General features: G+C 40.1%; 61 protein-coding genes. 59 read left to right on the top strand and 2 right to left on the bottom strand.

What is annotated here, in order from left to right; translation table 11 throughout:
* From BLR54_RS14980 to BLR54_RS10850, 12 genes are all read left to right on the top strand, one after another.
* Positions 1-403: hypothetical protein (locus BLR54_RS14980; RefSeq protein WP_176761926.1), on the top strand; the 403-nt coding region annotated here is incomplete at its 5' end.
* An 80-nt stretch (positions 404-483) separates the two neighbouring features.
* Positions 484-633 carry a hypothetical protein gene (locus tag BLR54_RS14975; RefSeq protein WP_176761925.1) on the top strand — a complete coding sequence of 50 codons (150 nt, stop codon included), beginning with the start codon at positions 484-486 and terminating at the stop codon, positions 631-633.
* Positions 608-862, top strand: coding sequence for a hypothetical protein (locus BLR54_RS10895; RefSeq protein ID WP_090420904.1), 255 nt, complete (start codon positions 608-610; stop codon positions 860-862). Before BLR54_RS14975 ends, BLR54_RS10895 begins: the two co-directional genes overlap by 26 nt.
* A 393-nt stretch (positions 863-1,255) precedes the next feature.
* Positions 1,256-1,861, top strand: coding sequence for a hypothetical protein (locus tag BLR54_RS10890; protein ID WP_143008433.1), 606 nt, complete (start codon positions 1,256-1,258; stop codon positions 1,859-1,861).
* A 3-nt stretch (positions 1,862-1,864) separates the two neighbouring features.
* The gene (locus BLR54_RS10885) at positions 1,865-2,740 is read left to right on the top strand and encodes a hypothetical protein (protein WP_090420898.1); all 876 of its coding nucleotides are present in this window, start codon (positions 1,865-1,867) and stop codon (positions 2,738-2,740) included.
* Positions 2,741-2,764: 24 nt separating this feature from the next.
* Positions 2,765-3,118, top strand: a complete 354-nt coding sequence (locus BLR54_RS10880) for a hypothetical protein (RefSeq protein WP_090420896.1) — start codon at positions 2,765-2,767, stop codon at positions 3,116-3,118.
* A gap of 2 nt (positions 3,119-3,120) precedes the next feature.
* Positions 3,121-3,636 carry a hypothetical protein gene (locus tag BLR54_RS10875; RefSeq protein ID WP_090420893.1) on the top strand — a complete coding sequence of 172 codons (516 nt, stop codon included), beginning with the start codon at positions 3,121-3,123 and terminating at the stop codon, positions 3,634-3,636.
* A gap of 165 nt (positions 3,637-3,801) precedes the next feature.
* On the top strand, positions 3,802-4,536 hold the full coding sequence (locus BLR54_RS10870) for a hypothetical protein (protein WP_090420890.1): 735 nt from the start codon (positions 3,802-3,804) through the stop codon (positions 4,534-4,536).
* 60 nt (positions 4,537-4,596) lie between these two features.
* Positions 4,597-4,845 carry a hypothetical protein gene (locus BLR54_RS10865; protein ID WP_090420887.1) on the top strand — a complete coding sequence of 83 codons (249 nt, stop codon included), beginning with the start codon at positions 4,597-4,599 and terminating at the stop codon, positions 4,843-4,845.
* 114 nt (positions 4,846-4,959) lie between these two features.
* A complete protein-coding gene (locus BLR54_RS10860; protein ID WP_090420884.1) occupies positions 4,960-6,906 on the top strand; it encodes a hypothetical protein in 1,947 nt (648 codons plus the stop codon).
* Positions 6,907-6,924: 18 nt separating this feature from the next.
* Positions 6,925-8,682, top strand: coding sequence for a DUF4153 domain-containing protein (locus tag BLR54_RS10855; protein ID WP_090420881.1), 1,758 nt, complete (start codon positions 6,925-6,927; stop codon positions 8,680-8,682).
* Positions 8,679-9,953: a diguanylate cyclase gene (locus BLR54_RS10850; RefSeq protein WP_090420878.1), complete on the top strand. Its 1,275-nt coding sequence runs from the start codon at positions 8,679-8,681 to the stop codon at positions 9,951-9,953. The genes BLR54_RS10855 and BLR54_RS10850 overlap by 4 nt, the downstream gene beginning before the upstream one ends.
* Before the next feature lie 125 nt (positions 9,954-10,078).
* On the opposite strand, the gene BLR54_RS10845 is transcribed toward BLR54_RS10850, so the two are convergent.
* Together BLR54_RS10845 and BLR54_RS10840 are read right to left on the bottom strand one after the other, a co-directional pair.
* Positions 10,079-11,446 (bottom strand): MATE family efflux transporter, encoded by a 1,368-nt coding sequence (locus BLR54_RS10845; RefSeq protein WP_090420875.1) that lies wholly within the window; start codon positions 11,444-11,446, stop codon positions 10,079-10,081.
* Between the two features lie 90 nt (positions 11,447-11,536).
* The gene (locus BLR54_RS10840) at positions 11,537-12,424 is read right to left on the bottom strand and encodes a class I SAM-dependent methyltransferase (RefSeq protein WP_090420872.1); all 888 of its coding nucleotides are present in this window, start codon (positions 12,422-12,424) and stop codon (positions 11,537-11,539) included.
* A 672-nt stretch (positions 12,425-13,096) separates the two neighbouring features.
* On the opposite strand from BLR54_RS10840, the gene rpsJ reads away from it, so the two are divergent.
* The 47 genes from rpsJ to BLR54_RS10605 all read left to right on the top strand — a co-directional run bounded on the left by rpsJ (position 13,097) and on the right by BLR54_RS10605 (position 47,664).
* Entirely contained in the window at positions 13,097-13,408 is a 312-nt protein-coding gene (gene rpsJ / locus BLR54_RS10835) for a 30S ribosomal protein S10 (protein WP_015548360.1), read from the top strand.
* Positions 13,409-13,582: 174 nt separating this feature from the next.
* Entirely contained in the window at positions 13,583-14,266 is a 684-nt protein-coding gene (gene rplC, locus BLR54_RS10830) for a 50S ribosomal protein L3 (protein ID WP_090420869.1), read from the top strand.
* A 29-nt stretch (positions 14,267-14,295) separates the two neighbouring features.
* Positions 14,296-14,916, top strand: a complete 621-nt coding sequence (gene rplD / locus BLR54_RS10825) for a 50S ribosomal protein L4 (RefSeq protein WP_090420866.1) — start codon at positions 14,296-14,298, stop codon at positions 14,914-14,916.
* Positions 14,916-15,215: a 50S ribosomal protein L23 gene (gene rplW, locus BLR54_RS10820; protein WP_028248325.1), complete on the top strand. Its 300-nt coding sequence runs from the start codon at positions 14,916-14,918 to the stop codon at positions 15,213-15,215. The genes rplD and rplW overlap by 1 nt, the downstream gene beginning before the upstream one ends.
* 70 nt (positions 15,216-15,285) lie before the next feature.
* Complete coding sequence (rplB, locus tag BLR54_RS10815; protein WP_090420863.1) at positions 15,286-16,128, top strand: 50S ribosomal protein L2; 843 nt, start codon at positions 15,286-15,288, stop codon at positions 16,126-16,128.
* Between the two features lie 11 nt (positions 16,129-16,139).
* Complete coding sequence (gene rpsS / locus BLR54_RS10810; protein WP_028234427.1) at positions 16,140-16,421, top strand: 30S ribosomal protein S19; 282 nt, start codon at positions 16,140-16,142, stop codon at positions 16,419-16,421.
* A 22-nt stretch (positions 16,422-16,443) separates the two neighbouring features.
* Positions 16,444-16,833, top strand: coding sequence for a 50S ribosomal protein L22 (gene rplV / locus BLR54_RS10805; protein ID WP_090420860.1), 390 nt, complete (start codon positions 16,444-16,446; stop codon positions 16,831-16,833).
* 11 nt (positions 16,834-16,844) lie between these two features.
* On the top strand, positions 16,845-17,507 hold the full coding sequence (gene rpsC / locus BLR54_RS10800; RefSeq protein ID WP_090420857.1) for a 30S ribosomal protein S3: 663 nt from the start codon (positions 16,845-16,847) through the stop codon (positions 17,505-17,507).
* Position 17,508: 1 nt separating this feature from the next.
* A complete protein-coding gene (rplP, locus tag BLR54_RS10795) occupies positions 17,509-17,937 on the top strand; it encodes a 50S ribosomal protein L16 (RefSeq protein ID WP_015548352.1) in 429 nt (142 codons plus the stop codon).
* Positions 17,937-18,143: a 50S ribosomal protein L29 gene (gene rpmC / locus BLR54_RS10790; RefSeq protein ID WP_015548351.1), complete on the top strand. Its 207-nt coding sequence runs from the start codon at positions 17,937-17,939 to the stop codon at positions 18,141-18,143. The genes rplP and rpmC overlap by 1 nt, the downstream gene beginning before the upstream one ends.
* A 90-nt stretch (positions 18,144-18,233) precedes the next feature.
* Positions 18,234-18,437 (top strand): 30S ribosomal protein S17, encoded by a 204-nt coding sequence (rpsQ, locus tag BLR54_RS10785; protein ID WP_205467971.1) that lies wholly within the window; start codon positions 18,234-18,236, stop codon positions 18,435-18,437.
* 18 nt (positions 18,438-18,455) lie between these two features.
* A complete protein-coding gene (gene rplN, locus BLR54_RS10780; RefSeq protein WP_015548350.1) occupies positions 18,456-18,824 on the top strand; it encodes a 50S ribosomal protein L14 in 369 nt (122 codons plus the stop codon).
* A gap of 12 nt (positions 18,825-18,836) precedes the next feature.
* On the top strand, positions 18,837-19,148 hold the full coding sequence (gene rplX, locus BLR54_RS10775) for a 50S ribosomal protein L24 (RefSeq protein ID WP_015548349.1): 312 nt from the start codon (positions 18,837-18,839) through the stop codon (positions 19,146-19,148).
* Between the two features lie 22 nt (positions 19,149-19,170).
* On the top strand, positions 19,171-19,716 hold the full coding sequence (gene rplE, locus BLR54_RS10770; protein ID WP_033153076.1) for a 50S ribosomal protein L5: 546 nt from the start codon (positions 19,171-19,173) through the stop codon (positions 19,714-19,716).
* 10 nt (positions 19,717-19,726) lie between these two features.
* The gene (locus BLR54_RS10765; RefSeq protein ID WP_090420854.1) at positions 19,727-19,912 is read left to right on the top strand and encodes a type Z 30S ribosomal protein S14; all 186 of its coding nucleotides are present in this window, start codon (positions 19,727-19,729) and stop codon (positions 19,910-19,912) included.
* A 41-nt stretch (positions 19,913-19,953) separates the two neighbouring features.
* The gene (rpsH, locus tag BLR54_RS10760; RefSeq protein WP_028234420.1) at positions 19,954-20,355 is read left to right on the top strand and encodes a 30S ribosomal protein S8; all 402 of its coding nucleotides are present in this window, start codon (positions 19,954-19,956) and stop codon (positions 20,353-20,355) included.
* A gap of 90 nt (positions 20,356-20,445) precedes the next feature.
* Entirely contained in the window at positions 20,446-20,985 is a 540-nt protein-coding gene (gene rplF / locus BLR54_RS10755) for a 50S ribosomal protein L6 (protein WP_090420852.1), read from the top strand.
* Between the two features lie 18 nt (positions 20,986-21,003).
* Positions 21,004-21,372, top strand: a complete 369-nt coding sequence (gene rplR, locus BLR54_RS10750) for a 50S ribosomal protein L18 (protein ID WP_090420849.1) — start codon at positions 21,004-21,006, stop codon at positions 21,370-21,372.
* An 11-nt stretch (positions 21,373-21,383) separates the two neighbouring features.
* Complete coding sequence (gene rpsE / locus BLR54_RS10745; RefSeq protein WP_015548344.1) at positions 21,384-21,893, top strand: 30S ribosomal protein S5; 510 nt, start codon at positions 21,384-21,386, stop codon at positions 21,891-21,893.
* Between the two features lie 14 nt (positions 21,894-21,907).
* Positions 21,908-22,093, top strand: a complete 186-nt coding sequence (rpmD, locus tag BLR54_RS10740; protein WP_015548343.1) for a 50S ribosomal protein L30 — start codon at positions 21,908-21,910, stop codon at positions 22,091-22,093.
* Between the two features lie 17 nt (positions 22,094-22,110).
* Positions 22,111-22,554 carry a 50S ribosomal protein L15 gene (gene rplO, locus BLR54_RS10735; RefSeq protein ID WP_015548342.1) on the top strand — a complete coding sequence of 148 codons (444 nt, stop codon included), beginning with the start codon at positions 22,111-22,113 and terminating at the stop codon, positions 22,552-22,554.
* A complete protein-coding gene (secY, locus tag BLR54_RS10730; RefSeq protein ID WP_090420846.1) occupies positions 22,554-23,867 on the top strand; it encodes a preprotein translocase subunit SecY in 1,314 nt (437 codons plus the stop codon). Before rplO ends, secY begins: the two co-directional genes overlap by 1 nt.
* Positions 23,868-23,968: 101 nt before the next feature.
* Positions 23,969-24,613 (top strand): adenylate kinase, encoded by a 645-nt coding sequence (locus tag BLR54_RS10725; RefSeq protein WP_090420843.1) that lies wholly within the window; start codon positions 23,969-23,971, stop codon positions 24,611-24,613.
* Position 24,614: 1 nt separating this feature from the next.
* Positions 24,615-25,415, top strand: coding sequence for a type I methionyl aminopeptidase (map, locus tag BLR54_RS10720; RefSeq protein WP_090420840.1), 801 nt, complete (start codon positions 24,615-24,617; stop codon positions 25,413-25,415).
* Positions 25,406-25,672, top strand: coding sequence for a KOW domain-containing RNA-binding protein (locus BLR54_RS10715; RefSeq protein ID WP_090420838.1), 267 nt, complete (start codon positions 25,406-25,408; stop codon positions 25,670-25,672). The genes map and BLR54_RS10715 overlap by 10 nt, the downstream gene beginning before the upstream one ends.
* Entirely contained in the window at positions 25,665-25,883 is a 219-nt protein-coding gene (infA, locus tag BLR54_RS10710) for a translation initiation factor IF-1 (RefSeq protein ID WP_015548337.1), read from the top strand. The genes BLR54_RS10715 and infA overlap by 8 nt, the downstream gene beginning before the upstream one ends.
* 128 nt (positions 25,884-26,011) lie before the next feature.
* Entirely contained in the window at positions 26,012-26,125 is a 114-nt protein-coding gene (gene rpmJ, locus BLR54_RS10705) for a 50S ribosomal protein L36 (protein WP_004604068.1), read from the top strand.
* Between the two features lie 205 nt (positions 26,126-26,330).
* Positions 26,331-26,699, top strand: a complete 369-nt coding sequence (gene rpsM, locus BLR54_RS10700) for a 30S ribosomal protein S13 (protein WP_090420835.1) — start codon at positions 26,331-26,333, stop codon at positions 26,697-26,699.
* Between the two features lie 34 nt (positions 26,700-26,733).
* A complete protein-coding gene (rpsK, locus tag BLR54_RS10695; RefSeq protein ID WP_090420832.1) occupies positions 26,734-27,126 on the top strand; it encodes a 30S ribosomal protein S11 in 393 nt (130 codons plus the stop codon).
* Positions 27,127-27,142: 16 nt separating this feature from the next.
* On the top strand, positions 27,143-27,736 hold the full coding sequence (gene rpsD, locus BLR54_RS10690) for a 30S ribosomal protein S4 (protein WP_090420830.1): 594 nt from the start codon (positions 27,143-27,145) through the stop codon (positions 27,734-27,736).
* A gap of 155 nt (positions 27,737-27,891) precedes the next feature.
* On the top strand, positions 27,892-28,851 hold the full coding sequence (locus BLR54_RS10685; protein WP_090420828.1) for a DNA-directed RNA polymerase subunit alpha: 960 nt from the start codon (positions 27,892-27,894) through the stop codon (positions 28,849-28,851).
* Positions 28,852-28,989: 138 nt separating this feature from the next.
* Positions 28,990-29,514: a bL17 family ribosomal protein gene (locus tag BLR54_RS10680; protein ID WP_090420825.1), complete on the top strand. Its 525-nt coding sequence runs from the start codon at positions 28,990-28,992 to the stop codon at positions 29,512-29,514.
* 264 nt (positions 29,515-29,778) lie between these two features.
* Complete coding sequence (locus BLR54_RS10675; protein ID WP_090420822.1) at positions 29,779-31,143, top strand: MATE family efflux transporter; 1,365 nt, start codon at positions 29,779-29,781, stop codon at positions 31,141-31,143.
* Positions 31,144-31,314: 171 nt separating this feature from the next.
* Positions 31,315-32,337 carry an ABC transporter substrate-binding protein gene (locus tag BLR54_RS10670; protein ID WP_090420819.1) on the top strand — a complete coding sequence of 341 codons (1,023 nt, stop codon included), beginning with the start codon at positions 31,315-31,317 and terminating at the stop codon, positions 32,335-32,337.
* A 60-nt stretch (positions 32,338-32,397) separates the two neighbouring features.
* Positions 32,398-33,327 carry an ABC transporter permease gene (locus BLR54_RS10665; RefSeq protein ID WP_090420815.1) on the top strand — a complete coding sequence of 310 codons (930 nt, stop codon included), beginning with the start codon at positions 32,398-32,400 and terminating at the stop codon, positions 33,325-33,327.
* Positions 33,320-34,117, top strand: a complete 798-nt coding sequence (locus BLR54_RS10660; RefSeq protein ID WP_090420812.1) for an ABC transporter ATP-binding protein — start codon at positions 33,320-33,322, stop codon at positions 34,115-34,117. Before BLR54_RS10665 ends, BLR54_RS10660 begins: the two co-directional genes overlap by 8 nt.
* A 111-nt stretch (positions 34,118-34,228) precedes the next feature.
* On the top strand, positions 34,229-36,274 hold the full coding sequence (gene ftsH, locus BLR54_RS10655) for an ATP-dependent zinc metalloprotease FtsH (protein WP_090420810.1): 2,046 nt from the start codon (positions 34,229-34,231) through the stop codon (positions 36,272-36,274).
* 5 nt (positions 36,275-36,279) lie between these two features.
* Complete coding sequence (uvrC, locus tag BLR54_RS10650) at positions 36,280-38,130, top strand: excinuclease ABC subunit UvrC (protein ID WP_090420807.1); 1,851 nt, start codon at positions 36,280-36,282, stop codon at positions 38,128-38,130.
* A gap of 57 nt (positions 38,131-38,187) precedes the next feature.
* Positions 38,188-39,123 (top strand): HPr(Ser) kinase/phosphatase, encoded by a 936-nt coding sequence (gene hprK, locus BLR54_RS10645; RefSeq protein WP_242871239.1) that lies wholly within the window; start codon positions 38,188-38,190, stop codon positions 39,121-39,123.
* A 33-nt stretch (positions 39,124-39,156) separates the two neighbouring features.
* A complete protein-coding gene (locus BLR54_RS10640; RefSeq protein WP_090420801.1) occupies positions 39,157-40,554 on the top strand; it encodes an aminopeptidase in 1,398 nt (465 codons plus the stop codon).
* Entirely contained in the window at positions 40,547-41,482 is a 936-nt protein-coding gene (murB, locus tag BLR54_RS10635) for a UDP-N-acetylmuramate dehydrogenase (protein ID WP_330388188.1), read from the top strand. The genes BLR54_RS10640 and murB overlap by 8 nt, the downstream gene beginning before the upstream one ends.
* Complete coding sequence (gene rapZ, locus BLR54_RS10630) at positions 41,479-42,351, top strand: RNase adapter RapZ (protein ID WP_090420798.1); 873 nt, start codon at positions 41,479-41,481, stop codon at positions 42,349-42,351. The genes murB and rapZ overlap by 4 nt, the downstream gene beginning before the upstream one ends.
* Entirely contained in the window at positions 42,352-43,194 is an 843-nt protein-coding gene (whiA, locus tag BLR54_RS10625) for a DNA-binding protein WhiA (RefSeq protein ID WP_090420796.1), read from the top strand.
* 40 nt (positions 43,195-43,234) lie between these two features.
* Complete coding sequence (locus tag BLR54_RS10620) at positions 43,235-43,483, top strand: HPr family phosphocarrier protein (protein WP_015548321.1); 249 nt, start codon at positions 43,235-43,237, stop codon at positions 43,481-43,483.
* A gap of 16 nt (positions 43,484-43,499) precedes the next feature.
* Complete coding sequence (locus BLR54_RS10615) at positions 43,500-44,393, top strand: diacylglycerol/lipid kinase family protein (protein ID WP_090420786.1); 894 nt, start codon at positions 43,500-43,502, stop codon at positions 44,391-44,393.
* Between the two features lie 75 nt (positions 44,394-44,468).
* Entirely contained in the window at positions 44,469-45,332 is an 864-nt protein-coding gene (gene fba, locus BLR54_RS10610; protein WP_090420781.1) for a class II fructose-1,6-bisphosphate aldolase, read from the top strand.
* A gap of 211 nt (positions 45,333-45,543) precedes the next feature.
* Positions 45,544-47,664 (top strand): glutamine synthetase III family protein, encoded by a 2,121-nt coding sequence (locus BLR54_RS10605; RefSeq protein WP_090420778.1) that lies wholly within the window; start codon positions 45,544-45,546, stop codon positions 47,662-47,664.
* Positions 47,665-47,728: the final 64 nt, after the last annotated feature.

Raw genomic sequence — 47,728 nt, 5'->3', positions numbered from 1 at the left:
GGGAGAAGGAAAACATGTTTTAGATAACTGGAATAAATATGGAATCTCTTACTTGGCAGCAGACGAGGAAAGTGTGGTAAAGGGCTATAAGGAGCTTTCTGATGATGCGGATTTAATGAATGATATTTTATGGGGTACCAGCTCTGGTTATGGTTATATTCATTTTCATAGATATAATAATGATGAGATTGAAAGTGCTATAAATGCGATGGTATATGGATGTGAGGATGATGAACATCCTACTAGTTATGATTCAATTATTGACATCCCCATGGATTTACGATTAGAGATATCGGTCCAGTATCAGCAGCAATTACAATCGCATGATATACCGAGGGATCCTAGTTTTGAACAATTATATCATTCTCGGGTAATTGAATTGGAAAAGAAAGATAGGGATTAATCTATGAAAAATCAGATTTATATGGTCGAATAAACCAATGTAATGCAGAGATAGCTGTTATTAGAGCAGATATCTCCAGCATGGAAGACGAGAATGTAGTTACCCAGGGACATGTAGCTACATTCACGGCATGCAAGGATACAAACGTAGCTTACGATATGACTGTAGGTGATACTTGGCGTAGACAGCTTTGTAATGCTGCAATTGAAATTCAGAACAACAACGTATGAGGGAAAGTATTATGATCTTAGTGGATTAAGTGAGGATGATTATCCTGTAGGGTCTGAAGTTGACGTTTTATATTTGAAATGTTTAGTGGGTTATGACGTTAGAGCAGCAAACTATCAGGATGGATGGTTGCTATGGTTGTTTTTTATTTTTCAGGCTCTTCCAATAGTTGCTATGGTTGGCTTGCGTATATATTCGACGTTCATAAACCCAAGCTTTCATGTAATTTAGCATTCTTTGGTTACTAAGCTAATAAACACCGCAAAGCTGAGAGTACAGCATTGCGGTGTTTGTATTTTATGAACTATATCAAGAAAGCTGGTTATTCATTAAATAAATCGCTATGTGTTCCTGTTCTAGAAGCAGTAAGAATTAATTCGTTTTCAGTTTTAGTATAGATTCTTGTTTTTCATCAGAGAAACAAGAACACTTATGCACTTCGAGTACGATTGTTAAATAAATGTTAAAATAATGTGTACAAAGTGTGGTTAATATGTGAACGATACGTTATAATGAATAATAGTCATTATTGTTATGCTGTGTAAAAATAATAATACATGATTATATTGTCATTGGAAAATATTGAGAGGAACAAATATGGGTACTAGTTATATTACGTCGTGGATGACGGTAAATGTTGATGTGGGTTGGAAATGCTCAAAATGCGGAGAGTATAATTGCTCACATGGGGTTTTAAAGGTTTCCTTTTCGTCAACTACAAGTAATTTGACAAGAAGGCGAGTCGAAAAAGCAAAAGCAGAACTAGAGGAAACAACTAACAGAAGGTGGAAAGACGCAGCTCTTGGGATTATTAGAGACCCAGTTTACAATGCTAAAAAATTGAGAGAGTCATTATTACTTTCAAATAATGGAAAATGTAAGAATTGTAAAAAAAGAGAAATATGGGCAAAAACAAGTAGATGGTACGTGGGATTGGCATATATTTGTATGCCATTAGCCTTTTTTACACTTGGTGGTTTAATAGGCTGTACAACATGGGAAGAAAGTATTCCATTAATAATAGCGCTTGGTATAGAAATAGCTTGTGCAGTTGCTGGGAATTATTACGATTATACTTTCCAAAAAAGATTATCTAGGATACCGAGGGAAAGCCTTCCTAAAATAGTATGTAATAATGCTGATTTAGTTGATTATGCGCGTGAACACGAAGCAATCAAACCTATGAATGAAGCGCTTTATTACATAATGAAAGCAGGAGATTTTAAGTAATATATGATTACTTCAAGTAGTGGAAAATATAAATACAACGTACACTTTATATATAGATGCAGTTATTGTAATGCTCTGATTATCACCCAAAATCGATTAGATATAGGGGTGAATTTTGACTGTGACTCAAACGAGAATGAAAAACGTAATGCGGCGGATATTTGTGTTAGAAAAGCTGTAGATAGTATTGTTGATAAAACCTATAGGCCGGAAGCTATAACAGACTTGTTTGAAAAAAATAATCTTGCGTTTGATTTTTTTAATGGGGATTATTCTTTATTTGGTTTGGATTGTTCCTGCCCTTCTTGTAACAATAAGAATGTATGGCAGAAGGGAGCTCTTAGAGAACTGATAGAAGTGCTCGAACCAGTGGAGCTTCCTAGACTGATTGATGGTGAGAATGCAACTAAATTTTATCAGGCAGAAAATTTATCCTTTTCAGACCCAGAAAAATACGTTACGGATTTGAAGTCTACAATTGACAGCAGGTATAAGAAATATAGGCTGTTGTTAGAAAAGTTTATAGTAGAGAAGGCAAATCTTTTATCTCAGGTGACAACATTAGAAACTTCACTAAAATCTGCAGCTTTCTTTTCAAAGCATAAAATCAAACGTCAGATAAAGGAACTCAACGATAGAATAAAACATAATGAATTGTTGGTTAGCCATGCTGAGCAAGAGTTGAAGATTTATAATCAGGTGAAAAGCACATTTCCATTTGGGAGTGCTAATGATTGTAATGTTGACTATAGAGTTATTGGTAAAATGACTAAGGATAAGTATGAGGATTCTTGTGGCGGAATTATAGCTGTGACTTATGGAACGATTCCGCATGATAATTGCGATTCAAAAGTTGTGAGGAAAGTATTGAGCGCATAAAAACTAAAAAAGGTGGACTTATAAATGTTTTTTAAATTTGCAAACAAAAAGAGCTGTACCTCTAATGAGAATCATAATGGTGTCAATGAAAAGAAAGTCTGTGTTATGGTGCTAGATGTCTTCAGTATTACGATAGATGAGGTGAAGCATACTGTTATAATCGGCATACCTTCAAATGGTTCGATATCTCTTAATGATATATTGCAACATCAAGGACGGGAAAAAACTGAGGAGTTAAAGGTTGTAAAGCTTGAGCAGCTTGAAAAGCTAGGTGTTGCCATATCAACAGTTGAGGAATATGAGCAAGTTGCCATTTGGGTTGACAAGTATATGGGCGGAAAAATAGCAAAGGGAGAAGAACTTGTAAAGGTTTCGTAAGCGTGGGACATAATTTTAAATACGACGAGGCATTGATATATGCCATAGAACATGACGAATTAAATCAGATCATGAATGGCTTAGGCAAATACGAGTATGAGGATAAGAACATCGGTGGACCAGTCCAGCATATAGCGCTGATGGCAAGTATTTATAAGTATGCTTTGGAGAATAATTCAATCAAAGGTCTTTTTATTGAAGAGTTAGAGAATCTAAGCAAAAGTGACATCGATGAGAAATTATTGTGTTTGCAATATCTTTTAGATCATTTATACCTTAAAAATAAAAATGAAAACACTTTTGATTTTGAAATTGATGAGATTTACGATGAGGTAACAGCTGCTTTAAATATAGCTAGAGATAATAAGATATTATCTGAAGAAAATGAAAGGTTCCTAGAGTTTTACTGTAAAAGGATAGAATATTTAAAACGAGGAACGGTTAGAAAAAGGAGATTATTCGATAAGCCTAAGAAAAGAGATACTCGTAATCGCATAGGGCCACAAAAAAATAAATAGTAGATACAGATAGGAGCAGTCAATGAGACTGCTCCTTAGATTTGTTAAATAAATGTTAAAAAACTGTGTATAAACCGTGGTCAATGTGTGAACAATACGCTATAATGACTAATGGTCATTATTTTTCTGTTGTGTATAAAACAGAAATGAAATAAAGGGGTTTTTATGTTCAAGGTTATAACCATATTGATGATTATAGTAACGCTAGCAGTGGCGTATGTGCCTGCACTTATCGCAGAGGAGCAAGGATATTCCTGTAAAGTATCTTGGTTGCTGGTTGCATCGAATGTAGCATTTGGAATAGCAATAACCTCACATCTATGGGGCGGACGGACTTACGGTGTTGGCCCATATGTGGTTGGAACTATAATATATAGCTTGCCGTTTGCAATATGGATACTGTTTAATAATTCAAACTTTTATGCTAGATCTTATAAATTTAAGTTGATAGTTTATGTCTGTTTTATTGTAAACCAGACGCTTAACATCTTATATGACACAAACACCATGATGTATTATGACTTGATGGAGAATGCGTCTTCGGGAACATATTTGGCAAGGGTGGTAGTACCACATTTGACAAGCGTTTTGGCATTCTGTTTAGTTATTTATTATGTGTACAAGGTGGGGATGAAAAAATCTGAAGCGGTGGCGAATAGCCGAGTGTTACTTTATACCCCTATTATATTTCTAATGATAGCCGCGTTCTATCCTCAAATATCAATTATCCTAAGTGTTCATAGAGTGTTTATTTCCCAGAGTTTAATATATAGTGTATTCATTGCTGTGGCCATTCTTCTTCAAATGCTCTCTATAAGAGCTGATAACAGCGTTGAGGTTGAGGCTATAGACAAAACCATCAGTGAAAGTAACAAGCAGATAATATCTACGAATGTCTAGTATAGATGGTAATGTATTGGTTTTTATTAAAAAAATAGATAAGGAATAGTAAAACGAAGTATGGAAGAAAAAATTGTAATGATGTTTCATCACAACGGAGCAGTTGTTGATATTGAGACTCCTGTAAATATCACAGCCAATGAGTTTATTTATGGAATGAATAGCGGCTTCAATCTGGGCATAGATATCGACAACCCAGATGAATGCTTCATGCGTGCCGAAAATCCTGTGGCTCTTATTCGTGGAGAGAAAACCCTCGAAGAGCTGGGGCTTAGAGATGGAAGCTCGGTGTATGTTGGTGAGAATTAATTTGCAGTTGTAATAGATAGTAATAGTCCTATGTCATTTGCAGATGTATTTGCAAAAGGCATAGGACTTTTGTCATAATAAGTGCAAAAGTAATTGGAATACTAGAGGAGATAGATGTTGAAGCGTTTTGTAAAAAAAGCAGTTTGCATGTCACTGGCAATTTCGTTGGTACTTGCCGGTGGTTGCAAATCAAATATACAGAGTAATGATGATAAGAGAGCAAAAAAAGAAACAGTAAAAAAAGAAGATTCATTGGCTCTCTCCGAGAAGGAGTTAAAGCAAATCGAAGAAGATTTCTCCCATATGGAGTATAACTATTTCCTGGGAATAGAGTTTAACAATCTGGATGACATTGATTGGGATGAGGTTTATGAAAACCGTCAAACCAAGGAGTATACTCCAGATAAGTACAGGGCTCTGTCAGGTAAAAAGTTAGGTGATACATATGCGGTGGTTGTTGAACCAGTCTTGGAAACTGAGGATGCCGATTTTAAAATCATGAATCCATCTAGAAAGGTGTCGTTTAAGTGGGACGGAAAAACCTACAACTTTCTCCATAACGAATTTCTATGGGAGGAGGGCTGCTCGAAAGCTTTTGATTTAAATCTTGAGCCATATGGTGTATGTAGGTTCGTGGCTTTTTATGGTAATGATAGTCGTGATGCGCATTTGTTTATCACGGCTGACGGAAAGAAGGTTGCAGAAGTTGACCAAGGTTTTTACACTGCTGATGGGTGGATGCAGATATCTGATATATGTGATGTGGAGGTAACAGACTATAACAAAGACTGTGTATCAGATATTTTGATGACCTGCAAAATGGGCGATAAAGAAAGAGCACTGATATTTGAAGGTGTTCTTCACGAAAGCCAAGATTATTATTTGATTGACGTGGCGCTTTCAGAGGCAGCAGAAGAATATGTGGGTAATGATTATTCTGTTGATGGAATAAAGGATTACCTATTATTACATAATATCAATGATGAAGATTACAAGTCTTATAAAGCAGCGTATGCGGATTTGATAGACAAGCTTGAAGCGAACAATACTAATCCTTCTAGTTATCTATATGATTTGCAAAAGATAGATGATGACAATGTTCCAGAACTTTTAGTTCAAATGGATGAAGAACAATTCGTATATACGTATAAGGAAAAGCAGCTTAATATTGTTGAAACTGAGCAGGATCTTGAAGGCGAAGCAAATTATACCTATGCTGAGGTGCTTGATAAGTTAGGTGCGACGAAGGATAAAGTTACAAAGCTTTTTGGAAAAACAGAACCCGAACACGGCAAAGATAGTGTACAATTTGCTGTTGACGAAGTGGAATACACCTTGGAATATAGCAACGCTGGACTTGGCCATGCAACTCTTTCACTGTCAGCTGATGACGATAAAGTTACAATCCCTGACGCAACGCCTATTAACAGAGCCTATTTAATTGAGAGAGCTAACGGGCAGAAATTCCTATTGGTAAATATGGTAAGATTCTGTTACGACAGCTATATGTACGTGTTCAATTTAAATGGAAATCGTCTGGTGGAACCAAAGGAGTTTGATAGCAAGTTTTCGCTATTTAATGGAGATATCACAAATACCAGAAGCTTCGATCTCTTTAGAACACAGACGGTTTTCGGAGCTGCTGTCACCTATGAAAATTTCTTCATAGGAATGGACGGCTTGCCTAAAACCAATGATGAAATAGAAATGTATGCATCTAATTCATCTATAGATGATGGCAACAAAATCATCAAGACAGGTGAAAAGGTAAAGTTAAAAATAGACTACACCTTACCTGTTGGAAAAAGTCTTGAAGACGATGACGAAGACGATTGGAAAGAGGAAACTCTTCCAGCGGGAACGCAGATGACGCTGTTATGTACAGATGAAACCTACGTCATAATGCAGCTCAAGGACGGAAGATATACAGGTATAGAAATCATTTCTGAAGATGATGAAGATTCTGAAGAAAATGATGAAGAGGTTATTTATTTGGAGGATATCTTCGATGATATCCCTATGCTTGTGGATGAAGAAGATATTTGGTATCTCTGGGATTAATAATTAGGAGAATAATTTATGAAGATAATTGAAAAGGTAAAGAATATATTTAAGGATGCCATTAGGGAACATCGCTGTTCTATGATAGTCTTTTTGCTTGCTATGGTATGCTTGGCAATTAATTATAATTGTCTGTTTCATTTTGGCGACTACGAGGTAGAACTTATTGGTGATACCCTTGATTTTGCAAGTAGGGCTCTAGCGGGAACTGCTTTAAGCGTTCTTCTATGTGAGGCCATTCATCTTTACAAAAGGGATGAGGAGGGCTACAAGTGGAATGCTGGCAAGAATTTATTAACTTATGGATTGATAGTGCTAGCTGGTTTTCTGGCTGTTCTACAGAATTGGTTGGTTATAAAGGAGTTGTGTCCATGGATAAATGATGATAACCACTATAGCTATGTTCACTTGTCAAACAGAGTGTTATTTTGTGTGCTGGTAACAATAGTTGGTCTGACAATCTTTTACTTCTTTAAGAGAAGCGGACAGTCCTTTGAAAGTTATTTGGCAAAAGCCTTCTGTGGGCTCATGAAGGCGGAGCTTGTGTATGGAATTGTCGCTATAGGTACGTTAGTGATACTGTGGGCCTTCGACACACTTATCATAGATACATCTGCTATCGATTTGATTGAGAGAATAGAAATATTGTTGATTGCTTTGGTACAGTTCCCATGTGCAGTGTCTGGTCTTTCAAAGACAGAAGCGCCACTTGGCAAGTTTGCAAAGGTTTTACTGTCCTACGTATTTACGATATTGACAGCCATAGCTTTCGTTATCATCTATATTTATATAATTAAAATCCTTGTAACCTGGACCTTCCCATCGAATCAGGTGTTTACTATTTTGGCAGCCCTGTTTTCTGGTGGAGTTATAGTTTGGACTATGGCCCAGGGATGTTGTGATGACAGTATGGTTAAGCCTTTGAAGGTGATGCCGCTGTTGTTTCTTCCATTCATTGTTTTACAAATCATGTGTCTTACAATGCGTGTTCAAGCGCATGGATTTACAGACAGCAGATACTTTGGATTGGCGTTGATTGTTGCCGAGATTGTATATTTTATAATCTACATTATTAATCTCATCCAAAAGAAGGAGATTATGTTCTTTGGGATATTCATAGTGGTTGTTGGAAGCTACTTGGTTTATCTGGTCCCTGGAATAAATGTTGCTAGCGTGGTTACAACCTCTCAGGCAAAAATAATCGAAAAGTATCTTGCTAAAGGAGAGTCGGCATCCCCAGAGGAAAAGGAGGCTGCATACAGTGCTTACTTTGAGATAGAAACAGAAGTGGGATTATCGCCTATGCGATATATAGCCTCTTTATCAGAAGAGCAAAAGCAGCAGCTGGAGGAATACTCAAAATCAAACGAACCTGCCAGCGCCTATAAAGATACTTTTTATATTTCTGCTAATGCAGATGTATCTAAATACGACGTAGAGGGGTATAATAATATGTATATCATATACCGGGATTATGAGTCGGAGGATGATATACTAGAATGTGAAATTGATAAGGTTCCTATATATGTAGATGAAAATATAGTTGGAACAGTAGATTTAAGCGAGGCCATTGATCAATTGCTTAAGCTTGAAAAGAATGGCGATGGATATGATTCAGAACAAACATCCAAGATAATCAATCAGACTTTTGGGGTAAAGGATGAACAGGGCAATGTGATTGGCCAGTTGGTTATTAGATGGATTAATATAGAAGGTGAATATAGTATTACAAACAAGGTAACTGAGTTAAGCATTGAGGGGTATTATTTAGAATGAAAAACAGTCTAAAGCATCAACTTCTTAAGAGAACTTTGATTCCACTTATTATTATGACCATCATTTTGGTGGCTGTCAGCATCAGCGGTCTGTACAAGGCTAATTCCGACCAGGTGAAGGAAGAGCTGATTCGCGATGCTGATTTGGCCATGTATGTCTTCGACACGGTCTACACTGGGGAATACTGGGCCGAGGATGCAGATGGTGATGGTGAGCTGGAGATGTATAAGGGCGAGCAGCGCATAAACGGTGAGGCCACTCTTATTGATGATTTGGCCAGCAAGCTAAACATCGAGATCACCATCTTCTACAAGGACGTGAGATTGCTCACCACCTTGAAGGATGCAGATGGAAATCGCGCCATTGGAACCAATGCTTCTGTGATTGTTAAGAATGATGTTTTAGAGACAGGGAATAGCAAGTTCTATTCCAATGTTATGGTTTATGATGCTAAAAGCTATGCATACTATGAGCCTATCCGAGATGATGAGGGCAACGTAAATGGTATGATAGCCGTTAGCCGTTCACAGGAATCTGTACGACAGAAGATGCTTTGGTATTCTCTTCCAGTGTTGGCCACCTGTATTATTACGGCCTTCATAATTGGCTATGTCATGGTTTACTTCAACCGCATGCTTGCCAATCGAATTTCCAAGATGGGCGTTTACATGAAGACTTTGGCTAATGGTGTTTTTGATGAGGAAATGCCTCGAGATATCACAGCTAAGGATGATGAGATTAAATCCCTTGCCAACGATGGTAAGCGAATGGCTCGAGCTATAAAGACCTTGGTTGAATATGACCCTCTTACAGCTTTGTACAATCGTCGTTTTGCAGATAGAAAGCTGGAGGATGTTAGGGTTAAGGCTGTGGAAATGGGAATCAAATACTGTATATGTATTGCGGATATTGATTTCTTCAAAAAGGTTAATGATACATACGGTCACGAGATGGGCGACCACGTGTTAAAGGAGGTTGCAAAGAAGCTTAAGGAAGGAATGGTAGGAAAGGGTAGCGCAGCCCGTTGGGGTGGCGAAGAATTTCTGCTTATCTTCGAGCAGCGAGAGCTTGATATAGCTCGTCGAGAGCTTTCCATGATTATGGATCAGGTTCGCACCATCTGGGTTCCTGATTCCGACCGTCAAATCACCATGAGCTTTGGGTTGACAGCCTTGGAACCTGGCGAGTCGGTTGACTCCGTTCTGCAGCGCGCCGACGCCAACCTGTACGAAGCCAAAGAAACCGGCCGTAACCAAATCATATGTAAGTAAAAATGCGTGAAAACTAAAAGGACCAACCTGTAGGCATCAAGCTCTTAGGTCTCTCAAGCGAAGCTTTCTTTAGCTGAGCGGAGAGATCTAAGGCTTGTAGCCGTAACGGGTTGGTCTATTTTTGTTTATGAGTTTTTGAATTCAGGGTGTTTGAATTCTATTCTTACAAGTATGAAGCAGATTGCAAAGGACAACGCATCCGCAATTGGTCCAGCGAAAAGCACTCCCTTGAACCCGAAAATCATTGGTAATACCACAATGAGTGGAGCAAGGAAAAGTACCTGTCTTGTAAGGGACATGAAGATTCCTTTTTGTGGCTTTCCGATTGATGTAAAGAAGTTGGAAGCCAGCGGCTGGAAGAAGGCTGTGAATATTCCGAAGAGGAAGATTCTGAAATACTTCTCGCAGAACTCAAAGTAAAGCTCATCTCCTGAACCAAAGATTGAAACAATCTGGCGTGGGAATAACTGGAAGCAAGCCCAGCTTGTAAAGGTGATAACAGCGGCGCACTTTAGAGCTAAATAGAAAGCCTTCTTAACTCTGTCGAAGTTTCTTGCACCATAGTTGAAGCTGATGATTGGCTGCAATCCCTGTGAAATACCAATTACAAAGGAGAAGCAAATGCCATTTACCTTTGAGATGATACCGGCACAAGTGATAGGTATATCTGAGCCGTAAATTGACTGTGCACCGTAATGTCCCATAACGTGGTTCATTACAATCTGAACAAGCATCATAGCAATCTGATTAATGCAAGGTGCGAGTCCAAGAGCTGTAATGTTTTCAATCATTGAAAAATTTGGAATAAAGTGTTCTTTATGTAATGGCACTGTCTTGAACTTGGTAAGGTAAACAAGCACCATAATACCGGCAACATACTGACCAATAATTGTGGCAACAGCAGCACCTGTCATGCCCCATTTAAAAACTGCTACGAAAAGGAAGTCTAAAATTGTGTTTATAATGGCACCAGTCATGTTGATGGCCATTGTCATATTTGGGCTGCCGTCAGCTCTTACGATGTGAGCACCACCGGCAGACAGAATAAACAAAGGATAGCCAAGTGCACAAATCTTTGAATATTCCATTGCATATGGAAGAATGTTTTCTGTGGCACCACATCCTATAAGGATTGGCTCGAGGAAAAGCTCGGTGATAAAGGTGAGAGCTAATCCTCCAATGAGCATAAGTGAAACTGCATTTCCTATATAATAGCCTGCCTTTTCAGTCTCGCCACGACCCATGGCAAGGTTGAAGGTGGAAGCTGCACCGATACCGCAAAGAAGCGCGATACTTACATTTAAAATTGAAAGTGGAAACTGGATGTTTGTGGCACCATTTCCAAGTGGACCGACAAAGTTTCCGATGAAGAGCTGATCTACCATGTTGTAGAGAGAACCTACAAGCATGGCGATGATGCTAGGTATTGCGAATTTTCTAAGTAGTTTTCCAATGGATTCTGTACCCAAAGGATTCATTGTTGTCTGATTCATATAATTGCATTCCTTCTATATAATATAGTGAATATTATTATAGAGTTTCTTCTATATAATATGTAAGTGATTTTTTATGTACATCGCGGGTTATTTTCTTACCCATCTTCCGCTGGCTCCACATGGAAGCACAAGGCCAGACTCTGTAACAGGAAGACCAATTTCATCAGCTGTAACTTCACCAGGATGATTCTTTAAAAGAGCAGTGCTAATCATATAATTAAGAACTGCTGGCTGAAGACCAGTTGTATATGAGTTAACTAAGAAGAATAATGCATCATCTGAAAGAATCTGCTCGCATAATTCGATGAATGGGAAAATATCGTCTTCAATTTTCCAAATCTCATTTTTAGAACCTCTTCCATATGAAGGAGGATCCATGATGATGCCATCATATTTATTACCACGTCTGATTTCTCTCTCAACAAATTTACGGCAGTCATCTACGAGCCATCTGATAGGCGCATCAGCAAGGCCAGATGAAGCAGCGTTCTCCTTTGCCCACTGAACCATACCCTTTGATGCATCCACATGAGTGACCTGTGCGCCAGCTGCAGCCGCAGCAAGAGTAGCGCCGCCTGTATATGCAAAAAGGTTAAGCACCTTTACTGGACGATTCTTCTCTTTGATTTCCTTATTTATAATAGAAGAAAACCAATCCCAGTTTACAGCCTGCTCAGGGAAGAGACCTGTGTGCTTAAAAGCGAAAGGCTTCAAATTAAATGTGAGCTTCTTGTCGCAGATAGGATAGCTGATGGTCCACTGCTCTGGAAGGTCAAAGAACTCCCACTCGCCGCCTCCCTTGTTTGAACGATGATAGTGAGCGTTTAGCTTCTTATAATAAGGAGAGCTTTTCTTTGTATTCCAGATAACCTGTGGATCTGGACGAAGAAGTACGTACTCTCCCCAACGCTCCAGCTTCTCACCAGAGCTGCAATCTATTATTTCGTAATCTTTCCAATTATTTGCTACTTGCATATGATTTACTAATGTTACTATTCACAGTTATAAATAAATAGAAAGTATTCTTGTCAAGCTTGCTTGTAAGAGAATAATTTCTATTTATTTATGCACTGGAATCAGTGGCTTACTCTTCATGAATAATGTTAAGTGCTTTAGCACTGAGAAAGAAGTCTGTAAGACTTCCATTATGAATGAAGAGTAAGATACTGTGAATAGTAACTATCCTTTCTATATAATATATAATATGTCCTTTACAAATTTGGTTGCCTTGATTATTATACTTAAAGATTATTAATCTTCAATGACTTCTAGTTATAAATTCTTTATAAACCACTATATTTTGGTGTGGTTTTGAATTGTTCTTGAAAAAATACAATTATTTTTATTTTTCTCTTGCAGATATCCCATTTGCCGTGTATATTATTACTTGCTGTGACATGATAGCTATGAAGCGTGAGGTTGCAACCTAGTTACTCAGGTTGGTTTTCCGTGGAGCGAATGTCAAGTTAGGAAACTGACGACAAGTCACTGTACAACAGAAAACCGTCCGCATTCGCGGAGACGACGTGTGAGAACTTGGTTCGAACTTTGAGTTTTAAACCATGATACACACGGGTAAGTGTACAGTCGCCACTTGTTCGATTTTTCTCAGAAATCAGAAAAACGAAAAAGGAGGAGACTTTTTTTATGGCAAATCAAGTTATGAGAATCACACTCAAGGCTTATGATCATGAGTTAGTAGATTCATCTGCCAAGAAAATCATCGAGACTGTTAAGAAGAACGGAGCACAGGTTAGTGGTCCAGTACCTCTTCCAACAAAGAAGGAAGTTGTTACAATTCTTAGAGCCGTACATAAGTACAAGGACTCTCGTGAGCAGTTCGAGCAGAGAACTCATAAGAGATTGATTGATGTCATCGATCCAACACAGAAGACTGTTGAAGCACTTTCTAAGTTAGAGATGCCAGCAGGTGTTGAAATCAGCATCAAGAACAAGTAATTGAGTTCATTTTAATCATGTAAACATCCAAGATGGTTTTATATAGAAGCAACAAAGATATTTCTTATCTTGTTCCACTTATATGACACTGTTCTAGGATGAACGGTTCCGCTACCCCGATTAATAATAGGTTGGGCATGAAGCGTTCCGCTGTAGAAAATGGAGGTAAGAAAAATGAAGAAAGCTATTTTAGCTACAAAGGTCGGAATGACTCAGGTCTTCAATGAAGGCGGCGAGCTTATTCCTGTAACTGTACTTTCTGCTGGTCCATGTGTTGTTACACAGATCAAGACAGTAGAGAACGACGGTTACGATGCAGTTCAGGTAGGCTTTATCGACAAGAAGGTTAAGCTTGTTAATAAGGATGCTAACGGACGCAAAGAAATCATTCATCGCAATGGCGTAAACAAGCCAGAGAAGGGTCACTTCGACAAGGCTGGTGTTGAGCCAAAGAGATTTGTTAGAGAGTTCAGATTTGATAATTGTGCAGATTACGCACTCGCTCAGGAAATCAAGGCTGATATCTTTGAGGCTGGCGACAAGGTTGACGCTACAGCAACATCAAAGGGCAAGGGATTCCAGGGTGCTATCAAGAGATTAGGTCAGCACAGAGGACCTATGGCTCACGGTTCTAAGTTCCACAGACATCAGGGTTCAAACGGTGCTTGTTCATCACCTAGCCGTGTATTCAAGGGCAAGGGAATGCCTGGTCAGATGGGCGGAACAAGAGTTACAATCCAGAATCTTGAGATTGTACGTGTTGACGTTGAAAACAATCTGCTTTTAGTAAAGGGTGCTGTTCCAGGACCAAAGAAGTCTCTTGTAACAATCAAAGAGTCAGTTAAAGCAGGAAAGTAATCTTACGATAGGAAAGGAGGAACTTAGCGATGGCTAAAGTATCCGTATACAATATGGAAGGCAAAGAAGTTGGTACCATGGATCTTAACGACAGCATCTTCGCAGTTGAGATCAACGAGCACTTAGTTCACATGGCAGTTGTCCAGCAGCTTGCAAATAACCGCCAGGGAACACAGAAGGCTAAGACACGTTCTGAGGTTTCAGGTGGTGGTAGAAAACCTTGGAGACAGAAGGGAACAGGTCATGCAAGACAGGGTTCTACAAGATCTCCACAGTGGACAGGTGGTGGCGTAGTATTCGCTCCAACACCAAGAGATTATTCATTCAAGCTTAACAAGAAGGAAAAGAGAGCAGCTCTTAAGTCAGTTCTCACTTCTGCAGTTAACGAGAACAAGTTCATCGTTGTTGACGAGCTTAAGCTTGATTCTATTAAGACAAAGGATTTCGCAAAGGTATTAACAAACCTTAACGTTGAGAAGGCTCTCGTAGTTCTTGATACAAACGATCAGAACGTAGTTATGTCTGCAAAGAACATTCCTACAGTTAAGACAGCTCTTACAAACACAATCAACGTATATGACATCCTTAAGTACAACACAGTAGTTGTAACAAAGGCTGCTGTTGATCAGATTCAGGAGGTGTATGCATAATGGCAAACGTACAGTACTATGACGTAATCCTTAAGCCTGTAATCACAGAGAAGTCTATGAACGCTATGGCTGAGAAGAAATACACATTCCTTGTTCATCCAGAAGCTAACAAGACAATGATTAAGGAAGCTGTTGAGAAGATGTTCGACGGAGTTAAGGTTGCTTCAGTTAACACAATGAACGCTGATGGCAAGACAAAGAGACGTGGAATGACTTACGGAAAGACAGCAAAGACAAAGAAGGCTATCGTTCAGCTTACAGCTGATAGCAAAGATATCGAGATTTTCTCAGGTCTTTAAAATATAGCTATTAATTAATGTATGCGCAGTCGAGCGCGATAATAAACGAGTTTTTGAAAGGAGAACAGAAATGGGAATTAAGACATATAACCCATATACACCTTCGAGAAGAAATATGACTGGTTCTGATTTCTCTGAGATTACAAAGAAGTCTCCAGAGAAGGCACTTCTTGTTTCACTTAAGAAGCACGCTGGTCGTAACAATCAGGGTAAGATTACCGTTAGACATCAGGGTGGCGGTAACAGACAGAAATATAGACTTATCGATTTCAAGAGAAATAAGGATGGAATTCCTGCAAAGGTTATCGGTATCGAGTACGATCCAAACAGAACAGCTAACATCGCTCTTATCTGCTACGCAGACGGCGAGAAGGCTTACATCCTTGCTCCAGCTGGTCTTACAGACGGCATGACAGTTATGAACGGTGCTGACGCTGAAGTTAGAGTTGGTAACTGCTTACCACTTGAGAAGATTCCAGTTGGTACTCTTATTCACAATATTGAGCTTTATCCAGGTCGTGGCGGACAGCTCGTTCGTTCAGCTGGTAACTCAGCTCAGCTCATGGCTAAAGAAGGAAAGTATGCAACACTTCGTCTTCCTTCAGGCGAAATGAGAATGGTACCTCTTAACTGCCGCGCATCTATCGGTGTAATCGGTAACGGTGATCACAACCTTGTTAAGATTGGTAAAGCTGGTCGTAAGAGACACATGGGTATCAGACCTACAGTTCGTGGTTCTGTTATGAACCCTAATGACCATCCACACGGTGGTGGTGAGGGCCGCGCTCCTATCGGACGTCCAGGTCCATGTACACCTTGGGGCAAGCCAGCTCTTGGTCTCAAGACAAGAAAGAAGCACAAGCAGTCTAACAAGCTCATCGTAAGAAGACGCGATGGTAGAGCTATCAAATAAGGAGGATACACATGGCACGTTCATTAAAAAAAGGACCATTTGCTGATGCAAGCTTATTAAAGAAGGTTGATGCTATGAACGCTAGCGGCGACAAGTCAGTTATCAAGACATGGTCACGTCGTTCTACAATCTTCCCACAGATGGTTGGACATACAATTGCAGTACATGACGGTAGAAAGCATGTTCCAGTATATGTTACAGAAGATATGGTTGGACACAAGCTTGGTGAGTTCGTTGCTACTAGAACCTACAGAGGTCACGGTAAGGACGAAAAGAAGTCAAAGGTACGCTAATTAACAGAAAGGAGTTTTAATCATGGCTAAGGGACATAGATCTCAAATTAAACGTGAGAGAAACGAAGTAAAGGATACAAGACCTTCAGCAAAGTTATCTTATGCTAGAATGTCAGTTCAGAAGGCTTGTTTCGTACTTGATGCCATTCGTGGTAAGGATGTTGATACAGCTCTTGCTATCGTAATGTACAATCCAAGATACGCTTCAAGTGTTATAGAAAAATTACTTAAGTCTGCTATTGCAAACGCTGAGAACAATAACGGCTTAGATCGTAAGGACCTCGTAGTAGCTGAGTGCTATGCAAACAAGGGACCTACAATGAAGAGAATCAGACCAAGAGCACAGGGTAGAGCTTACAGAATCGAAAAGAGAATGAGCCACCTCACAATCGTGCTTGATCAGAAAAATTAAGGAGGCAAAACATGGGACAGAAAGTTAATCCTCATGGCTTAAGAGTCGGTGTTATTAAGGACTGGGATTCTAAGTGGTTTGCTGAGGGAGAGAATTTCTCAGATTACTTAGTTGAAGACTATAATATCAGAAAATTTCTTAAGAAGAAGCTTTACGCTGCAGGCGTTTCAAAGATTGAAATCGAGCGTGCTGCTGGTAGAGTAAAGGTTACTGTTTACACAGCAAAGCCTGGTGTTGTTATCGGTAAGGGCGGCGCTGAGATCGACAAGATCAAGACTGAGCTCCAGAAGCAGACAAGCGATAAGCTTGTTGTTGATATCAAGGAAATCAAGAGACCAGATCGTGATGCACAGCTTGTTGCTGAGAACATCGCAGGTCAGCTTGAGAACCGTGTATCATTCCGTAGAGCTATGAAGTCTTGCATGGGTCGTGCAATGAAGACAGGCATCAAGGGTATCAAGACAAGCTGTTCAGGTCGTCTTGGTGGTGCTGATATGGCTCGTTCAGAGTCTTACAATGAAGGTACTATTCCACTTCAGACACTCCGTGCTGATATTGATTATGGATTCGCTGAGGCTGACACTACTTATGGTAAGGTTGGTGTAAAGGTATGGATCTATAAGGGTGAAGTACTTCCTTCAAAGAAGAAGAATGTGGAAGGAGGAGCCGAATAATATGTTAATGCCAAAGAGAGCGAAGCATAGAAAGCAGTTCCGTGGAAACATGGCTGGTAAAGCTTCAAGAGGAAATAAGATTGCATACGGTGAGTATGGTATCGTTGCAATGGAGCCAGCTTGGATCAAGTCTAATCAGATCGAGGCAGCTCGTATCGCTATGACACGTTACATCAAGCGTGGTGGTAAGGTTTGGATTAAGATTTTCCCAGACAAGCCAGTTACAGCAAAGCCTGCTGAAACTCGTATGGGTTCTGGTAAGGGAACACTTGAATATTGGGTAGCTGTTGTTAAGCCGGGCCGTGTATTATTCGAGATCTCAGGAGTATCTGAGGAAGTTGCTAGAGAAGCACTTCGTCTCGCTACACACAAACTTCCTTGCAAGTGCAAGATAGTTTCCCGTGAGGATTTAGAAGGCGGTGAAGCATAATGAAGAATACAAAGTACGTAGAAGATTTAAAGAACACTTCAGTAGCAGAGCTTAATGCTCAGCTCGTAGAAGCTAAGAAAGAACTTTTCAACTTAAGATTCCAGAATGCTACAAACCAGTTAGATAACACAGCAAGAATCCGTGAAGTTCGTCGTAACATTGCACGTATTCAGACTGTTATCACAGAAGCTGAGAAGAATGCTTAATTAACTAGAATCTTAATTATTTGAAAGGAGATTACAAACGTGGAAAGAAACTTAAGAAAAACACGTACAGGTGTTGTTGTAAGCGACAAGATGGATAAGACAATCGTTGTTGCAATCCGTGACAATGTAAAGCATCCACTTTACAACAAGATCGTTAAGAAGACATATAAGCTTAAGGCACACGATGAGAACGGCGATGCTCACATCGGTGATACAGTTAAGGTTATGGAGACAAGACCACTCTCTAAGGATAAGAGATGGAGACTCGTTGAAGTAATCGAGAGAGCAAAATAATTAAAGGAGGCTACTATAATGGTACAACAGGAAAGTAGATTAAAGGTAGCTGATAATACAGGTGCCAAGGAAATCCTTGTTATCCGTGTTATGGGTGGATCTACAAGAAGATATGCCAACATTGGCGACGTAATTACTGCTACCGTTAAAGATGCAACACCAGGTGGCGTTGTTAAGAAGGGTGACGTTGTTAAGGCAGTAGTTGTTCGTTCAGTAAAGGGTGCCCGTCGTAAAGATGGTTCTTATATCAAGTTTGATGAAAATGCTGCAGTCATCATCAAAGATGACAAGACTCCAAGAGGAACTCGTATTTTTGGACCTGTAGCTAGAGAGCTTCGTGAGAAGCAGTTCATGAAGATTGTTTCTCTCGCTCCAGAAGTATTGTAGGAGGAAGAACGAATGGCAACAATGAAAATTAAAAAGGGCGATACTGTTCGTGTCATCGCTGGTGGCGATGTTAACAACGAAGGTAAGGTTATCGCAGTAGATAAGAAGAATAACACCGTTACAGTTGAAGGTGTAAACATGGTTAAGCGTCATGTTAAGCCTAGCATGGCTAATCAGGCAGGCGGTATCATCGAGCAGGAAGCTCCTATCGATGCTTCAAATGTTATGTTACTTCATAACGGTCAGCCTACACGCGTTGGCTTCAAGATGGACGGCGATAAGAAAGTTCGTTTCGCAAAGAAGACTGGCGAAGTGATTGACTAATTGAAGAAAGGAGAACAGTTCGTTGAGTAGATTAAAAGATCAGTATCTTAATGAGATCGTACCAGCAATGGTAGAGAAGTTTGGATACAAGAATATTATGGAAGTTCCTAAGATCGAAAAGATCGTTGTCAACATGGGTGTTGGCGAAGCAAAGGACAATGCTAAGCTTCTTGAGTCTGCAGTCAAGGATATGGAAATGATTACAGGCCAGAAGGCAGTTACAACAAAGGCAAAGAACTCAGTTGCTAACTTCAAGATTCGTGAAGGTATGGCAATTGGTTGTAAGACTACACTTCGTGGAGAGAAGATGTACGAGTTCGCAGATCGTCTCATCAATCTTGCACTCCCACGTGTACGTGACTTTAGAGGTGTAAATCCTAATTCCTTCGATGGTAGAGGTAACTATGCACTTGGTATCAAGGAGCAGATTATCTTCCCTGAGATCGAGTACGATAAGATCGACAAGACTCGTGGTATGGATATCATCTTTGTAACTACAGCTAAGACAGATGAAGAGGCTAGAGAATTACTTCGTTTATTCAATATGCCTTTCGCTAAGGAAGCATAGGAGGAAAGTTATGGCAAAGAAGTCAATGAAAGTTAAGCAGCAGCGCCCAGCTAAGTTCTCTACACAAGAGTACAGCCGCTGCAAAATCTGCGGTCGTCCACATGCATACCTTAGAAAGTATGGTATTTGTAGAGTATGTTTCCGTGAGTTAGCTTACAAGGGACAGATTCCTGGCGTTAAGAAAGCTTCATGGTAATTTAAGCGAGCACAGATTGATAATTAGGAGGAAATTGCATCATGACAATGAGTGATCCAATAGCAGATATGCTTACAAGAATCCGTAATGCAAATACTGCAAAACATGATACAGTAGATGTTCCTGCATCAAAGATGAAGGTTGCAATTGCAGACATTCTTGTTGATGAAGGATTTATCACAAAGTATGACATCGTTGATAATGGTAACTTCAAGGATATCCGTGTTACATTAAAGTACGGTGCAAACAAGAACGAGAAGATTATTTCTGGTATTAAGAGAATTTCTAAGCCAGGTCTTCGTATTTACGCAGGTAAGGACGATATCCCATACGTTTTAGGTGGTCTTGGTATCGCTATCCTTTCTACAAACAAGGGCATCATCACAGATAAGGAAGCTCGTAAGCTTCAGGTTGGTGGCGAAGTTCTTGCATATGTTTGGTAATCAATTCCAAACAATAAGTAACTAATTACCTAAAAGTATAACCCGGTTATAGAAGCCGGACATACAGTTTATATTTAAGGAGGTACGGGCATGTCACGTATAGGAAGAATGCCAATCGCAGTTCCAGCTGGCGTTACAGTTGAGATTGCAGAAAATAATCATGTGACTGTAAAAGGTCCTAAGGGTACTCTTGAGAGAACACTTCCATCAGAGATGGATATTAAGCTTGAGGGTGCAGAAGTTGTTGTTACTAGACCTAATGATTTAAAGAAAATGAAGTCTTTACATGGTCTTACAAGAACACTTATCAACAACATGGTTGTTGGTGTTACAACAGGCTATGAGAAGACTCTTGAAGTTAACGGTGTAGGTTACAGAGCACAGAAGGCTGGTAAGAAGCTTACTCTTAACCTTGGTTACTCACACCCAGTTGAGATGGAAGATCCAGAGGGTATCGAGTCAACAGTTGACGGAAATAAAATTATCATCAAGGGTATCGACAAGGAAAAGGTTGGTCAGTATGCTGCCAACATCAGAGATAAGAGAAGACCTGAGCCATATAAGGGTAAGGGTATTAAGTACGCTGATGAAGTTATTAGACGTAAAGTCGGTAAGACCGGTAAGAAATAGTAAAGGAGTGAATGTAAAATGGTAAGTAAGAAATCTAGATCAGTAGTTCGCCAGACAAAGCATAGAAGACTTCGTAACACTCTAGCCGGTACTGCAGAAAGACCTCGTTTAGCAGTGTTCAGAAGCAACAATCACATGTATGTTCAGGTTATTGATGATACATGCGGAAATACACTCGTTTCAGCATCTACTCTTGACGCAGACGTTAAGACAGACCTTGCTAAGACAAATAACGTAGAAGCTGCTTCAAAGCTTGGTACAGTTATTGCAAAGAAGGCACAGGAAAAGGGAATCAAGGAAGTCGTATTCGACAGAGGTGGTTACATTTATGCCGGCAAGGTTGCAGCTCTTGCAGACGCAGCTAGAGAAGCTGGATTAGAATTCTAGGAGGAGAACACATGAAACGTGAAATCATTGACGCTAGCCAGTTAGAATTAACTGAGCAGGTTGTAGAAATTAAGCGTGTAACAAAGGTTGTTAAGGGTGGACGTAACATGCGTTTCACAGCTCTTGTTGTAGTAGGCGATAAGAACGGACACGTTGGCGCTGGACTTGGCAAGGCAGCTGAAATTCCAGAAGCTATCCGCAAGGGTAAGGAAGATGCTATGAAGAAGCTCATCACAGTTAAGCTTGATGACAACCACAGTATTACACACGACATTCAGGGTAAGCACACAGGCGCTTCTGTACTTCTTAAGAAGGCTCCAGAAGGTACTGGTATCATCGCTGGTGGTCCAGCACGTGCCGTATGTGAGCTTGCAGGTATCGGAAACATCCGTACAAAGTCACTTGGATCATCAAATAAGCAGAACGTTGTTCTTGCTACTATCGAAGGACTTAAGCTTCTTAAGTCACCTGAGGAAGTAGCTAAGGCTCGTGGCAAGAAGGTTGAAGACATTCTTGCTTAAGGAGGAAAGTTAAAATGGCAGAGAAGAAGTTAAGAGTAACACTCGTAAAGTCTACAATCGGTGCTGTTCCTAAGAACAAGAAGACTGTAGAAGCACTTGGCCTTAGAAAGGTCAATAAGACTGTTGAGCTTCCTGACAACGACAGCGTTCGCGGAATGCTTAGAATGGTCAATCACTTAGTAAAAGTTGAAGAAATTTAATAGAAGGAGGTGCCATAATGGATTTATCTAACTTACAGCCAGCAGAAGGCTCAAAGCACAGCGATAATTTCAGAAGAGGCCGTGGTCACGGTTCAGGAAATGGCAAGACTGCTGGTAAGGGTCATAAGGGACAGAAGGCTCGTTCTGGCGGAAGCATTAGACTTGGATTCGAAGGTGGACAGATGCCTTTATACAGACGTCTTCCTAAGCGTGGTTTCAAGAACAGAAATACAAAGGAAATCGTTGGTATCAATGTTTCTTATTTAGAGAGATTTGATAATGGTGCTACTGTAACTGTTGATACACTTATCGAGAGTGGTATCATTAAGAACCCTCGCGATGGCGTTAAGATCCTTGGTGGCGGAGAGCTTACAAAGAAGCTCAACGTTCAGGCTAATGCATTCAGCGCTAGCGCAAAGGAAAAGATTGAAGCTTTAGGCGGAACTGTAGAGGTGATCTAATGCTTCAAACACTACGCGATGCTTTTAAAATTAAAGATTTAAGAAGACGAATTGGTTTTACATTTTTAATGCTTATTGTTGTCAGACTTGGAAGCTTGCTTCCAGTGCCTGGCATCAATGGCAGTGCCTTTAGCAGTCTCTTCGCGGATAGTGACAGTGCATTGAACTTTTTCGATTCAATCACTGGTGGTTCTTTTTCATCAATGTCAGTTTTCGCGCTGAACATTACACCATACATCACATCTTCTATCATTATGCAGTTGCTTACAATTGCATTTCCTAAGTTAGAAGAAATGCAGCGTGATGGTGAGGCGGGCAGAAAGAAGATGACGAAAATTACTCGTTATCTTACTGTTGGATTAGCTCTTGGTGAGTCAATTGCTATGGCAATTGGTTTCGGCAAAAGCGGATATTTAGTAGCTTTCAACGCATGGTATGTAATCCTTGTTGTTGCAGCTCTTACAGCTGGTTCGGCAGTCCTTATGTGGATTGGTGAGCGTATCACAGAAAAGGGTATTGGTAATGGTATTTCAATAGTTCTTACTATTAATATCATCAGCCGTATCCCATCTGATTTAACAAAGCTTTATGAGCAGTTCATGAAGGGTAAGACAATTCCAAAGGCAACACTTGCAGGTGTTATTATTGCACTTATTATTGTTGCTCTTGTAGTATTTGTTGTTATCTTACAGAGCGCTGAGAGACGTATCCCAGTACAGTATTCCAACAAGATTCAGGGAAGAAGACAGGTTGGTGGTAACTCTTCTGTAATTCCTATGAAGGTTAATACAGCAGGCGTTATTCCAGTAATCTTCGCACAGTCCCTTCTTCAGACTCCTATAATGCTTGTACAGTTGTTCGCAAAGAACGGTGTTCAAGGATTCTGGGGTAAAGTATTAAATGCTATGAATCAGTCAAACTGGTTTAAGCTTGGTGATCCTGTAAATTCTATTGGAGCAGTAGTTTATATTCTCCTTATTATTGGATTTGCATATTTCTATACAGAAATCACCTTCAATCCACTTGAGATTGCTGAAAATCTCAAGAGATCAGGTGGATTTATTCCAGGTATCAGACCAGGTAAGCCAACATCAGATTACCTTACAGGTATCTTACAGCACATAATCTTCATTGGTGCAGTTGGTCTTGCAATCGTAGCATTGCTTCCAATCATCTTTAACGGTTTGCTTGGCGCAAGCGTTTCATTCGGTGGAACATCAATCATCATTATTGTTGGTGTTATCGTTGAAACACTTAAGCAGGTTGAATCACAGATGATGGTACGTAATTACAAAGGATTTTTAAATGACTAATAGTCATTAGGATACCAAGGGAGATACGTGGGTTTCTGCGTATCTCTTAAGGTGTTTTTTGAGAAAAAATATTAAACATCTATGCAGGAGGGTTTAGAATAATGAAGATTATTATGTTAGGTGCACCTGGTGCAGGCAAAGGAACACAGGCAAAGCAGATTGCCTCAAAGTACTCAATACCTCACATTTCTACAGGTGATATATTCCGTGCTAACATTAAAAACGGTACAGAACTTGGAAAAAAGGCAAAGGAATACATGGATCAGGGTTTGCTTGTTCCAGATGAACTTACATGTGATCTTGTAATGGACCGTATTGCACAGGATGATGCAAAAAATGGATTTGTATTAGATGGATTCCCAAGAACTATTCCACAGGCAGAAGCACTTGATGCAGCTCTTACAAAGATTGGTCAGTCTATGGACTATGCAATCGATGTAGATGTTCCAGATGAGAATATTATCAACAGAATGTCAGGACGTAGAGCTTGCCTTAACTGTGGTGCTACATATCACATCGTATCTATTCCACCAAAGAAGGAAGGCGTTTGTGATTCATGTGGTAACGAGCTTGTTTTAAGAGATGACGACAAGCCAGAGACAGTTAAGAAGAGACTTGATGTATATCATGATCAGACACAGCCACTTATTGATTACTATAATGGTAAGGGCATCCTTAAGTCTGTTGATGGTACACAGCCAATGGAAAAGGTATTTGAGGATATCACAGCTATTTTAGGAGCTTAAGATGTCAGAAGTTATAACTATTAAAACTGATGAAGAAATTCAATTAATGCGAGAAGCTGGAAAGATTCTTGCTCAGGTTCATGAGACTTTTGCAAAGGAGATTCATGAAGGCATGTCTACTCTTGAAGTGGATAAGCTTGGTGAGGAACTTATTCGTAGCTTTGGATGTGAGCCAAACTTTAAGGGCTTGTATGGATATCCAGGTAGCGTTTGTGTTTCTGTAAATGATGAGGTTGTTCACGGAATACCTTCTGATGATCACATCCTTGTAAACGGAGACATTGTTAGTCTTGATACTGGAGTTTTATATAAGGGTTATCATTCTGACGCAGCCAGAACAGTAGGTGTCGGAGAGATTTCTGAAGAAGCAAGACTTCTTATAGAAAGAACAAGGCAGTCATTTTTCCAAGGTATGAAATATGCTGTTGCTGGCAATCATTTATATGATATATCAGGAGCAATTGGTGATTACGCAGAAAGCTTTGGTTATGGTGTTGTTAGAGATTTAGTTGGTCATGGAATTGGCAAATCACTTCATGAGGCACCAGAGATTCCAAACTTTAGACGTAAATTCAGAAAGGGACCTAAGTTATTAAAGGGAATGACACTTGCTGTTGAACCTATGATTAACGCTGGCACCCCAGATGTAGCTTGGCTTGATGATGAATGGACAGTTGTTACCATGGACGAGTCATTGTCAGCTCATTATGAGAATACAATTGTTATTACAGACGGAGCTCCTGAGATATTAACACTTACTCCATCGGAGCTTCTAAACCCGGAGGGAAATAAATGGATTTAATGCTTGCTACTTCCAAAGCAGGACATGATAGAAATCAAGTTTACGTAATAGTCGGTGAGTCTGAAGATTTCTTTATGATAGCAAATGGAACTACAAAGACCATTGCAAAGCCGAAGAAAAAGAAAAAGATTCATTTGCAGCTTATTAAAAATATTCCATCTAATGTGCTTGCTGAGTATAACTCAGAGAAAGCGCTGAATGATATAAAGATTAAAAGAATTCTTAAGGTTTATAATAGGAGGAACGAAGATGTCTAAGGCAGATGTTATTGAAGTAGAGGGAGTTGTAGTAGAAAAGCTTCCAAATGCAATGTTTAAGGTTGAGCTTGAAAATGGTCACCAGATACTTGCACATATCAGTGGTAAGTTAAGACAGAACTACATTCGTATCTTACCTGGTGATAAGGTTACAATCGAAATGAGTCCATATGATCTTTCTAAGGGAAGAATTATTTGGAGAGATAAGTAAAAAGATAATAAAAAAGTTATTGACATTCTTGCATACGGTCGCTATACTGTTAAGCGGACGTTTTTAGAATGTTCAAATATAAGTTGACCACAACCCTTGAAAAAAGGGGCATGGAAAGGAGGAAAATCGTGAAAGTAAGATCTTCTGTAAAGCCTATGTGCGAGAAGTGCAAGGTCATCAAAAGAAAGGGTAGCATTCGTATTATCTGCGAAAACCCAAAGCATAAGCAGCGTCAGGGTTAATTTGACCACTTATGTAATGCATTTATTATGTGCGGCTGCAGTCTAAAGAGTATCTAATTTAGACTGTTCATAATAAACAGGCCTATCATACCGAGGCCAAATTGGACAAGATATGGGGATACACACATTTCAGGCCGATTTATCGGAGCTGTATTACTTATATCGCTTATTAATTGTAGAAATATTTATGGAGGTGTAAACACACATGGCTCGTATTGCAGGTGTAGATTTACCAAGAGACAAGAGAATTGAAATTGGTTTAACTTACATTTACGGAATTGGTAGAGTAAGCTCAAACAAAGTTCTTGAGGCAGCTGGTGTAGATCCTAGCACACGTGTTAAGGATTTAACTGACGAAGAAGTTAAGAAGATCAGCACAGTTATCGATGAGACATTAACTGTTGAAGGTGATCTTAGAAGAGAAGTTGCCCTTGATATTAAGAGACTTCAGGAAATCGGATGCTATAGAGGAATCCGTCATAGAAAGGGTCTTCCTGTTCGTGGACAGAAGACTAAGACAAACGCTCGTACTCGCAAGGGTCCAAAGCGTACAGTTGCAAATAAGAAGAAGTAATTATTTTATAGAAAGAAAGTAGGTTAGTTTAATTATGGCTAAAGTTGCAAAGAAGACAACAAAAAAGCGTGTAAAGAAAAACGTTGAACACGGACAGGTACATGTTCAGGCATCTTTCAATAACACTATCGTAACTATTACAGATGCTCAGGGTAACGCTCTTTCATGGGCAAGTGCTGGTGGTCTAGGATTTAGAGGTTCAAGGAAATCTACTCCTTATGCTGCACAGATGGCAGCAGAGACAGCAGTTAAGGCTGCATTAATTCACGGTTTAAAGAGTGTAGATGTATTCGTTAAGGGACCAGGTTCAGGACGTGAAGCTGCAATCAGAGCAATCGATGCAAACGGCGTTCAGGTTCTTACAATCAAGGATGTTACTCCAGTTCCACATAACGGATGTCGTCCACCAAAGCGTAGAAGAGTCTAATTAGGAGGGAAATCTAATGGCAGTTAATAAGACACCAGTTCTTAAAAGATGTAGATCTCTTGATTTAGATCCTACATTTTTAGGATATGATAAGAAGTCACGTAGACAGAAGAATAGAGGAAGAGGCAAGAAGTCTGAGTACGCTCTTCAGCTTCAGGAGAAGCAGAAGGCTAAGTTCATCTATGGCGTACTTGAGAAGCCTTTCCGTAATTACTATGAGAAGGCAGACCGTCAGAAGGGTATGACAGGTGAAAACCTTATGACAATGCTTGAGAGCCGTCTTGATAACGTAGTATTCCGTATGGGATTCGCACGTACAAGAAAGGAAGCCCGTCAGGTTGTTGATCACAAGATGTTCCTTGTAAACGGTAAGCCAGTTAACATTCCTTCATACCTTGTAAAGGCAGGAGATGTTATCGAGGTTCGCGAGAAGTCAAAGAGCCTTCAGAGATTCAAGGATATCACTGAGGTTACAGCTGGAAGAATCGTTCCAGAGTGGGTTGATGTTGACGCTGAGAGCCTTAAGGGTACAGTAAAAGAGCTTCCTAACAGAGAGCAGATCGATGTTCCTGTAGACGAGATGCTTATCGTCGAGTTATATTCAAAATAATAAATTTTAGTAAATTCTTACAAAAAGCACTTATACAAGCTTGCTTGTATAAGTGCGATTTGTTAAAATTTTTCTATACGGCGTAAGTAGATTCAGAATAATGTATATTATTCTGTTTTTTAGAGTCTAGCAAACTATATTAAGGAGGCAATGTAGTGTTAAATTTTGAAAACCCAAATATTGAAATCGCTGAGATTTCTGAGGACAAAAAATATGGCAGATTTGTTGTAGAGCCACTCGAAAGAGGTTATGGTATTACACTTGGCAATTCTCTTCGTAGAATTATGCTTTCATCTCTGCCAGGAGCTGCAGTTAGCCAGATTAAGATTGAGGGCGTTCTTCATGAGTTCAGCGCTATTCCAGGCGTTAAGGAAGACGTTACAGAAATCGTTATGAATATCAAGGAGCTTGCTATTAGAAATAACAGCAGTTCTGATGAGCCAAAGACAGCATATATCGAGTTCGAGGGAGAGGGAGTAGTTACTGCTGCCGATATCCAGGTTGATTCTGATATCGAGATTATTAACCCAGATCTTGTTATTGCACACCTTAACGGTGGTAATGATTGCAAGCTTTATATGGAGCTTACAATTACTAAGAACCGCGGTTACATCTCTGCAGATAAGAACAAGACTCCAGAAACTCCAATCGGCAAGATTGCAGTTGACTCAATTTACACACCAGTAGAGCGTGTAAATATGACAGTTGAAGACACTCGTGTAGGCCAGGTTACAGATTATGACAAGCTTACACTTGATGTATACACAAATGGTACTATGGGACCAGATGAGGCAGTTTCTATGGCTGCTAAGGTTCTCAGTGAGCACCTTAACTTATTCGTTAATCTTTCAGAGGCTGCACAGGATCTCAGCGTTATCGCTGACAAGCCTGATGATACAACAGGTAAGACTCTTGAGATGAGCATTGATGAGCTTGAGCTTTCAGTTCGTTCATACAACTGTTTAAAGAGAGCTGGTATCAACACTGTAGCTGAGCTTTGCGACAAGTCACCTGATGACATGATGAAGGTTCGTAACCTTGGTCGCAAGTCTATGGAAGAAGTAGAGCAGAAGCTTAGCGAGCTTGGTCTTTCACTTAGATTAATTGAGGACTAATCGCTTAGTTATATTAGTAACAGGAAATATTACGTGAACTATAAGCCCGATGAGCATGTTCGCGCATGCCTTTCCATCAATCAAGTCGCGGGATAAGTCCGATGAGCACCTGTGACGCCAGTAATAAGGAGAAAAGAAATGGCAAAGTACAGAAAGTTAAGCAGAACATCTTCACAGAGAAAAGCACTTTTAAGAAATCAGGTAACTGAGCTTCTTTATCACGGAAAGATCGTTACAACTGAAGCTAAGGCTAAGGAAGTAAAGAAGATTGCTGAGCACATCATTACACTTGGTGTTAAGGAAAAGGATAACTTCGAAGAAGTTACAGTTCAGGCCAAGGTAGCTCGCAAGGATAAAGATGGTAAGAGAGTAAAGGAAGTTGTTGATGGCAAGAAGGTTACTGTATACGATACAGTAGACAAGAAGATCAAGAAGGATTCAGCTTCAAGACTTCACGCTCGTCGTCAGATGATGCAGGTTCTTTACACTCCAACAGCTAAGGGTGCAAAGAAGTCAGAGTCACACAAGGTTGACATGGCAAACTTCGTATTCGATGAGATCGCTCCAAAGTACGTTGATCGTAAGGGTGGTTACACACGTATCGTAAAGATCGGACCACGTAAGGGCGATGCAGCTATGGAAGTTGTTCTTGAGTTAGTATAATAGATAGAACTTTCTTAAATCCTAGGACTTATGTCCTAGGATTTTTTTTATTGAGAAAATAAATTATAAATTGGAGAAAGGTGCTTGATAAAAAATATAGTGTTAACTGGCTCAGTGATGAATATCTAGGTTATGTGATTAACCTAAAATAATTTAGTGAAATTTTAAATAAACTATATCAGTATCAAAAAAATTGATGTAATATAAAGTAACAAAATAAAACAATGAAGACAGCAACTTACATCATATTATTGAGGTGAATTGATGGCTAAAAACACAACAAAAAAACTAACAGAAGGAAATCCATTAACACTAATACTAGGGTTTTCAATTCCGATGCTTGCAGGTTTGCTATTTCAGCAAATGTATAATCTTGTAGACACCATAATTGTTGGTCAGACACTTGGGGATAGTGCTCTTGCCGCTGTTGGATCCACTGGTTCCATTAATTTCCTAATAAATGGATTCTGTATGGGTATTTGCTCAGGATTTGCCATACCAGTGGCTCAGAGGTTTGGTGCAGAATCCTACGATTCTATGCGTAAATTCGTAGGTAATGCCATCACGTTATCAGCGATTTTATCTATTGTTATAACATTTATAGTTGGAGTTTTTTGTTATCAAATTCTAGCTATAATGCAGACTCCAAAGGATATTATTGATCTGGCATATTCATACATTTCAATCATATTCTTTGGCATACCAGTAACCTTCCTTTACAATCTTACAGCAGGAATTATTAGGTCACTGGGAGACAGCAAAACGCCAACTTACTTTTTGATAATGGCTGCCGGTATAAATATTGTATTAGATATAGTGTTCATCATTGTGCTGGGAATGAGTGTAAATGGACCAGCGCTTGCTACAGTAATATCACAGTGTATAGCTGGAGGAAGCTGCGTCATCTATATGAAAAAGAAGTTCCCAATTTTGAAATTGAGTAAGAAAGATTTGAAGCCTGGACCTCATCATACTCGTGTTTTAATGTCTATGGGAATCCCATTTGGCTTACAGTATTCCATCACAGCAATAGGCTCAGTTATTTTGCAAACTGCAGTAAATGGACTTGGCACCATCGCGGTGGCATCTATGACAGCAGGTGTTAAGGTATCAATGTTTGTGGTATGTCCGTTTGATGCATTAGGTGGAACAATGGCTACCTATGCAGGACAAAATGTAGGAGCAAAAAATATACCTAGAGTAAAGAAGGGAACATGGACAGCACAGCTTCTTGGCACAATATATGCAGTAATAATTCTAGTAGTATTATATTTTACAGGGCCATACATCCTTAGAATGTTTACATCTACACAGATTGTAATTGACCAAGCAATGATGTTCCTGCTGGCAAATGCTGTAACATATACATTGCTTGCGGCTGTAAATATATTCAGGTTTGCCATTCAGGGCATGGGTTTTTCCACCTTTGCAATATATTCAGGGGTAATGGAAATGATTGCCAGAATCCTAGTAGCCTTTACTTTTGTGCCAATGATTGGATATGCTGGCGCAATTTGGGCAAGCCCAGTTGCATGGCTTTTCGCAGTATTCTTCTTGATACCAGGATTCTATTATTGCTGCAATAAGCTAGAGAAAAAGTTTTGTCCAGAAAACTGTCATCATCTATAGATATCTCGGAAAATATAGACATAAAACAGCAATCCCAAGCTAATAATATTCATGATATATTTCTTAAAGTGCCCATATTTTGGGCACTTTTTAATTTACATTTAACAAGTTGACTTTAGTGGTTAAAAGTGCTAAAGTAAACATCATGAAAATTTAAGGAGGAGAAGTATTATGAAGAAAGCTATTAGCTTATTAGCAGCAATGACTTTGGCTATTTCTTTAGTGGGCTGTGGCACAGATGCGGCAGCTAAGAAGGAAGCTGACAAAGCTCAGGGCGAGACAACTACAGAACAGGCAACATCTGATGCAGATAGCACATATAATGTGGGTATTATTCAGTTGGTTCAGCATCCAGCTCTTGATGCAGCTACAGAAGGTTTCCAGGCTGCCCTTGCTGAAAAGCTTGGGGACAAGGTTAGCTTCACTCTTGAGAATGCCTCTGGTGACATTCCAAACTGTGCAACAATTGCAAACTCTTTTGTTAGTGATAAGGTCGATTTGATTATGGCAAATGCTACACCTGCCTTACAGGCTTGTGAGACAGCTACAAGCGATATTCCAATCGTAGCAACATCAATCACAGATTACGCTTCAGCTCTTGATATCAAGGATTGGACAGGCGCAACAGGTGTTAATGTTACTGGAACATCAGATTTGGCTCCACTTGATGGACAGGCAGATATGCTTCACGAGCTTTTCCCTGATGCAAAAGAGGTTGGACTTATCTATTGCTCAGGTGAGGTTAATTCAATTTATCAGGCAAACGAAGTAACTAAGAGTCTTGAAAAGTACGGCTACAACGTAACAGCTTACACATTCTCAGATTCAAGTGATGTTGGAACTGTAGTTCAGACAGCATGTGGTGCTTCAGATGTTCTTTATGTTCCTACTGACAACGTGGCAGCAAATTGTGCAGAGACCATCAACAATGTGGCAGTTACAGCAAAGGTGCCAATTGTTGCAGGTGAGGAAGGTATCTGCAAGGGATGTGGTATCGCAACACTTTCAATTTCATATTATGACATTGGATACGCAGCTGGTCTTATGGCTTATGAAATCTTAGCAAATGGAGCTGACCCAGCAACAATGGATATCCAGTATGCTACAGATTTTACAAAGGAATATAATCCAACAATTGCTGAAACTCTAGGAATCAAACTTCCAGAGGACTATGTTGCAATTGAAATGGAATAAAATCAAAATATTTAAAATTTGGGCAAGGTCAATTTATGACCTTGCTCTTTGGAGTTTAAAATGGGATTAGAAACATTAATAGCAGGAATGCCGGGAACAGCAGCTCAAGGTATTATTTATGGAATTATGGCTCTCGGTATTTTTATTACTTTTAAATTATTGAACTTTGCAGATTTGTCGGTAGATGGCTCTTTTGCTACAGGCGGTGCCGTAGCGGCGATGGTAATCATCTCAGGGCATTCATGGATGCTTGCCCTTGTGCTAGCTTTTATTGCTGGAGCCTTGGCAGGTCTTATTACTGGTGTGCTTCACACCTTGCTTGGAATTCCTGATATTTTAGCAGGTATTTTGACACAGCTTGCTCTTTATTCAATAAATCTTCGAATAACTAAAGATATGTCAAACACACCAATTTCAGTAGACAAATACAACTTGGCAGTTTCCCTCAGATACAAGACAGATGCCCTTATAACAGTGTTTGTTATGGCTGTTATAATCATTGCAATTATGTATTGGTATTTTGGTACTGAAATGGGATCTGCAATTCGTGCAACAGGAACAAACCCAGCTATGACAAAGGCTCAGGGTATCAACGTAAATCTTATGAAGACCATTGGTCTTGTAATTTCAAATGCTATCGTTGCCTTTGCTGGTGCCTTATATGCTCAGTTCAATGGTAATGCTGATGTAAATATGGGACGTGGAGCCATTGTAATAGGTTTGGCTGCTATAATCATAGGTGAAGTGATTTGCAATGCCTTATTTAAGAAAAAGAGAAATTTCATTCTTACTCTTGCATTCGTGGTATTCGGTGGAATTCTTTATTACTTATTTATAGCAATAGTTCTATGGTTGAAGCTATCAACAAACGATATGAAGCTGTTTACAGCTATTATCGTGGCAATCTTCCTTGCTGTTCCTTACCTTAAGAATAAGAGCAACAGCTCATTTAGAAAGGCAGCTAAGAGAGGAGGTAAGGAGAATGCTTAACGCTAACAATTTAAGAAAAACTTTCAATGCTGGCACAATTAATGAGAAAGTGGCTCTTGCAGGTGCAACCCTTAATTTGGAAGAGGGTGAATTCTGTACTGTAATCGGAGGAAATGGAGCAGGTAAATCCACCTTCCTTAATGCTGTGGCAGGCGTTTGGCCTGTTGACGGAGGAAGCATCACAATTGATGGAATAGATGTTACTGGACTTCCAGAGCACAAGCGTGCAAAGTATTTGGGACGTGTTTTCCAGGACCCAATGACAGGAACAGCTGCAAATATGCAGATTGATGAGAATATGGCCTTGGCCGCAAGAAGAGGAAAGTCTAGAGGCTTAAAGTGGGGTGTTACTAGATCAGAACGTGAAAGGTATCACGAGATGCTTAAAGAGCTAGATTTAGGCCTTGAGGATAGATTAACTGCAAAGGTTGGCTTGTTGTCAGGTGGACAGAGACAGGCTCTTACACTTCTTATGGCTACAATCCAAAAGCCAAAGGTGCTCTTGTTGGATGAGCACACAGCAGCCCTTGACCCAAAGACTGCAGCAAAGGTTCTTGAAATTACAGATATGCTTATTAAGGAACACGGTCTTACAGCCATGATGGTTACACATAATATGCGTGATGCCATTAACTATGGAAATCGCCTAATTATGATGAATGAAGGACGGGTAATCCTCAATATTAGCGGAGAAGAGAAGAAGAACCTTACAATCGAGGATTTGCTTCACAAATTCGAAGAAGTATCAGGAACCGAGTTTACCAATGATACCGAAATATTGTCAAAGTAAGTTTCTAAATGTTTTGTTTTAATTCTATTAAAAAAGTATTAAAAGCGATACTTTTGCCACAATTTATGATAAATTAGTATCGTACAAAATTAAAACGATACGGAGGCAAAAGTGAACGATAATAATAACAACCAAAATGGTGGAGATAAAAAGAATAATCGTCAGCCTTTTTATACATTGGGAATATTAGTTCTTGTAGCGCTTTTCTTTACAAGCATGATGTATAAGGGGGCAAGCTCTTCATCAAATCAGGAGATTACATATACAGAGTTCCTGAACCTTGTGGAAGAGGATAAGGTGGATAGCGTTACCTTTAAAGATGATACAATCAACATCGAGTTGAAAAAGGGTGAAAGCTACGGCACCACAGATGAAGAGACAAAGAAGCTTCAGCAGCTTTATGAGGCTACTGGCCAGCAGTCAAAGGTTTCTCTTTACACAGCATACATCAGAGATGATGATTTGTTGCCATTACTGAAGAAACATAAAGTTGAGATTGATGGAACAATTGCTGATTCTACAGCAGCAATTATCTATAACATACTTTCATTCGTACTTCCAATCGTTCTTCTTTGGGTAGTTTTAGGCTTCCTTATGAAGAAGATGGGCGGCGGTCCTATGGGTGTTGGTAAATCAAACGCCAAGCTTTACAACATGGAAAAGGCCACAGGTATCACCTTCAAGGATGTGGCTGGACAGGATGAAGCTAAGGAATCTGTGCAGGAAATGGTAGATTTCCTCCATAATCCTAAGAAATATACAGAAATCGGTGCAAAGCTCCCTAAGGGTGCACTTCTTGTGGGCCCTCCAGGAACAGGTAAGACACTTCTTGCCAAGGCAGTTGCCGGTGAGGCAGGAGTTCCATTCTTCTCACTTGCAGGTTCGGATTTCGTGGAAATGTTCGTTGGTGTTGGTGCATCTCGTGTACGTGACCTTTTCAAGGAAGCTCAGAAGGTTGCACCATGTATCGTTTTCATCGACGAGATTGATGCCATCGGTAAGAGCCGTGATGCTCACTATGGTGGTGGTAATGACGAGCGTGAGCAGACACTTAACCAGCTCCTTTCAGAGATGGACGGATTCGATTCAAATAAGGGTCTTCTTATTTTGGCAGCAACTAACCGTCCAGAGGTACTTGATAAAGCACTTCTTCGTCCAGGACGATTTGATAGACGTATTATTGTTGATAGACCAGATCAAAAGGGGCGTCTTGAAATCCTTAAGGTTCATGCCAAGGATGTAAAGATGGATGAGACTGTTGATTTAGATGCACTTGCACTTGCATCTGTTGGTTTGGTAGGTTCAGATCTTGCCAATATCATCAATGAGGCTGCCATCCTTGCAGTAAAGGCAAAGAGACAGTATGTCACACAAAAGGACTTGTTTGAAGCCTTCGAGCTTGTTGCTGTTGGTGGCAAGGAAAAGAAGGATAGAGCTATGAGCGAAAAGGAACGCAAAATCGTTTCTTACCACGAGGTTGGACACGCTCTTGTATCTGCTCTTCAGAAGGAAGCAGAGCCAGTTCAGAAGATTACAATTGTGCCACGTACAATGGGTGCACTTGGATATACACTCCAGACTCCAGAGGAAGAAAAGTTCCTTGAGACAAAGGACGAGCTTATTGCAAAGATTGTCACCTATATGGGTGGTCGTGCGGCAGAGGATATCAAGTTCGGTTCCTACACTTCAGGTGCTGCAAATGATATCGAGCAGGCAACAAAGATAGCCAGAGCTATGGTTACGAGATTTGGTATGTCTGAGAAGTTTGGCATGATGGGACTTGCAACTGTAGAAAGCCAGTACCTTGACGGACGTGCTTCCTTAATCTGTGGTGATGCCACTGCAGGTCAGATTGACACAGAAGTATTAAAGATGATTACCGATGCCTATGCCAAGGCAAAGGAATTGTTGCTTGAAAATATGGAAAGCTTGGATAAGATTTCCGATTACCTTTTCGAGCACGAAACAATCACTGGTAAGGAATTCATGAAGATATTTAGAGAAATCAAGGGAATTCCTGAACCAGAGGAGAAACCAAAGGATGCTGATACATCTTCAGAGGCTACAGCCACAGAAGGCGAAGCTTCACAGGATGCGGAGGAGTCTCCAAAGGTTGATCCAGAAAATGTTGTAACAGACAATATTTTTGACGAGTAAGAATTATGGTAACAGAACAAGACTTAAGTAAACTCCCGGATCAACCGGGAGTTTATCTAATGCACGGGAAAAATGACGAGATTATTTACGTCGGAAAAGCCCGTTCTTTGCGCCATCGCGTGCGACAATATTTTCAGCCAAGCCATGATGAAGGTCTCAAAAAAAAGCAGATGGTTCAAAATATCGATTATTTTGAATTCATCGTTACAGACTCTGAGCTTGAGGCCCTTATTTTAGAATGCAATTTAATAAAGGAATATCGTCCTAAGTACAATACAATGCTTAGAGATGACAAGACCTACCCATATATCGAGGTAACTCTTACTGAGGATTATCCCCGAGTGGTATTTTCTAGAAGATTAAAGAAAAATGGAAATAAGTTCTTTGGTCCATTTACCTCTGCTGGTGCAGTGCATGACACTATCGAGTTGGTTCAAAAGCTCTACAAGATTCGTACCTGCACTCAAAAGCTTCCAGAAAATTTTGGAAAGAGCAGGCCGTGCTTGAATTATCACATAGGTCAATGTCTTGGTCCTTGTCAGGGAAATGTGGACAAGGATGAATACAGGAAGAATGTGGACAAGGTAATCGAGTTTTTGAATGGAGATTACTACGAGACTCTAAAGGATTTGGAGTCAAAAATGTTTGCCTCTTCAGAGGAAATGGATTTTGAGAAGGCTGCTATTTATCGCGATTTAATTGAATCGGTAAAGGCATGTGCTGGAAGACAAAAAGCAACACAGCTGGATGGTGAAGACCGAGATATTATTGCTATTGCAAAAGCTGCCGAGGATGCCGTGGTTCAGGTTTTCTTTATTCGCGGTGGAAAAATGATTGGCCGAGAGCACTTTTTCATCAATATCAGAGTTGATGACACTGATGAGGATTTGCTCCAATATTTCATTGAGGATTATTACACCGGTACACCCTTCATTCCAAAAGAGATTTTTGTTCAATACGACTTGGAAGAAGCTGAGCTTATAGAAAGCTGGCTGGGAGAAAAGAAGGGAGCGAGAGTTTATCTTCGAACTCCAAAGCGTGGTGCAAAGGAAAAGCTGGTTGAATTGGCAGCAAAGAATGCTCAAATGGTTTTAGACCAGGATAAAGAAAAAATAAAAAAAGAAGAGGGCCGAACCATAGGCGCTATGAAGGAAATAGCAGAGATTCTCGGTATTCCAAATGCCAGTCGAATGGAGGCTTTCGATATATCAAATATATCCGGGTTCCAGTCGGTAGGTTCTATGGTTGTCTTTGAAAAGGGCAAGCCTAAACGTTCAGATTACCGCAAATTTAAAATTAAAACTGTTGAGGGTCCAAATGATTATGCATCTATGCACGAGGTCCTTACAAGGCGATTTAAACATGGTATAGAGGAGCTTGAAGAGAACGGCGGTAACATCACAGATAGCTTCACTAAGTTCCCGGATATCATAATGATGGATGGTGGAAAGGGTCAGGTTCATATTGCTGAACAGGTAATGAAGGAGCTAGCTCTACATATTCCAATTGCCGGCATGGTAAAGGATGATCATCACCGTACCAGAGGCTTGTATTATAAGGATCAGGAGCTTCCTATTGACACTCACTCGGAAGGCTTCAAGCTTATAACCAGGCTTCAGGATGAGGCTCATAGGTTTGCAATAGAATATCATCGAAGTCTTCGTAGCAAGGGACAGGTTCATAGCTTCCTTGACGATATTCCAGGCATAGGTCCAAAGCGAAGAAAAGCTTTGATGAAGAAGTTTGTGTCTGCTGAGAAAATGGGTCAGGCCACTTTGGAGGAGCTTGCTGACACAGAGGGCATGACAAAAGAGGCTGCAGAGAATGTTTATAACTACTTTCACCCTATGAAATAATTAAAAAATGAGATATCATATATAAAGCGAAAAGCATTAATAATGGAGGGATTTTATATGGCAACTAACAAATGCGTATCAGTGGCAACAATTCAAGAAAGATTTAATTTGGTAAACTTTACACCAGAATTAAATCTTGAGGAGGCACAAGTTACCGTTGCGGATGTAAACAGACCAGCTCTTCAGCTTCACGGCTTTTATGAGCACTTTGAGGCTAGCCGTATTCAGGTAATCGGAAATGTTGAAGCTGCATATTTAGCAAAGAAATCTGACGAGGAAAAGGCAGAAAGCTTTGCAAAGCTGTTCTCATACGAAATTCCTTGTGTTATCTACTGTAGAGGCGAAAAGCCTGAGGATGTTCTTATTAAGGAAGCTATAAAGGCAAAGGTGCCAGTTCTCGGTACTGACAGAGCAACATCTGAGTTTATGTCAGCTTTGATTTATTCTTTGAACAAGGATTTTGCACCATACACCACTATTCACGGCGTATTGGTTGATGTATACGGTGAAGGACTCCTTATTACAGGTGAATCTGGAATCGGTAAGTCAGAGGCTGCTCTTGAGCTTATTAGACGTGGACACCGTCTTGTTTCAGATGATGTGGTTGAGATTCGTCGTCCAAACAACGAGAGATTATATGGTCGTGCACCATCAATCACTCAGTACTTAATTGAGCTTAGAGGTATTGGTATCATCGATGTTAAATCTCTTTACGGCGTTGAGGCTGTAAAGGATGAACAGCGAATCGACCTTGTTATCAAGCTTGAGGATTGGAGCAAGGAAAAGGAATATGATCGTCTTGGTATGACTGATGAGTATATGAATATTCTTGGTCTTGATGTGACTTGTCACTCACTTCCAATCAGACCAGGTCGAAATCTTGCCATCATTTGTGAGGCAGCTGCTGTTAACCACCGTCAGAAGAAGATGGGTTACAATGCAGCAGAAGAGCTTTATCGTAGAGTTCAGAATAATATTAATGAAAACCAATAAGGTTAAATAAATTTATCTAGGAGTTATTTAGTAATGGAACGTAAGAATGCATGGAGTAAGTATACTTCAGAAAAAGATTTAAAAAAGGTTATGTCCTTTGGAGAGGATTATAGAAAGTTTCTTTCTCAGTGTAAGACAGAGAGAGAATGTATTGACTTCTTCGTAGAGAAGGCTGAGGCAGCAGGTTATTTAAATCTTGACCAGGCAATCGCAAAGAATAAAAAGCTTAAGGCTGGTGACAAGGTCTATGCTGTAAATAAGGGAAAGATGATGGCTGTATTCAATATCGGCTCAGAATCCCTTGAGAAGGGTCTTAATATCCTTGGTGCTCATATCGATAGCCCAAGAATGGATTTAAAGCAGAATCCATTATATGAGGACACAGATATAGCTTTACTTGACACTCACTATTATGGTGGTATCAAGAAGTATCAGTGGGTTACAATTCCTCTTGCACTTCACGGAGTTCTTGTAAAGAAGACTGGTGAGGTTGTAAAGGTTAATGTTGGTGAGGATGCAGGAGATCCAGTATTTGGTATTTCTGATTTACTTATTCATCTTGCCGCAGACCAGATGGACAAGAAGGGTGCTAAGGTTGTTGAGGGTGAAGACCTTAACGTAATCGTTGGCAGCATCCCAGGCTTTGACAAGAAGGGTGAGAAGGAAAAGGAATCTGTTAAGAAGAACATTCTTAAGCTTCTCAAGGAAAAGTACGATATTGAAGAGGAAGATTTTATTTCTGCAGAAATCGAAGTTGTTCCAGCTGGTGAGGCTAGAGATTTCGGCTTCGACCGTTCAATGATTTTAGGTTATGGTCATGATGACAGAGTATGTGCATATCCTTCATTTATGGCTATTCTTAACACTACAAAGAAGCTTGAGAAGACTGCATGTGCACTTCTTGTTGACAAGGAAGAAATTGGTTCTGTAGGTGCTACAGGTATGGAGTCAAAGTTCTTTGAGAACACAGTTGCTGAAATCTTCAATCTTATGGGAGATTACTCGGAGCTTAAGCTTCGCAGAGCTCTTACAAACTCAAAGGTTCTTTCTTCAGATGTATCTGCAGCCTTTGATCCAAACTATGCATCTGCATTTGAAAAGAACAACGCAGCATATCTTGGTCGTGGTCTTGTTTTCAACAAGTACACAGGAGCAAGAGGAAAGAGCGGCTCAAACGATGCTTCAGCAGAATATGTTGGAGAGATTCGTTCAATCATGGACAAGGACCAGGTCTTCTGGCAGACAGCAGAGCTTGGTAAGGTAGATCAGGGTGGCGGCGGAACAATCGCCTACATCATGGGAAATTACAACATGCAGGTAATCGATTCAGGTGTGGCTGTTCTTTCAATGCATGCACCATGTGAGATTATCTCAAAGGTTGATTTATACGAAGCATTATTAGGATACGAGGCATTTATTAAGTATGCATAACACTTATTCAAAAGAAGAAGTATATAATAAGCTGACCAGTCGATTTTCTGATATGGAGTTTCTTTTGGACGAACCTATGAAGAAACACACCACTTTCAGGATTGGCGGTCCTGCAGACATTTATGTGGAGCCATCTATTTCTCAGATGGTTCCGCTTCTGCGTTACCTACAAGAATTACAAACACCTTATATGGTCATAGGAAACGGAAGTAATCTTTTGGTTTCTGACGATGGTATCGAGGGTGTTGTGATTTCTCTTGGCAAGAACGCATCTGATATCCAAATTGATAAGGAGCAGGCTTGCATTTATGCAGAGGCAGGAGCAATGCTTTCATCTGTGGCAAACAGAGCTGCAGAGGCAGGTCTTACAGGCTTGGAATTTGCATCAGGAATACCTGGTTCAATTGGTGGAGCTGTTTATATGAATGCTGGTGCCTACGGCGGAGAGATAAAGGATGTGCTTATCAACGCAGATGTCTTTCAGGATTCAGGAGAGGTTAGCCAGATAGCCTGCGATGCTTTGGATTTATCCTACAGACATTCTGCTCTAATGGAAAAGTCAGGTTTTGTACTTGGCGCTAAGCTTCAGCTTTCTCCAGGAAACGTTGATGAAATAAAGGCAACTATCGAGGATATAAGACAGAAACGCGTGGACAAACAACCTCTGAATTTTCCTAGTGCGGGTTCCACATTTAAGCGTCCTGAAGGATATTTTGCAGGAAAACTTATTGATGATGCGGGCCTTAGAGGCTATACTGTAGGAGGTGCTCAGGTTTCGGAAAAGCACTGCGGTTTTGTTGTTAATAAATCAGAGGCCACTGCAGCAGATGTTCTTCAGCTTATGAAGGATGTTGATGCAAAGGTATATGAAAAATTTGGAGTTCACTTAACTCCAGAGGTTAGAATTATCGGGAGGAATATCAATTGAAGCTACTAATTCTTACAGGAATGTCAGGTGCAGGTAAAAATACTGCCTTCAAAATGTTGGAGGATATGGGCTATTACTGCGTGGACAATTTGCCTGTACAATTACTGAAGAGCTTTGTGGAATTGGCAGACAGCGGCACCTTCGAACAGAAAATTGTAGTTGGAATTGATGTTCGTAACGGCAACGCTATGAAGCTTTTGCCGGATATATTGCAAGAATTAGACAATGATCAGAAGCGATATTCTATACTATTTTTGGATGCTGAGGATGATGTCCTTGTAAAAAGATACAAAGAGACAAGACGTAACCATCCACTTTCAGGTCGTGAAAGAATTGCAGCAGGTATAAAAGAGGAGAGAGAGTCAATTGGCTTCCTTCGAACAGAAGCAGATTATGTTATCGACACCACTCATCTTCTTACACGTGAGCTTAAGGAAGAGCTTGAAAAAATATTTGTGGATGATGCTGAATATAAGAGCTTATTTGTCACAATTATTTCCTTTGGTTTTAAGTATGGCATTCCGGAAGATGCAGATCTTGTATTTGATGTAAGATTTCTTCCAAACCCATACTATGATGTTGAGCTTCGTCCTTTCACAGGAAACGATCAGCCTATCAAGGATTTTGTTCTTAAATACGATGAGGCTCAAACCTTCCTAGAAAAAACAACAGATTTGATTAAATTCCTTATTCCTAACTATATTAAGGAAGGAAAAAATCAATTAGTAATTGCCGTAGGTTGCACAGGCGGCAAGCATAGATCAGTATGTCTGGCTGATGAAATTTTTGAGTCATTAAATGGCGACGAGTCTTATGGACTTAAAATCGAGCATCGCGATATTGGAAAAGATGCACTTAGAGGAAAATAATTGTCCTTCTCAAAACAGGTAAAAGAAGAGCTTTTTTCTGTTGTTCCAAAGAGCAGACACTGTGCAGTTGCAGAGCTTGCAGGAATATTTATTCTGCAGGGCGCTGAAACGTTTAAAACATATTCTTCGGACCAATTAAACAGAAAAGTCTTTACTTTATTGAATAAAACACGTAATATAGGAAAAGATGTCACCGCAATATCTGCCGATGTCTTTTTAGAGACTAAAAAAATGCTAAAGCTTTCAGAAGATGGTTCAATAGTTAGTGAACTCATTATTCAGCAAACATGTTGTAAGAGAGCTTTTATTAGAGGAGCATTTTTGGCAGCAGGCTCGATATCAGATCCTAATAAAGGCTATCATTTTGAGATAGTTACAAACACATCGGCTCAGGCTGAGCTCTTACAAAGAGCAATGAGCACCTTTGATGTGGAAGCTAAGACCGTAAAGCGCAATGGCAAATACGTGGTCTATTTAAAAGAAGGGGCACAGATTGTTGAAATACTCCGAGTTATGGAGGCTGCTCATTCTGTGATGGATTTGGAAAATATCCGAGTTGTGAAAGAAGTGCGTGGCACCATCAACCGAAAGGTTAATTGTGAGACAGCCAACATAGGAAAGACGGTTTCGGCAGCAGTCCGTCAGATTGAGCAAATCAATTTGATTGATGAAAAGCTTGGCTTGGAAAATCTTCCAGCTCAGTTGGAAGAGATTGCAAGAATCAGATTGCAATATCCAGATACGCCACTTAAAGACTTGGGAGAACTGCTTGAACCACCAATTGGAAAGTCGGGGGTTAATCATAGGTTTAAAAAGCTGGCAGCCATTGCAGAGGGATTATAATCGCCAGCGGTTAGGTTTTTTAGATATTCAGGAGGACGTCATGCAAAAAGAAGTTACTATTCAGATGTCAAATTCAATGGAAGCTACACCCATAGCACATTTGGTTCAGTTAGCTAACAGATTTTCTAGCTCAATCTATTTTGAAATGGATGAGAAGAAGGTTAACGCAAAGAGTATTATGGGAATGATGAGTTTGGTATTGTCTTCAGGTTCAAGAGTTGTTATTGATGCAGCTGGTGACGATGAAGAAAAAGCAGTAGCAGAACTTTCTGATTTCCTTACAAAATAAATTTATAGAGGGATATATGTCAAAAAGATTATTATTTATAGTAAATCCTCGCTCAGGCAAGGGACAAATAAAAGAACATCTGGCTGACATCCTAGACATTATGATTAAGGCTGATTACCAGGTTAGTGTACACATTACACAGGCTGGTGGAGATGCCACAGATCAGACAATAGAACAAGCAGAGAATTACGATAGAATCGTTTGCTCAGGTGGCGATGGTACCTTGGATGAGGTTGTTACAGGTATGATGCGACTTGATCCAGATAAAAGGATACCAATTGGATACATTCCAGCTGGTTCAACAAATGACTTTGGTAATTCTCTCGGAATAGATAAGAATATGTTGAATGCAGCCCGAATTAGTGTGTCTGACAATCTCTTCCCATGTGATATCGGAAGATTCAATTCAGACTCATTTGTTTACGTGGCTGCATTTGGTTTATTTACAGAAGTATCCTATGCTACTTCGCAGGATTTAAAAAATGTTCTAGGACATGCAGCATATATTATAGAGGGAGCTAAGCAGCTCCGAGATATTCCATCATTTAGAATGCAGGTGGAATACGACGGAAATGTTGTCTACGAAGAATTCATCTTCGGTATGATTACCAACTCAAAGTCAGTTGGTGGCTTCCAGGGAATTATCCGTGGAGACATTGGTCTAAATGATGGCGTATTTGAGGTTACACTTATCAAAATGCCACGTAATCCAATTGAATTAAACGAGATTCTCGGCTTTATGACCGGTATTATTCCAGATTCAGATATGGTTTACGCCTTCCAGACAAAAGAGATTAAATTCATGAGCAGCGAAGTTGTTCCATGGACTCTTGATGGTGAATTTGGCGGAAATCATGATGTTGTTGTCATAAAGGATGAGCACAACGCCCTTGAAATCGCTATTGAATAGAAGGTGGCGTTATGGTAGAATTTCGCTTAGATAGGGTTTCTATGACCCAATAAACGCATATATGGAGGAATAATTATGTTAGTTTCTGCAAAAGAAATGCTTGATAAGGCAAAGGCAGGCCACTATGCAGTTGGTCAGTTCAACATTAACAACCTTGAGTGGACAAAGGCTATCCTTCTTACAGCTCAGGAGCTTAACTCTCCTGTAATCCTTGGTGTATCTGAGGGTGCTGGTAAGTATATGACAGGATTCAAGACTGTTGCAGCTATGGTTAAGGCTATGGATGAGGAGCTCGGAATCACAGTTCCTGTAGCACTCCACCTTGATCACGGTACATACGAAGGATGCTACAAGTGTATTCAGGCTGGTTTCACATCAATCATGTTTGATGGTTCACACTATCCATTCGAGGAGAACCTTGCTAAGTCTACAGAGCTCGTTCACGTAGCTCACGGTCTTGGCCTTTCTATCGAGTGTGAAGTTGGTTCAATCGGTGGTGAGGAAGACGGCGTTGTAGGAATGGGCGAGTGTGCTGATCCTAACGAGTGCAAGACAATCGCTGACCTTGGCGTAGATATGCTTGCAGCTGGTATTGGTAACATCCACGGCAAGTACCCAGAGAACTGGGCAGGTCTTTCATTCGAGACACTTGATGCTATCCAGCAGAAGACAGGTGCTATGCCACTCGTTCTTCACGGTGGTACAGGTATCCCAGCTGACATGATCAAGAAGGCAATCGAGCTTGGCGTTTCTAAGATCAACGTTAACACAGAGTGCCAGCTTTCATTCGCTGATGCTACACGTAAGTACATCGAGGCTGGTAAGGATATCGAGGGCAAGGGCTTCGATCCACGTAAGCTTTTAGCTCCTGGTACAGACGCTATCAAGGCTACAGTAAAAGAGAAGATGGAGCTTTTCGGTTCAGTAGGAAAGGCTTAGGATTGTAAATTTTATCAAAAATTTGCAATCCGTATATGGCAGGATTTTTCTTTGAAAAATCATGTCCAGCTTTAGCTGGATTATCAAACTCATTTCCTTAGTGAGTTTGATAACCGTAAATAGAGGAATGCAAAAAAGACAATCGGCAATGGACAATCGCTGATTGTCTTTTCTATTATTTTGTAATTTTGCGCGAAAGGATACATAATTAATGGAAGAATATTTTAATGTAGCAGACATCTTTGGTGAGAACGTATTTAATGACACCGTTATGCAGGAACGCCTCCCAAAGAAGACATATCAGAAGCTCAAGCAGACCATCTCTGAAGGCAAAGAACTTGATATTGAGACCGCTGATGTAATTGCTCATGAGATGAAAGAATGGGCTATTGAAAAGGGCGCTACACACTATACACACTGGTTCCAGCCACTTACTGGTATTACAGCTGAAAAGCATGATTCCTTCATTTCTGCACCATTGCCATCAGGCAAGGTTTTAATGAGCTTTTCAGGTAAGGAATTAATTAAGGGCGAGCCAGATGCTTCTTCATTCCCATCAGGTGGACTTAGAGCTACTTTCGAGGCTAGAGGCTACACAGCTTGGGATCCTACATCACCTGCTTTCGTTCGTCAGGATGCTGCAGGAGCAACACTTTGCATTCCAACAGCTTTCTGTTCATACACAGGTGAGGCTCTTGATCAGAAGACTCCACTCCTTCGTTCAATGGAGGTTGTTTCTGAGCAGGCTATCAGATTACTTAGACTCTTTGGCAACACAACTTCTAAGCGTGTAATTCCATCTGTAGGTGCAGAGCAGGAATACTTCCTTATTGACCGTGAAATGTATCTTGCACGTAAAGATTTGATGTATACAGGTCGTACACTTTTTGGAGCAATGCCTCCAAAGGGACAGGAAATGGACGATCACTATTTTGGAACTATTCCAGAGCGTATCGCTGGCTATATGCGTGATGTTAATATCGAGCTTTGGAAGCTTGGTGTTTCATCAAAGACACAGCACAATGAGGTTGCACCAGCTCAGCACGAGCTTGCTCCTATTTATGCGCAGTGTAATGTGGCAGTAGATCATAATCAGATTATTATGGAGACTCTTCGTAAGGTGGCAAACCGTCACGGCTTACAGTGTCTTCTTCATGAAAAGCCATTCAATGGCGTAAATGGTTCAGGTAAGCATGACAACTGGTCGCTTGTTACAGACGATGGCATCAATCTTTTTGAGCCAGGCAAGTCACCACACGAGAACATCCAGTTCTTACTTATCCTTTGCCTTGTACTTAAAGCAGTAGATAGACATGCAGCTCTTCTTCGTGAGTCTGCAGCAGATGTTGGTAACGATCAGCGTCTCGGCGGAAATGAGGCACCTCCAGTTATCATTTCTGTATATCTTGGAGAGCAGCTTGAGGATGTGCTTACACAGCTTATTTCAACTGGTACAGCCACAAAGTCTAAGAAGGGTGAGAAGCTTGCTACTGGTGTTAAGACTCTTCCTGATTTCAGAAAGGATGCTACAGATAGAAACCGTACATCACCATTTGCTTTCACAGGAAATAAGTTCGAGTTCAGAATGCCAGGTTCACAGGATTCAGTTGGTGAACCAAACGTAGTTCTTAATACAATTATGGCAGAAGCTCTTTGTGAGGCATGTGATGTTCTTGAAAAGGCAGATGACTTTGATGCAGCAGTTCATGACATGATCAAGAAGCTTGCTACAGATCATCAGCGTATTGTATTTAACGGAAATGGATATGGTCCAGAGTGGATTGAGGAAGCAGAGAAGCGTGGTCTTCCAGCAATCAATTCCTTTGTTGAGGCAATTCCTGCTCTTACAACAGATGCAACTGTAAAGATGTTTGAGAAGTTCAACGTATTCTCTAAGGTAGAGCTTGAGTCTCGTGCCGAAATCGAATATGAGCAGTATATCAAGTCTATCAACATTGAGGCTCGTACAATGATTGATATGGCTTCTAAGCAGATTATTCCAGCTGTTATCAGCTATGCTACAGAGCTTGGGCTTTCTATCGGCACAATTGCAGATGCTTGTCCAGAGGCAGATGTTAGCACTCAGAAGGAGCTTTTGATTAAGCTTTCAAATTATCTCCGCGAGTCTAAGGAAGCACTTGTTCACCTTAAGGAGATTAACGAAAAGGCATACAACCTGAAGGCTTCAAGCTGTGAAAAGGCAAACTTCTACCATGATGAAGTAGTTACAGCTATGGAAGCATTAAGAAAGCCTGTTGATGCCCTTGAGATGATTGTAGACAAGGAAGCATGGCCAATGCCAAGCTACGGCGATATGATTTTTGAAGTATAAATCTAAATTACGACTCCTGCCTATTTTATTAGGTAGGAGTATTTTTATGCCTTTGTATTTCTAA

The sequence above is a fragment of the Pseudobutyrivibrio sp. YE44 genome, assembly GCF_900104335.1.
GTDB lineage: Bacteria > Bacillota > Clostridia > Lachnospirales > Lachnospiraceae > Pseudobutyrivibrio.
This window is presented reverse-complemented; position numbering and strand designations above follow the sequence as displayed.

Excerpts from the sequence above, each read along its gene's own strand:
- BLR54_RS14975 (WP_176761925.1), top strand. The coding sequence starts at position 484 with ATGGAAGACGAGAATGTAGTTACCCAGGGACATGTAGCTACATTCACG.
- BLR54_RS10890 (WP_143008433.1), top strand. The coding sequence starts at position 1,256 with ATGACGGTAAATGTTGATGTGGGTTGGAAATGCTCAAAATGCGGAGAG.
- BLR54_RS10885 (WP_090420898.1), top strand. The coding sequence starts at position 1,865 with ATGATTACTTCAAGTAGTGGAAAATATAAATACAACGTACACTTTATA.
- BLR54_RS10880 (WP_090420896.1), top strand. The coding sequence starts at position 2,765 with ATGTTTTTTAAATTTGCAAACAAAAAGAGCTGTACCTCTAATGAGAAT.
- BLR54_RS10870 (WP_090420890.1), top strand. The coding sequence starts at position 3,802 with ATGTTCAAGGTTATAACCATATTGATGATTATAGTAACGCTAGCAGTG.
- BLR54_RS10865 (WP_090420887.1), top strand. The coding sequence starts at position 4,597 with ATGGAAGAAAAAATTGTAATGATGTTTCATCACAACGGAGCAGTTGTT.
- BLR54_RS10860 (WP_090420884.1), top strand. The coding sequence starts at position 4,960 with ATGTTGAAGCGTTTTGTAAAAAAAGCAGTTTGCATGTCACTGGCAATT.
- BLR54_RS10855 (WP_090420881.1), top strand. The coding sequence starts at position 6,925 with ATGAAGATAATTGAAAAGGTAAAGAATATATTTAAGGATGCCATTAGG.
- BLR54_RS10850 (WP_090420878.1), top strand. The coding sequence starts at position 8,679 with ATGAAAAACAGTCTAAAGCATCAACTTCTTAAGAGAACTTTGATTCCA.
- BLR54_RS10845 (WP_090420875.1), bottom strand. The coding sequence starts at position 11,446 with ATGAATCAGACAACAATGAATCCTTTGGGTACAGAATCCATTGGAAAA.
- BLR54_RS10840 (WP_090420872.1), bottom strand. The coding sequence starts at position 12,424 with ATGCAAGTAGCAAATAATTGGAAAGATTACGAAATAATAGATTGCAGC.
- rpsJ (WP_015548360.1), top strand. The coding sequence starts at position 13,097 with ATGGCAAATCAAGTTATGAGAATCACACTCAAGGCTTATGATCATGAG.
- rplC (WP_090420869.1), top strand. The coding sequence starts at position 13,583 with ATGAAGAAAGCTATTTTAGCTACAAAGGTCGGAATGACTCAGGTCTTC.
- rplD (WP_090420866.1), top strand. The coding sequence starts at position 14,296 with ATGGCTAAAGTATCCGTATACAATATGGAAGGCAAAGAAGTTGGTACC.
- rplW (WP_028248325.1), top strand. The coding sequence starts at position 14,916 with ATGGCAAACGTACAGTACTATGACGTAATCCTTAAGCCTGTAATCACA.
- rplB (WP_090420863.1), top strand. The coding sequence starts at position 15,286 with ATGGGAATTAAGACATATAACCCATATACACCTTCGAGAAGAAATATG.
- rpsS (WP_028234427.1), top strand. The coding sequence starts at position 16,140 with ATGGCACGTTCATTAAAAAAAGGACCATTTGCTGATGCAAGCTTATTA.
- rplV (WP_090420860.1), top strand. The coding sequence starts at position 16,444 with ATGGCTAAGGGACATAGATCTCAAATTAAACGTGAGAGAAACGAAGTA.
- rpsC (WP_090420857.1), top strand. The coding sequence starts at position 16,845 with ATGGGACAGAAAGTTAATCCTCATGGCTTAAGAGTCGGTGTTATTAAG.
- rplP (WP_015548352.1), top strand. The coding sequence starts at position 17,509 with ATGTTAATGCCAAAGAGAGCGAAGCATAGAAAGCAGTTCCGTGGAAAC.
- rpmC (WP_015548351.1), top strand. The coding sequence starts at position 17,937 with ATGAAGAATACAAAGTACGTAGAAGATTTAAAGAACACTTCAGTAGCA.
- rpsQ (WP_205467971.1), top strand. The coding sequence starts at position 18,234 with ATGGATAAGACAATCGTTGTTGCAATCCGTGACAATGTAAAGCATCCA.
- rplN (WP_015548350.1), top strand. The coding sequence starts at position 18,456 with ATGGTACAACAGGAAAGTAGATTAAAGGTAGCTGATAATACAGGTGCC.
- rplX (WP_015548349.1), top strand. The coding sequence starts at position 18,837 with ATGGCAACAATGAAAATTAAAAAGGGCGATACTGTTCGTGTCATCGCT.
- BLR54_RS10765 (WP_090420854.1), top strand. The coding sequence starts at position 19,727 with ATGGCAAAGAAGTCAATGAAAGTTAAGCAGCAGCGCCCAGCTAAGTTC.
- rpsH (WP_028234420.1), top strand. The coding sequence starts at position 19,954 with ATGACAATGAGTGATCCAATAGCAGATATGCTTACAAGAATCCGTAAT.
- rplF (WP_090420852.1), top strand. The coding sequence starts at position 20,446 with ATGTCACGTATAGGAAGAATGCCAATCGCAGTTCCAGCTGGCGTTACA.
- rplR (WP_090420849.1), top strand. The coding sequence starts at position 21,004 with ATGGTAAGTAAGAAATCTAGATCAGTAGTTCGCCAGACAAAGCATAGA.
- rpsE (WP_015548344.1), top strand. The coding sequence starts at position 21,384 with ATGAAACGTGAAATCATTGACGCTAGCCAGTTAGAATTAACTGAGCAG.
- rpmD (WP_015548343.1), top strand. The coding sequence starts at position 21,908 with ATGGCAGAGAAGAAGTTAAGAGTAACACTCGTAAAGTCTACAATCGGT.
- rplO (WP_015548342.1), top strand. The coding sequence starts at position 22,111 with ATGGATTTATCTAACTTACAGCCAGCAGAAGGCTCAAAGCACAGCGAT.
- secY (WP_090420846.1), top strand. The coding sequence starts at position 22,554 with ATGCTTCAAACACTACGCGATGCTTTTAAAATTAAAGATTTAAGAAGA.
- BLR54_RS10725 (WP_090420843.1), top strand. The coding sequence starts at position 23,969 with ATGAAGATTATTATGTTAGGTGCACCTGGTGCAGGCAAAGGAACACAG.
- map (WP_090420840.1), top strand. The coding sequence starts at position 24,615 with ATGTCAGAAGTTATAACTATTAAAACTGATGAAGAAATTCAATTAATG.
- BLR54_RS10715 (WP_090420838.1), top strand. The coding sequence starts at position 25,406 with ATGGATTTAATGCTTGCTACTTCCAAAGCAGGACATGATAGAAATCAA.
- infA (WP_015548337.1), top strand. The coding sequence starts at position 25,665 with ATGTCTAAGGCAGATGTTATTGAAGTAGAGGGAGTTGTAGTAGAAAAG.
- rpsM (WP_090420835.1), top strand. The coding sequence starts at position 26,331 with ATGGCTCGTATTGCAGGTGTAGATTTACCAAGAGACAAGAGAATTGAA.
- rpsK (WP_090420832.1), top strand. The coding sequence starts at position 26,734 with ATGGCTAAAGTTGCAAAGAAGACAACAAAAAAGCGTGTAAAGAAAAAC.
- rpsD (WP_090420830.1), top strand. The coding sequence starts at position 27,143 with ATGGCAGTTAATAAGACACCAGTTCTTAAAAGATGTAGATCTCTTGAT.
- BLR54_RS10680 (WP_090420825.1), top strand. The coding sequence starts at position 28,990 with ATGGCAAAGTACAGAAAGTTAAGCAGAACATCTTCACAGAGAAAAGCA.
- BLR54_RS10675 (WP_090420822.1), top strand. The coding sequence starts at position 29,779 with ATGGCTAAAAACACAACAAAAAAACTAACAGAAGGAAATCCATTAACA.
- BLR54_RS10670 (WP_090420819.1), top strand. The coding sequence starts at position 31,315 with ATGAAGAAAGCTATTAGCTTATTAGCAGCAATGACTTTGGCTATTTCT.
- BLR54_RS10665 (WP_090420815.1), top strand. The coding sequence starts at position 32,398 with ATGGGATTAGAAACATTAATAGCAGGAATGCCGGGAACAGCAGCTCAA.
- BLR54_RS10660 (WP_090420812.1), top strand. The coding sequence starts at position 33,320 with ATGCTTAACGCTAACAATTTAAGAAAAACTTTCAATGCTGGCACAATT.
- uvrC (WP_090420807.1), top strand. The coding sequence starts at position 36,280 with ATGGTAACAGAACAAGACTTAAGTAAACTCCCGGATCAACCGGGAGTT.
- hprK (WP_242871239.1), top strand. The coding sequence starts at position 38,188 with ATGGCAACTAACAAATGCGTATCAGTGGCAACAATTCAAGAAAGATTT.
- BLR54_RS10640 (WP_090420801.1), top strand. The coding sequence starts at position 39,157 with ATGGAACGTAAGAATGCATGGAGTAAGTATACTTCAGAAAAAGATTTA.
- murB (WP_330388188.1), top strand. The coding sequence starts at position 40,547 with ATGCATAACACTTATTCAAAAGAAGAAGTATATAATAAGCTGACCAGT.
- BLR54_RS10620 (WP_015548321.1), top strand. The coding sequence starts at position 43,235 with ATGCAAAAAGAAGTTACTATTCAGATGTCAAATTCAATGGAAGCTACA.
- BLR54_RS10615 (WP_090420786.1), top strand. The coding sequence starts at position 43,500 with ATGTCAAAAAGATTATTATTTATAGTAAATCCTCGCTCAGGCAAGGGA.
- fba (WP_090420781.1), top strand. The coding sequence starts at position 44,469 with ATGTTAGTTTCTGCAAAAGAAATGCTTGATAAGGCAAAGGCAGGCCAC.
- BLR54_RS10605 (WP_090420778.1), top strand. The coding sequence starts at position 45,544 with ATGGAAGAATATTTTAATGTAGCAGACATCTTTGGTGAGAACGTATTT.